At 52.6% G+C, this 49458-nt stretch carries 54 protein-coding genes; 48 read left to right on the top strand and 6 right to left on the bottom strand.

Annotated features, from left to right (window positions below; genetic code table 11):
* Nucleotides 1–84: 84 nt before the first annotated feature.
* Nucleotides 85–816: an adaptor protein MecA gene (locus Q5911_RS09895; RefSeq protein WP_303182579.1), complete on the bottom strand. Its 732-nt coding sequence runs from the start codon at nucleotides 814–816 to the stop codon at nucleotides 85–87.
* 477 nt (nucleotides 817–1293) lie between these two features.
* Here Q5911_RS09895 and Q5911_RS09900 point away from each other — a divergent pair, with 477 nt between their 5' ends.
* From Q5911_RS09900 to Q5911_RS09925, 6 genes are all read left to right on the top strand, one after another.
* Nucleotides 1294–1515, top strand: coding sequence for a hypothetical protein (locus tag Q5911_RS09900; RefSeq protein ID WP_076779977.1), 222 nt, complete (start codon nucleotides 1294–1296; stop codon nucleotides 1513–1515).
* 120 nt (nucleotides 1516–1635) lie between these two features.
* On the top strand, nucleotides 1636–3435 hold the full coding sequence (locus Q5911_RS09905) for a glycosyl hydrolase family 18 protein (protein WP_226395502.1): 1800 nt from the start codon (nucleotides 1636–1638) through the stop codon (nucleotides 3433–3435).
* Between the two features lie 105 nt (nucleotides 3436–3540).
* Nucleotides 3541–4224 carry an N-acetylmuramoyl-L-alanine amidase gene (locus Q5911_RS09910; protein WP_303182580.1) on the top strand — a complete coding sequence of 228 codons (684 nt, stop codon included), beginning with the start codon at nucleotides 3541–3543 and terminating at the stop codon, nucleotides 4222–4224.
* 61 nt (nucleotides 4225–4285) lie between these two features.
* Nucleotides 4286–5299 carry an L-threonylcarbamoyladenylate synthase gene (locus Q5911_RS09915; RefSeq protein WP_242943702.1) on the top strand — a complete coding sequence of 338 codons (1014 nt, stop codon included), beginning with the start codon at nucleotides 4286–4288 and terminating at the stop codon, nucleotides 5297–5299.
* Nucleotides 5300–5319: 20 nt separating this feature from the next.
* A complete protein-coding gene (gene upp / locus Q5911_RS09920) occupies nucleotides 5320–5949 on the top strand; it encodes a uracil phosphoribosyltransferase (RefSeq protein WP_226395500.1) in 630 nt (209 codons plus the stop codon).
* A 41-nt stretch (nucleotides 5950–5990) separates the two neighbouring features.
* Nucleotides 5991–6479 carry a deoxycytidylate deaminase gene (locus Q5911_RS09925; RefSeq protein WP_076779984.1) on the top strand — a complete coding sequence of 163 codons (489 nt, stop codon included), beginning with the start codon at nucleotides 5991–5993 and terminating at the stop codon, nucleotides 6477–6479.
* Nucleotides 6480–6529: 50 nt separating this feature from the next.
* On the opposite strand, the gene Q5911_RS09930 is transcribed toward Q5911_RS09925, so the two are convergent.
* Nucleotides 6530–6772, bottom strand: coding sequence for a YaaL family protein (locus Q5911_RS09930; protein ID WP_076779986.1), 243 nt, complete (start codon nucleotides 6770–6772; stop codon nucleotides 6530–6532).
* A gap of 111 nt (nucleotides 6773–6883) precedes the next feature.
* Between Q5911_RS09930 and Q5911_RS09935 the strand changes: the two genes are divergently transcribed.
* The 12 genes from Q5911_RS09935 to Q5911_RS09990 all read left to right on the top strand — a co-directional run bounded on the left by Q5911_RS09935 (nucleotide 6884) and on the right by Q5911_RS09990 (nucleotide 16468).
* Complete coding sequence (locus Q5911_RS09935) at nucleotides 6884–7114, top strand: pro-sigmaK processing inhibitor BofA family protein (RefSeq protein ID WP_303182581.1); 231 nt, start codon at nucleotides 6884–6886, stop codon at nucleotides 7112–7114.
* A gap of 247 nt (nucleotides 7115–7361) precedes the next feature.
* Nucleotides 7362–8336, top strand: a complete 975-nt coding sequence (locus Q5911_RS09940) for a hypothetical protein (protein WP_303182582.1) — start codon at nucleotides 7362–7364, stop codon at nucleotides 8334–8336.
* Nucleotides 8263–9480, top strand: a complete 1218-nt coding sequence (locus Q5911_RS09945; RefSeq protein WP_303182609.1) for a CpaF family protein — start codon at nucleotides 8263–8265, stop codon at nucleotides 9478–9480. The genes Q5911_RS09940 and Q5911_RS09945 overlap by 74 nt, the downstream gene beginning before the upstream one ends.
* A complete protein-coding gene (locus tag Q5911_RS09950) occupies nucleotides 9362–10183 on the top strand; it encodes a type II secretion system F family protein (RefSeq protein WP_303182583.1) in 822 nt (273 codons plus the stop codon). The genes Q5911_RS09945 and Q5911_RS09950 overlap by 119 nt, the downstream gene beginning before the upstream one ends.
* Nucleotides 10120–11406, top strand: coding sequence for a hypothetical protein (locus Q5911_RS09955; protein ID WP_303182584.1), 1287 nt, complete (start codon nucleotides 10120–10122; stop codon nucleotides 11404–11406). The genes Q5911_RS09950 and Q5911_RS09955 overlap by 64 nt, the downstream gene beginning before the upstream one ends.
* 45 nt (nucleotides 11407–11451) lie before the next feature.
* Nucleotides 11452–11628: a Flp1 family type IVb pilin gene (locus Q5911_RS09960; RefSeq protein ID WP_076779995.1), complete on the top strand. Its 177-nt coding sequence runs from the start codon at nucleotides 11452–11454 to the stop codon at nucleotides 11626–11628.
* Between the two features lie 4 nt (nucleotides 11629–11632).
* Nucleotides 11633–13027: a DUF5702 domain-containing protein gene (locus tag Q5911_RS09965; RefSeq protein ID WP_303182585.1), complete on the top strand. Its 1395-nt coding sequence runs from the start codon at nucleotides 11633–11635 to the stop codon at nucleotides 13025–13027.
* A 71-nt stretch (nucleotides 13028–13098) separates the two neighbouring features.
* Nucleotides 13099–14013, top strand: coding sequence for a TadE/TadG family type IV pilus assembly protein (locus Q5911_RS09970; protein ID WP_303182586.1), 915 nt, complete (start codon nucleotides 13099–13101; stop codon nucleotides 14011–14013).
* On the top strand, nucleotides 14004–14471 hold the full coding sequence (locus Q5911_RS09975; protein WP_303182587.1) for a prepilin peptidase: 468 nt from the start codon (nucleotides 14004–14006) through the stop codon (nucleotides 14469–14471). The genes Q5911_RS09970 and Q5911_RS09975 overlap by 10 nt, the downstream gene beginning before the upstream one ends.
* A 33-nt stretch (nucleotides 14472–14504) precedes the next feature.
* A complete protein-coding gene (locus Q5911_RS09980; RefSeq protein WP_303182588.1) occupies nucleotides 14505–14936 on the top strand; it encodes a TadE/TadG family type IV pilus assembly protein in 432 nt (143 codons plus the stop codon).
* A 21-nt stretch (nucleotides 14937–14957) separates the two neighbouring features.
* Nucleotides 14958–15773: a DUF6382 domain-containing protein gene (locus tag Q5911_RS09985; protein ID WP_303182589.1), complete on the top strand. Its 816-nt coding sequence runs from the start codon at nucleotides 14958–14960 to the stop codon at nucleotides 15771–15773.
* Nucleotides 15774–15862: 89 nt separating this feature from the next.
* Nucleotides 15863–16468, top strand: a complete 606-nt coding sequence (locus tag Q5911_RS09990) for a rhomboid family intramembrane serine protease (RefSeq protein ID WP_281724540.1) — start codon at nucleotides 15863–15865, stop codon at nucleotides 16466–16468.
* Here the strand turns inward: Q5911_RS09990 and Q5911_RS09995 are convergent.
* Complete coding sequence (locus Q5911_RS09995) at nucleotides 16421–17146, bottom strand: sensor histidine kinase (protein ID WP_303182590.1); 726 nt, start codon at nucleotides 17144–17146, stop codon at nucleotides 16421–16423. The two genes, Q5911_RS09990 and Q5911_RS09995, sit on opposite strands and share 48 nt — an antisense overlap.
* An 88-nt stretch (nucleotides 17147–17234) precedes the next feature.
* Here Q5911_RS09995 and Q5911_RS10000 point away from each other — a divergent pair, with 88 nt between their 5' ends.
* Complete coding sequence (locus tag Q5911_RS10000) at nucleotides 17235–17654, top strand: HIT family protein (RefSeq protein ID WP_303182591.1); 420 nt, start codon at nucleotides 17235–17237, stop codon at nucleotides 17652–17654.
* Between the two features lie 23 nt (nucleotides 17655–17677).
* Entirely contained in the window at nucleotides 17678–18247 is a 570-nt protein-coding gene (locus Q5911_RS10005; protein ID WP_303182592.1) for an RNA polymerase sigma factor, read from the top strand.
* A gap of 43 nt (nucleotides 18248–18290) precedes the next feature.
* Here Q5911_RS10005 and Q5911_RS10010 read toward each other — a convergent pair whose 3' ends face one another.
* Nucleotides 18291–19358, bottom strand: a complete 1068-nt coding sequence (locus Q5911_RS10010; RefSeq protein WP_303182593.1) for an undecaprenyldiphospho-muramoylpentapeptide beta-N-acetylglucosaminyltransferase — start codon at nucleotides 19356–19358, stop codon at nucleotides 18291–18293.
* 112 nt (nucleotides 19359–19470) lie between these two features.
* Between Q5911_RS10010 and Q5911_RS10015 the strand changes: the two genes are divergently transcribed.
* The gene (locus tag Q5911_RS10015) at nucleotides 19471–20376 is read left to right on the top strand and encodes a DUF4367 domain-containing protein (RefSeq protein ID WP_303182594.1); all 906 of its coding nucleotides are present in this window, start codon (nucleotides 19471–19473) and stop codon (nucleotides 20374–20376) included.
* A 74-nt stretch (nucleotides 20377–20450) separates the two neighbouring features.
* Nucleotides 20451–20933 carry a DUF6147 family protein gene (locus tag Q5911_RS10020; protein ID WP_303182595.1) on the top strand — a complete coding sequence of 161 codons (483 nt, stop codon included), beginning with the start codon at nucleotides 20451–20453 and terminating at the stop codon, nucleotides 20931–20933.
* A gap of 359 nt (nucleotides 20934–21292) precedes the next feature.
* Here the strand turns inward: Q5911_RS10020 and Q5911_RS10025 are convergent, their stop codons facing one another.
* Both Q5911_RS10025 and Q5911_RS10030 read right to left on the bottom strand, forming a co-directional pair.
* On the bottom strand, nucleotides 21293–21541 hold the full coding sequence (locus tag Q5911_RS10025) for a TIGR03905 family TSCPD domain-containing protein (protein WP_281724569.1): 249 nt from the start codon (nucleotides 21539–21541) through the stop codon (nucleotides 21293–21295).
* A 159-nt stretch (nucleotides 21542–21700) separates the two neighbouring features.
* Complete coding sequence (locus Q5911_RS10030; RefSeq protein WP_303182596.1) at nucleotides 21701–22411, bottom strand: hypothetical protein; 711 nt, start codon at nucleotides 22409–22411, stop codon at nucleotides 21701–21703.
* 486 nt (nucleotides 22412–22897) lie between these two features.
* Here Q5911_RS10030 and Q5911_RS10035 point away from each other — a divergent pair, with 486 nt between their 5' ends.
* The 26 genes from Q5911_RS10035 (at nucleotide 22898) to Q5911_RS10160 (ending at nucleotide 49002) form a co-directional block, all read left to right on the top strand.
* On the top strand, nucleotides 22898–23605 hold the full coding sequence (locus Q5911_RS10035; protein WP_303182597.1) for a 5'-methylthioadenosine/adenosylhomocysteine nucleosidase: 708 nt from the start codon (nucleotides 22898–22900) through the stop codon (nucleotides 23603–23605).
* Nucleotides 23606–23731: 126 nt separating this feature from the next.
* Complete coding sequence (locus Q5911_RS10040; RefSeq protein WP_303182598.1) at nucleotides 23732–24685, top strand: hypothetical protein; 954 nt, start codon at nucleotides 23732–23734, stop codon at nucleotides 24683–24685.
* 87 nt (nucleotides 24686–24772) lie between these two features.
* A complete protein-coding gene (locus Q5911_RS10045; RefSeq protein WP_303182599.1) occupies nucleotides 24773–26122 on the top strand; it encodes a glucose-6-phosphate isomerase in 1350 nt (449 codons plus the stop codon).
* Between the two features lie 18 nt (nucleotides 26123–26140).
* Nucleotides 26141–27553: an aminotransferase class I/II-fold pyridoxal phosphate-dependent enzyme gene (locus Q5911_RS10050; protein WP_303182600.1), complete on the top strand. Its 1413-nt coding sequence runs from the start codon at nucleotides 26141–26143 to the stop codon at nucleotides 27551–27553.
* The gene (locus Q5911_RS10055) at nucleotides 27546–28133 is read left to right on the top strand and encodes a guanylate kinase (protein ID WP_076780024.1); all 588 of its coding nucleotides are present in this window, start codon (nucleotides 27546–27548) and stop codon (nucleotides 28131–28133) included. The genes Q5911_RS10050 and Q5911_RS10055 overlap by 8 nt, the downstream gene beginning before the upstream one ends.
* Nucleotides 28120–29109, top strand: coding sequence for a DNA polymerase III subunit delta' (gene holB / locus Q5911_RS10060; RefSeq protein WP_303182601.1), 990 nt, complete (start codon nucleotides 28120–28122; stop codon nucleotides 29107–29109). Before Q5911_RS10055 ends, holB begins: the two co-directional genes overlap by 14 nt.
* 5 nt (nucleotides 29110–29114) lie before the next feature.
* The gene (locus tag Q5911_RS10065; protein ID WP_281724551.1) at nucleotides 29115–30026 is read left to right on the top strand and encodes a PSP1 domain-containing protein; all 912 of its coding nucleotides are present in this window, start codon (nucleotides 29115–29117) and stop codon (nucleotides 30024–30026) included.
* Nucleotides 30016–30777 (top strand): tRNA1(Val) (adenine(37)-N6)-methyltransferase, encoded by a 762-nt coding sequence (locus tag Q5911_RS10070; RefSeq protein ID WP_303182602.1) that lies wholly within the window; start codon nucleotides 30016–30018, stop codon nucleotides 30775–30777. The genes Q5911_RS10065 and Q5911_RS10070 overlap by 11 nt, the downstream gene beginning before the upstream one ends.
* 9 nt (nucleotides 30778–30786) lie before the next feature.
* Entirely contained in the window at nucleotides 30787–31638 is an 852-nt protein-coding gene (rsmI, locus tag Q5911_RS10075; protein WP_281724552.1) for a 16S rRNA (cytidine(1402)-2'-O)-methyltransferase, read from the top strand.
* A gap of 172 nt (nucleotides 31639–31810) precedes the next feature.
* Nucleotides 31811–32923, top strand: coding sequence for an ABC transporter ATP-binding protein (locus Q5911_RS10080; RefSeq protein WP_303182603.1), 1113 nt, complete (start codon nucleotides 31811–31813; stop codon nucleotides 32921–32923).
* 172 nt (nucleotides 32924–33095) lie between these two features.
* Nucleotides 33096–33551 (top strand): helix-turn-helix transcriptional regulator, encoded by a 456-nt coding sequence (locus tag Q5911_RS10085; protein WP_226395477.1) that lies wholly within the window; start codon nucleotides 33096–33098, stop codon nucleotides 33549–33551.
* A 62-nt stretch (nucleotides 33552–33613) separates the two neighbouring features.
* Nucleotides 33614–33766, top strand: a complete 153-nt coding sequence (locus tag Q5911_RS10090; RefSeq protein ID WP_226395476.1) for a hypothetical protein — start codon at nucleotides 33614–33616, stop codon at nucleotides 33764–33766.
* 4 nt (nucleotides 33767–33770) lie between these two features.
* On the top strand, nucleotides 33771–34865 hold the full coding sequence (locus Q5911_RS10095; RefSeq protein WP_226395475.1) for a PucR family transcriptional regulator: 1095 nt from the start codon (nucleotides 33771–33773) through the stop codon (nucleotides 34863–34865).
* 128 nt (nucleotides 34866–34993) lie between these two features.
* Complete coding sequence (locus Q5911_RS10100; protein ID WP_303182604.1) at nucleotides 34994–36751, top strand: B12-binding domain-containing radical SAM protein; 1758 nt, start codon at nucleotides 34994–34996, stop codon at nucleotides 36749–36751.
* Nucleotides 36752–36941: 190 nt separating this feature from the next.
* Complete coding sequence (locus Q5911_RS10105; protein ID WP_303182605.1) at nucleotides 36942–38483, top strand: VanW family protein; 1542 nt, start codon at nucleotides 36942–36944, stop codon at nucleotides 38481–38483.
* A gap of 13 nt (nucleotides 38484–38496) precedes the next feature.
* A complete protein-coding gene (locus tag Q5911_RS10110) occupies nucleotides 38497–39375 on the top strand; it encodes an AIR synthase-related protein (protein WP_303182606.1) in 879 nt (292 codons plus the stop codon).
* 26 nt (nucleotides 39376–39401) lie between these two features.
* Nucleotides 39402–39896: a tRNA (cytidine(34)-2'-O)-methyltransferase gene (locus tag Q5911_RS10115; protein ID WP_303182607.1), complete on the top strand. Its 495-nt coding sequence runs from the start codon at nucleotides 39402–39404 to the stop codon at nucleotides 39894–39896.
* 289 nt (nucleotides 39897–40185) lie between these two features.
* Nucleotides 40186–40494, top strand: coding sequence for a hypothetical protein (locus Q5911_RS10120; RefSeq protein ID WP_226395471.1), 309 nt, complete (start codon nucleotides 40186–40188; stop codon nucleotides 40492–40494).
* A gap of 40 nt (nucleotides 40495–40534) precedes the next feature.
* Nucleotides 40535–42559, top strand: coding sequence for a V-type ATP synthase subunit I (locus tag Q5911_RS10125; protein WP_076780056.1), 2025 nt, complete (start codon nucleotides 40535–40537; stop codon nucleotides 42557–42559).
* Entirely contained in the window at nucleotides 42556–43041 is a 486-nt protein-coding gene (locus Q5911_RS10130; RefSeq protein ID WP_076780058.1) for a V-type ATP synthase subunit K, read from the top strand. Before Q5911_RS10125 ends, Q5911_RS10130 begins: the two co-directional genes overlap by 4 nt.
* Nucleotides 43042–43091: 50 nt before the next feature.
* Nucleotides 43092–43697: a V-type ATP synthase subunit E gene (locus Q5911_RS10135; protein WP_303182608.1), complete on the top strand. Its 606-nt coding sequence runs from the start codon at nucleotides 43092–43094 to the stop codon at nucleotides 43695–43697.
* Between the two features lie 12 nt (nucleotides 43698–43709).
* On the top strand, nucleotides 43710–44678 hold the full coding sequence (locus Q5911_RS10140) for a V0D/AC39 family V-type ATPase subunit (RefSeq protein ID WP_226395468.1): 969 nt from the start codon (nucleotides 43710–43712) through the stop codon (nucleotides 44676–44678).
* Nucleotides 44671–44985, top strand: a complete 315-nt coding sequence (locus tag Q5911_RS10145; RefSeq protein ID WP_076780065.1) for a V-type ATP synthase subunit F — start codon at nucleotides 44671–44673, stop codon at nucleotides 44983–44985. Before Q5911_RS10140 ends, Q5911_RS10145 begins: the two co-directional genes overlap by 8 nt.
* A 24-nt stretch (nucleotides 44986–45009) precedes the next feature.
* The gene (locus Q5911_RS10150) at nucleotides 45010–46776 is read left to right on the top strand and encodes a V-type ATP synthase subunit A (protein ID WP_281724563.1); all 1767 of its coding nucleotides are present in this window, start codon (nucleotides 45010–45012) and stop codon (nucleotides 46774–46776) included.
* 2 nt (nucleotides 46777–46778) lie between these two features.
* On the top strand, nucleotides 46779–48152 hold the full coding sequence (locus Q5911_RS10155; protein ID WP_076780068.1) for a V-type ATP synthase subunit B: 1374 nt from the start codon (nucleotides 46779–46781) through the stop codon (nucleotides 48150–48152).
* A 190-nt stretch (nucleotides 48153–48342) separates the two neighbouring features.
* The gene (locus tag Q5911_RS10160) at nucleotides 48343–49002 is read left to right on the top strand and encodes a V-type ATP synthase subunit D (RefSeq protein ID WP_076780070.1); all 660 of its coding nucleotides are present in this window, start codon (nucleotides 48343–48345) and stop codon (nucleotides 49000–49002) included.
* Nucleotides 49003–49458: the final 456 nt, after the last annotated feature.

The following is a 49458-nucleotide window of genomic DNA, read 5'->3' on the forward strand; positions in this document are numbered from 1 at the left end:
CAAGTTCTGCCTAAAAGAGAGTTATCATTTCAGTGCCTTAACTAAATGACATTGGCTTAACGGCTGCTCTCTTTTTGTACTTTTTTAAATCTCTGCCAGCTGCTGTACGGCGTCGCCGGACACCAGCATCTCGCAGTGCTCTTCCAGGAAGGCCAGAGAGGCGCTGGACGCCTTCTCAAGGGAACCGTACTCGGAGAGCATGTTGCAGATCCGGTTGAAATCTCTTGTCTTCAGATCAGACTGTGTCAGCACAAGGATGTAAAGATCTGCCTTCTGGTCTTTATATAATGTGTTGGAACCGAAATAGATGGATTTCAGCAGATGGGCTGCCTGGATCACCTGGTCCATGGTCTCAAAAGAGAAGAACCGAAGAGAGGGTTTCTTTTCTTCCTCGGCAGTATCCTTGGAAGGTTTCTCCGATATAGCGGAGACGCTTTCCTTTACTTTGCCGATCAGGTTCAGAAGTTCCTCCGCACCTTCCAGCTTCTCAAGAGCGTTTTCTTTTGCGGACTCCCAGTCACCTCCGGGTGAGGGAGCGAATTTAGAAAATCTGGTATCCAGTTCCTCCGGATCTTCGACTTTCGTGATTATCAGCACGATGGAGTCCGCTGATGCGGGGATCGCCTCGATCATAAGAGGGATGTCGTCCGCCTCAAAGCCAAACTCAAATGCCGCCTGTTGCATCATATCATGGAAAAGTGATTTTGCTTTTTCAGTTCCGTAGGCAAGCTCGCTGAGCTGAAGCTGCCTGGCTGCCAGATCGGCGCGTGTAAGCGTGCAGCGGATCTGGTTGTCATTGATCTTCTCAATCTTCATAGTATCACTTCCTTTTTCACAGTATAGCATAAGGCATAAGTATAGTTCAATAAAATAAAAATAAAAAAAGCTTGCGTCAACATAATGGACGGTGCTATAATACAGACACAGAAATTAGTATTCCCAATTCACACATTCTTAGAATGGATCTGCATATCAGATTTATTTATCATGGGTTTTCAAAACAAGATCAGGTAACTTATCAACCATTTATTTCCAAAAATGTCAGATAAAATAAATTTTTATCAATTTTAAGATTTCAATCAGATTTTGCCGTTTATGTTATGTTCAGAATTTTCAACAGGGGCAGGTCCAGAGGACAGCAGCGCAGTCAGAAGAGTACGGTTTCTGTGTGAAGGTGTATCCTGATATATCACGCACTTCCAAAAAGGAGATATACCTTCAGATGTTTTAGTTATATTCCATTTTATGCGGCGGGCGGGAAAAGTTTCGTCCGGGCAGAAAAAGGAGGCTGTTATGCCGGAAGACACAAGGGAATTTCAGGAGCTGTTCAGAGAATTGAACGGCTACGAGAAAAAGGGAGTATACATAGAACTTGAGGGGAAACCGGCAAGCCCGACACAGATTGTACAGGCGCATATGCTGCGGGAGGACTCCGGCTATATGCGGGATTATGTCCTGAATGAGAAAGGAGACCTGAAAGCATTGTACTTCCATCACATTGCCAGAGAAAATTAGACAGAAAAAAGACCGGACAGTGCGGACACCCCTCGCAAAAGTCTTGAAAATGTCGAAATATATAATGACGTGTGCTGCAAAGATTGGTATAATAATGTATATGTGTGTGGGAGGTGCAGCATGGATCAGAGACGCAGAAGGCGGAGGCCTGCGCGCGGGCGGAAACAGTCAAGGCGCAGAAGAAAGAGAAATCTTATCCTGAAGACAGGATTTTTCATTATAGTGATCATAGCGGCTATTGCAGCGTTCTTTTTGTGGAGGCGGTATGGCCCTTCAGACCAGCAGGCTGACAGGAATGAATATTATGGAATAGAAAGTGACGGTCAGCTGGCTATTGTCGTGAATAATGAAGTGCTTGAGCCAAGGGGGATGATCTCTGACGGAAGAGCCTATGTGGAGTACGCTATTGTGCGGGACTACATCAACCAGAGGTTTTACTGGGATCCAGGTGAGAACGTGCTGCTCTACACGCTTCCGACAGATACAGTCAGTGTAGGAGTGGGGGCAAGTGAGTATACTCTCGCCAATCAGAAAACCAGCACAGACTATGTCATTTTGAGGACAGAAGGAAGTACAGCGTACATTGCGCTTGATTTTGTGGCACAGTATACAGATATGTCTTACGAAGTCTTCACAGACCCGGACAGAGCGGTCGTGGTGACAGAGAAAGAAGAGACTGTGGCAGAGGTGAAAAGAGACACCCAGGTGCGCTATCAGGGAGGCGTGAAGAGCCCTATCCTGACGGAGGTCTCCAAGGGAGATACAGTGGCAGTCATCGAGGATGAAGGCGACTGGAAGAAGGTGCGCACCCAGGACGGATTCATCGGATACCTGAAGCAGAACAGGCTCCGCGACGAGCAGAAGACGACATACGACAGAGGCTTTGAGGAGCCTGTTTACACAAATATCTCAAAAGACTATGTGATCAATATGGCATGGCACAATGTGACCAACTCCGATGCCAACAGCAGCGTTCTGGAGATGATCGCCAGCACAAAGGGCCTGAATACGATCTCTCCCACATGGTTCCATGTGGCAGATACATCGGGCAATCTGGAGTCCATCGCCAGCTCAGAGTATGTGAATTACGCACATCAGTCCAACATCGAGGTGTGGGCGGCCATCCGGGATTTTGACGGAGGCATCAGCTCCCAGGAGGAGTCCTATGCGCTGCTTTCCAGCACATCCAGCAGGACAAACCTGATCAACCAGCTCATGGCAGCTGTGTTCCAGACAGGGATCGACGGCATCAATGTGGACTTTGAGATGATATCGGAGGAGTGCGGCGAGCACTATATCCAGTTTATCCGTGAGCTGTCTGTACAGTGCAGAAAGAACAACATTGTGCTCTCCGTGGACAACTATGTTCCCCAGAACTACAACCAGCAGTATCACCGGGGAGAGCAGGGAGCGGTGGCAGACTACGTGGTCATCATGGGCTACGATGAGCATTACGGCGGTTCTCCGGAGGCCGGATCAGTGGCTTCCTACGATTTCGTGAAAGCGGGCATCGAGAACACGCTGGAGGAGGTTCCGGCTGAGAAAGTGATCAACGCGGTTCCCTTCTTCACAAGAGTGTGGGAGGAGACGCCCAAGACAGAGGAGGAGATCGCCGCTGCCCAGGGCACAGATGCCGCGGAATACACCATGAATGTGACCAGCACAGCCTATGGAATGGCAGACGCCAGGGCCGTGGTGGAACAGGCAGGGGCCCAGATCACCTGGGATGAGACGACACAGCAGAATTACGCTACCTGGGAGGCGAACGGCGTCACCTATGAGGTGTGGCTGGAGGACGCCCAGTCACTGGAGCCAAGGCTGAAGCTTATGAAAGACTACGGGCTGGCCGGCACAGCCGCATGGCGGCTGGGACAGGAGACATCAGACATCTGGGAGCTGATCCTGCAGTATGTAAATTAAAGACCAAATCAATCTGACAAAGGCATTAATATGCGCCCTCTGGAAGACATATACTAGAGTATCCTGAAAAGGAATTTCCGGTATAGGCTGACAGGGGGTGCTTTTTTGCTGAAAAAGATCATGGAACTTATTTTTGCGCTGGCTGTGCTGGCCGGCCTTCTTTTTGCCGGAGACAAAGTCCGGACGTATGTCAGTGTGCAGCAGGAGAATGTAAGGAGAAATCTGGTGGTCCTGGATCCGGGACACGGGGGAAGGGATCCCGGAAAGGTGGGGGCGCAGGGCGAGCAGGAAAAGGATATCAATCTTGCCATCTCCCTGAAAGTAAAGGAGAGGCTGGAGAAGGACGGGATGGAAGTGGTTATGACAAGGGAGAAAGACGTTATGCTGGCAGATGAGGATGCGTCCAACAAGAAGCTGGAGGATCTGAACAACAGGATCCGCATCATCAATGAGCGCCAGCCAGCCGTCGCTGTCAGCATCCACCAGAACAGCTATTCCGATGCGTCAGTAAAGGGAGCCCAGGTCTTCTACTTTACCCACTCCGACAAGGGGAAGCAGGCGGCAGAGGCCATGCAGAAGGAACTCCTGGAATTTGACCAGGAAAATACGAGAAAGATCAAGGCAAATGACACATACTATCTTCTGAAAAAGACAGAAGTCCCCACCGTGATCGTGGAGTGCGGATTCTTAAGCTGCCCGGAGGAGGCGGCTCTTCTGACCGATGAAGCGTACCAGAAGAAGCTGGCAGAAGCCATTGCCAAAGGCATAGAAAGCTGGGTGGTAAATTAGGCGGATTGATGCTATAATAAAGGACATGGAGACAAAAGTAGAAAAGATAGAAAAAACACAAATGAATATGGACATAATAAATGCAGCCGGGCAGATCCTGAAGCAGGGCGGACTGGTTGCATTTCCTACAGAAACCGTGTATGGGCTGGGGGCAAACGCCCTGGATGAGGAGGCGGCCAGAAAGACTTACGCCGCCAAGGGAAGGCCGTCGGACAACCCGCTGATCGTCCACATCGCCTCCTTAGAAGACCTGTATCCCATCACAAAGAAGGTACCAGAGAAGGCAGTGGCCCTGGCGGAGAAATTCTGGCCCGGTCCCCTGACCATGATCTTTGAAAAGAGCGAACTTGTTCCCCACGGGACCACAGGGGGACTGGAAACGGTGGCTGTGCGCATGCCGGACAACGAGGTGGCGCTGGCGCTCATCCGCGCAGGCGGAGGCTATGTGTCCGGACCAAGCGCCAACAAGTCGGGAAGGCCAAGCCCGACCATGGCCCGGCACGTGCTGGATGACCTGGAGGGGCGGATCGATATGATCCTGGACGGAGGCCCTGTCCACATCGGGGTGGAGTCCACCATTGTAGACATGACGGTGGAGCCACCCATGATCCTGCGGCCGGGTGCTGTGACAAAAGAGATGCTGGAGGAGACAGTGGGCGAGGTAACTGTGGATCATACTATCCTCACGGCAGACGCCAAGACACCTCCCAAGGCGCCCGGGATGAAGTACCGCCACTATGCGCCCAGGGCGGAGATGACGGTGGTGGAGGGACCCCTTGAGAAGGTGGTGGACAAGATAGGCGAACTTGCCGCAGCCCGCGAGAACGAGGGACACCGCGTCGGGATCATAGCCACACAGGAGACCATGGGCAGATATGATCACGAGAATGTAAAGTGCATCGGCACCAGGGAGGATGAGAGTACAGTGGCTGCAAATCTGTACGCCATCCTGCGTGAGTTCGACGATGACGGGACAGAATATATTTACAGCGAAGCATTTGCATCTGACGGGATCGGGAGCGCTGTCATGAACAGGCTTTTGAAGGCCGCGGGGCATCATGTGATAAATGTATAAAAGTGCAGGAGGAAAAAAGAATGTCAAATGTGTACGTAATGGATCACCCGCTGATCCAGCATAAAATCGGACTGATCCGGAGAGAGGAGACTGGCTCCAGAGATTTCCGCGCCCTTGTCAGCGAGATTGCCACGCTCATGTGCTATGAGGCTACAAGGGATCTGAAACTGGAAGATGTGAAGATCAAGACCCCCATCTGTGAGACAACAGCAAAGCAGCTGGAGGGAAAGAAGCTTGCCATTATCCCCATCCTGCGGGCGGGCATCGGCATGGTGGAAGGTATGCTGGTGCTGATCCCTGCGGCCAAGGTAGGGCATATCGGCCTGTACCGGGATCCTGAGACACTGGAGCCGGTAGAGTATTACTGCAAGCTGCCGGCAGACTGTGACGAGAGGGAAGTCTTTGTGGTGGATCCTATGGTGGCCACGGGAGGTTCTTCTGCGGCGGCTATCGATCTTCTGAAGGCAAAAGGAGTGAAGAAGATCCGCTTCCTTTGCATTATCGCGGCGCCTGAGGGAGTAGAGAGGATGCAGAGAGAGCATCCGGATGTGGATCTGTATATCGGAGCCCTGGATGACCATCTGAACGATCACGGCTACATCGTGCCTGGTCTTGGGGATGCCGGAGACCGCATTTTCGGAACAAAATAGAAAAGTCAGAATGTCAGGGGAATGGAACAGGAGGCATTTTTATGGCAAACAAAAGAGAAGATTATATAAGCTGGGACGAGTATTTTATGGGAGTGGCGATCCTGTCCGGCCAGCGCTCCAAGGACCCCAACACACAGGTGGGGTGCTGTATCGTGAGCCAGGACAACAAGATCCTCTCCATGGGCTACAACGGCCTTCCAACGGGCTGCTCTGACGAGGAGTTTCCCTGGAACAGAGAGGGGGAAGATCCCCTGGAGACCAAGTATGTATATACGGTCCACAGCGAACTCAATGCGATCCTGAACTACAGGGGCGGAAGCCTGGAGGGAGCCAAACTGTATGTGTCTCTCTTCCCCTGCAATGAATGCGCGAAAGCGATCATCCAGAGCGGGATCAAGGAAGTCATCTACGACTGCAATAAATACAAAGGGACGCCGTCCGTGGCTGCATCCATGCGGATGTTCGACGCGGCGGGGGTAAAGTATCACCCCTACAAGCGGACGGGGAGAAAGATTGAGATCGAACTTTAAAAAGGGTGCTGCAGATCCTGCGGCACCCTTCCTTTTTTTGAAAACCATGTCTATGAGTGGATGGCCTTGGCCTGCCGCAGGAGGAAACAATACCGTTTCCAGGCTGCATTTCCCCGGTAGATATAGCAGTCGATCAGGTCGGGATCGCAGGCATTCTGAAAATTATTGTAGGCATCTTCGATCTCCTGGCGGGCCTGGGCGATCTCCTCGGCAATGTCAAAATTTTCCTGGTCAAAGGACAGCCGCCTGTAGATGTCTTCCTCGGCTGCCCGTCCACGCTGGAACAGCTTCATATGCAGTCACCTCCACGGATCATTACTCTTTATTTCCAGTATAGCCAGAAATTGAGAATAAAATACCTGACGGCCATAATATACATGTAAAAAAAGAGGCCGGTGGAAGATATGGAAGACGGAAGGGAGTACACGCCGCAAGAAAGAGCGGGGTGGGTGGTGAATTTTCTGATACGGGCCCTGGCGGGGCTGGCAGTCATTTTCTTTGTCAATTATTTTCTGGAAACCCGCGGGGTAGACATGGCAGTGGGGATGGGGCCGGTGTCCTTTTTGACATCCGGAGTTCTTGGAATTCCCGGGGTTGCGCTCCTCTACGGGATCGTGCTCTACCAATCTTTGTGAAAATCTAACAAAGAAAATTTATTTTGAAAAAAGCTATGGACATTTGTGCGGTGTAAGGCTATAATACATCGTACAAGTTTTCATAACTTGTATCTGATTAAATCTTGTTGAAAATCTGACACATGTTTCTGTAATTCAAGGCCTTTTCGGCAGAGAATTCAAAAACAAAACAAGCACAACTGAATAGGGAACTGTAAACAAAACAAGTGGATTTTGTGCATGCAAAGCGCATGTAAGGAGGATGTATGTGAGCAGCAGAAATTTGGTCATCTGCGATCCGGATACAGAGTATGCTGCCAGGCTTGCCGCGTTTCTGAACGGGAAAAGGGAACTTGCCTTTCAAGTAAAAACATGTAGCAGTCCCGACCAGATACAGGAGGCAGCAGCACAGATGCCTGTAGATATCCTGCTGATCTCCGAGGAATGCAGGGAAATGTATGATCTTCAGGGAGAGGGGGAAAAGGCGGACAAGACCGTTCTTCTCACATCAGAGAGGGAAGGCAGAAGAGATATGGACGCCATTTTCAAATACCAGTCAGGGGAGCAGATCTGTATGTGTCTGGTGCAGCTTCTGGCAAGGGAGGAGAAAGCGGATCTTCTCCGGATACGCAAGAGAGGAAATGGAAGGATCATAGGGTTTTACTCACCTGTCCGGCGGCTCGGACAGACAAGGATGGCTCTCCAAAAGGGAAGAGAACTGTCCCGCATGGAAAATGTGCTGTACCTGAACATGGAGACCTATGCGGGGGCAGGGCTGTACTTCCCGGAGGAGAGGCAGAGAAATATGTCGGAGCTTCTCTACTACGCCAAGCAGGGATCGAAAAAGCTGGCAGCTGTCCTGGCAGGGCTGGTGAGAAACCAGGGAGGCCTGGACTATGTGCCGCCGGCAGTTATCCCGGATGATATAAGAGATGTGTCCCCCGGGGAGTGGATCTGGCTCTTTGAGGAGATCCTGCGGACAAGTATATACGACACACTTGTGCTGGATATCGGTGACAGTGTACAGGGACTGTACAGAATACTGGAAGCCTGTGATGAGATCCATTTGCCTGCGGCAGATGACCCTGCGGCCTCCTCCAAGATCCGGCAGTTCGAGGAAGCTCTCGAGCAGGCCGGCTGCGGGCATGCAGCAGAGAGGGTGGTACGATGTGATATCAGAAGAACAGCTCCAGGAAAAGGTGCTGGCCAGACTGGATCTGTCAAGAGAGATAGGAGACGATGAACTGACAGAACTGATCTTTCAGGTGTTGGACGAGGAGAGTGACGGAGGGTATATTCCGCTTAAGAAAAAGGCGGAACTGGGCCGGGACCTGTACAATGCATTCCGCAGGCTGGATCTGCTCCAGGACCTGATCGAGGACCAGGAGATCACGGAGATCATGATCAACGGAACGCAGAACATTTTCGTGGAGAAAAAGGGGAAGATTTACAGGACAGACAAGCGCTTCCCCTCCCGGAGCAGGCTGGAGGATGTGATTCAGCAGATCGTGGCTGGAGCCAACCGCATGGTCAACGAGTCGGTGCCCATTGCGGATGCCAGGCTGCCGGATGGCTCCAGAGTAAACGTAGTCCTCTACCCGGTGGCGCTCAACGGGCCGGTGGTGACCATACGGAAATTCCCAACAGAGCAGATCACCATGCAGGATCTGGTCCGGATGGGGGCAGTCAGTGATGAGGCAGCAGGCTTTCTGAAAATGCTGGTCATAGCCGGATACAATATTTTTATCAGCGGGGGCACCGGTTCGGGAAAGACCACCCTTCTGAATGCCCTGTCGCAGTTTATTCCCGGCGGGGAGCGGGTCATAACGATCGAGGACAACGCTGAGCTGCAGATACAGGGCGTACCCAACCTGGTGAGACTTGAGGCGAGAAATCCCAATATGGAGGGAGTAGGTGAGATCACCATCCGCCAGCTGATCCGGACAGCGCTCAGGATGCGGCCGGACCGGATCATTGTGGGGGAAGTCAGGGGGCCGGAGACCATTGACATGATACAGGCCATGTCCACCGGACACAGGGGAAGTCTCAGTACGGGACACTCTGACAGTCCCAGGGATATGTTGAGAAGGCTGGAGACCATGGTGCTCATGGGGATGGATATTCCCCTGGCAGCGATACAGAGGCAGATCGCCTCTGCCATTGATATCATCATCCATGTGGGGAGGCTTCGGGACAGGAGCAGAAAAGTGCTGGAGATCGTGGAGGTGCTGGACTATGAAGACGGAGAGATTCAGACGGGCTGTCTCTATGAATTTCAGGAGACAAAGTGCAGAAAGACAGACGGCGTCATCGAGGGTAGGTGGCAGAAAGTCCGGCCTCTTCTGCACACAGAAAAATTACTTTCAGCAGGATATCAGACCCCATGAATACCTGTTTGCTATTCTGAAATATGCAGGATTTCTTGCGCTGGTCTCCTGGCTCTATTATGAATCTGTGTGGGCATTTTTCCTCTGTGCTCCTGGGATTTTCTTGTATCTGAGACACTGGAAGAAAGAGTGCCTGGAAAAGAAAAAGCGGGAGTTCGCCCTCCAGTTTCAGGAGGCGATCCGTTCGCTTGCCGCATCACTGAATGTGGGATATTCATTGGAAAATGCAATAAAAGAAACAAAAAAAGATATTAATATACTATATAGTGAACATACGGCCATACACCGGGAGTTTGACTACATGATCCGTCAGATCTATCTGCAGATCCCCATGGACCAGATCCTGTACGAGTGGGCCCAGAGAGTGGATCAGGAGGATCTCCACAGCTTTGTCAGCGTCTTTGTGGCGGCAAAAAAGAGCGGCGGAGATTCCCTGAAGGTCATCCGGGATTCCATCTCGCAGATAAGGGACAAGATGGAGATGCAGAGAGAAATTGACACGATCCTTGCAGCCAGAAAATATGAGTGTAAAGTGATGTCCGTGATCCCCTTTGGGATCATCGCATACATGAAGCTGAGCTTTCCCGAATTTATGGCCGCACTGTACGGAAATCTCATAGGAGCAGGAGTGATGAGCGCATGTCTGGCAGTATATTTGGGAGCCTGGTATCTCGGGCAAAAAATTGTAAATATAGAAATCTGATGGTTCTCATTTTACTCCTGTCTGTCCTTGGCGCACTGGCATTGCTGGCAGCAGACGCCAGCAGGTCGGCGGCAGACCAGAAAGAGATCGAGAGGAACAGCTATGGGCAGGGAGACAGAAGCGAGAGCTTTCACATCACAGCAGACGGAGAACAAACAGAGGGGATACTGGATATTACCGTGGGGGAGAGGCAGTACACGGAAGAAGAGATGAGAGAGATCTTTGACAGGGCGGCAGATCAGCTTGAGATACTGATCCTGGGAGACAATGATAGTCTGGACCGGGTTACGGCTGACCTGGCACTGATATCAGAGATCCCGGATCTTCCCGTTGCCGTGGAGTGGGAGCTGGACAGATACGACGTACTCACCATAAACGGGGAGATACAGGAGGATGCACTGCAGATGGCACTGGCAGAAGAGCCGGAAGGGGTACTGGTGAACCTGAAGGCCTTTATGACCTACACCCAGGATCAGACCAGACAGGCCGCCCACCAGGTGACAGTCAGGATCTGTGCAGCCTCCAGGACAAAGGAGGAGCGGCTTCTCGAGAGGATTGAGAGCAAGATCATAGAATATGGAAATGAAAACAAAACAAAAGAAACGATAGAATTGCCACAGGAAATAGACGGACAGAAGATCAGCTACCACTATCCGATGAACACAAGAGGCCTGGTGGTGCTGGCGATGGGGCTGATCACCGTGCTCCTTTTGTTCTGTCTGGAGAGACAGAATGAGAAAAAGGAGGAGGAAAAAAAGAAGCAGCAGATGATGCTGGATTACCCCCAGATCGTCAGCCAGCTGAATCTTCTCCTGGGGGCAGGCATGAGCAGCAAGAGTGCATGGAAGAAAATTGTGGACGATTACCAGAGGCGGGAGAGACCGAACGGAGCCCGGGCTGCTTACGAGGAGATGGTATCTGCCTGGAATGAGATGTGCGGGGGCGTTTCTGAGAAGGAGTGCTATGAGAACTTCGGCAGCCGGTGCGGCCTGCAGACCTACATGAAGTTAGGAGCCCTTCTCTCCCAGAATCTGCGAAAAGGGACAAAGGGGCTGGCGGACGCGCTGCGCCTGGAGGGACTTCACGCCTTTGAGGAGCGCAAGGCCCTTGCCAGGCGAAGAGGAGAGGAGGCAGGGACCAAGCTTCTCCTCCCCATGTTCCTCATGCTGGCTGTGGTGCTTGTCATTGTCATCGTCCCGGCGTTTCTCTCCATTTCACTTTAGAAGAGAGAAACGGATAAAGAAGTACGGAGAAAAGGAGGAAGATCTATGTGGAGAATGTACTATCTGATACAGCTGATGAAAGACAAGAAGGGGATCGGCGTGGTGGAAGTGATCCTGATCCTGGTTGTTCTCATAGGGCTTGTACTTATATTCAAATCCCAGCTCACCAGCCTGGTGCAGACGATCTTTGAGAAGATCACAAGTGAGAGCGCAGGTATATAGAACTGTGGGAAAGGCAGAAGACCCCGGAGGAGAGATGACTGCATTCCTGGCTCTCGTTTTTATCCTTCTGATCGCCTTCGCAGGCTCTCTCATGGAGAGCGCTTCCATACAGGCGGCGAAGAACTGGCGCCGGGCAGATACGAACCGGGCCATAGAGTCTGTCTTTGCAGAATATCAAAAAGAACTGCTGGAAGAGTATGAACTGTTTGCCCTGGAGGGAAGCTATGAGAGCGGCAACTACAGTGAGGAGAAGATCTGGGACCGGCTGTCCTGCTACGGGGCGGGCGGCATGGACCACGAGATGGCAAGACTTCAGATCCTATCGGATGACGGAGGCAGTCCCTTCCTGTCCCAGGTCAGCAGCTGGGTAAAGTATAAGTATGGGCTGGACAAGCTGGAAGGGCTTTTGGGAAACGCGCAGATCTGGAAAAACCAGGATGAGGAGATAAAGCTCTACCAGGAGAAGGAACAGGAGGAAGGCAGGGAACTCTCCTCTCTTCTGGAAGGGCAGCAGCAGAGCCTTCCCGCCGAGAACAATCCTCTGGATACAGTAGAACAGCTGAAGAAGTCTTCTCTTCTCTCTCTTGTGATGCCCAGGGACAGGCAGGTATCCCAGAAGAGGATCTCTCCTTCCGACCAGCCGTCAGGACGAGCGCTGGAACAGGGATATGGCAGTTTTGATGATGTGGCAGAGCAGGGGGATATATCCAGACTGGCGCTGGGTGTGTATCTGCTGGAGCATTTTTCTTCGGCAGTCCCGGAAGAAGGAGAAGAGAGGGAACCGGGCGGAGGCGGACTGGACTATGAGCTGGAGTATATGATCAGCGGCCAGCCATCGGACATGGAAAATCTGGAAAAGACGGTGCAGAAGCTGCTGCTCATCCGAACCGTGTCCAACTTTGCTTATATCCAGACGGACAGCGCAAAGAGGGCAGAGGCAGCGGCTATGGCGGTGGCCATGTGTGCCCTCCTGGCTGTACCGGCTATCGTGGAGGCAGTTACCCAGGCCCTCCTCTTTGCATGGTCCTTTGGGGAGAGCGTGACAGACCTGCGGGCTTTGCTGAACGGCAGCCGGGTTCCACTTGTGAAAGACAGTGAGAGCTGGCAGCTTCAGCTCTCCGGACTTCTGACGCTGGGAAGCGGCGGGGAGTGGAACGAGGGAAAGGATACAGCAAGTGGGATGAATTATGAAGAGTACCTGCAGATCCTGCTTTTTCTCACCAGTGCAGACGAGGCCTCCATGCGCAGCCTGGATCTTATTGAACAACATATGCGGCTGGAAAAGGGAATGGAATGGTTTCGGATCGATCACTGCATCACAAAGATGGAGATTGACAGCAGATGCAGCCTCCGAAGAGGGATCAGCTACAACTTTTCCACTTATTTCGGCTACAACTGAGCAACAGGGCGGGAATGCACAGGGGCGCCCTCCTGATATCACATCCAAATACAGAAGAAAGGAGCTTTGGCATGGTACTCCCGTATAATAAACTCAACATACTCCCATATGTAAATATTTTTTATCGGAAGGTTTTCCGCTTTTTCAGGAGGGCGTCCCTGTGCATTCCCGGTTGCGTTATCCGGCCTGCCGGCCATTTCTCCCACAGCTCTGTCAGCGGTATCGATGCAGGCAGCCGGGAGGAAAAAGGGCAAAGGGGAAGCATTACAGTGGAGGCTGCCTTTGCCATGCCCCTTTTCTTCTTTGCGGTGCTTGCGCTCTGCTATATGTCAGAAGTCATGGCCATACGCACGAGTATCCGCAGCGGCCTGCAGTATGCGGGCAAGATCGCAGCTGAGAATGCCTATGAGAGGCCGGTCCTCCTTGCAGGCAGTATAGAAGAGGATCTTATAAACGCGGTGGGAGCAGAGCGGCTGGACCGAAGCGTTGTGGAGAGCGGAAGCAGCGGCGTGCACTGCGAAAAATCCTATATGTCCATGAACACAGGCATCATGGAGCTTCGGGCCAGCTACCACGTGTACCTGCCGCTGCCGGTCTTTGGGAATGTCGTGGTGCCTATGGAGGAGAGCTGCCGTGTGAAAGGGTGGACAGGGTATGAACGTGCAGGATTTCTTGCGGAGGATGAGGAGACAGTCTATATCACAGAGACCGGGATGGTGTACCACCGGGATTACCACTGCAATTACCTGGAGCTTTCCGCCCGGATGGTTCCGGCAGAGATCGTTGAGGATCTGCGCAACGAAAGCCAGGGAAAATATTATCCCTGTGAGAGATGCGCCCATAAAGGGACAGGAAGCGGCGTGTACATCACAGATTATGGAGACAGATATCACACCAGTCTGAGCTGCAGCGGGCTGAAGAGGACCATCTACGCAGTTCCTCTGTCGGAGGCCGTGGGGAAGGGGGCATGTTCCAAATGTGGATAGATGCAGAAAAAGTCAGGGAAGTCCTGTCAGTGGAAAATCTGATCTGCCTTGCTTTCCTGCTGGGGATCTCAGTCTATGACATGTACTCCCGCAGGATCTCCAGACTGGCCCTTGCACTGGCCAATATACTGGCAGTCAGCTATGCCCTGGCGGTGGATGAGAGGAATCTGGCAGCGACGGCAGCGGGAGCGGCAGCCGGACTGGCTCTGCTGGGCATTTCCAGGATCACAGGGGAGGCTGTCGGCTACGGAGATGGCTGGCTGGTCATGGCCCTTGGGATCTATCTGGGGATCTGGAGTCTTTTGGAGGTCATGGCGGCGGCCTGGGTGCTGCTCGCCTTTGCGGCAGGCTTATGTCTGATCAGAAAAAAATGGTCCCGCAAGACAGCCCTGCCTATGACACCCTTTATCACCGCGGGCTTTCTGAACCTGCTGGCAGGAGAATATTTCTGGTCGTAGGAGAGACGCCGGGAGGGTATATAAAAAGGAGATATGAAAAGCAGATATAAAAGTAAAGAAAAAAGAAAAAGGTTACAGGGATGTAAGGGGAGCCTTACTGTGGAGGCGGCCTGCCTGATGCCTCTTGTGGGACTGCTTCTTGTGAGCACTGTTTTGTTATTATTTTATTTCCATGACAAGAATATAATTGCTTCATGTGCGTATGAGACAGCTGTCATAGGGAGCACAAAGGCGCGGGAAAAGGAGGGGGTGGATGCCTCTCTTCTGAATCAGGCATTCCAGCAGCGGATACAGGGGAAATGTATCTTCTTTCCGGGGGCCCGCGCGGATATACAGGTGGAGGATGAAACAATCACGGTCAGTGCGTATGCGTCCAGAAAGTATTTCAGTCTGCGGGTCGTCCAGAGGGCGGCCGTGACAGAGCCGGAGGATCATATAAGAAGAATACGGAGAATCACAGGATGAAGAAAAAGAGGAAGAGAAAAAATGGACGAAAAAGAATATGGAATAGAGTGTGTCAGCATACGAAGAGGTCTGGATACTACTTTTCTCGTGGCAGAATGCCAGGGAGATTATACAGAAGACTACCAGATGCGTATGCTGGAGGAAAACAATATCGAAGGACTTTTATGCCTGCGGGGACATGGCGAAGAGGGCGCCAGTATATACGAGTATGACATCAGCGGAAAAACCTCACTGAAGACAAAATACAAAGAAAATAAAATAGATATGAAAGAAATGTTAAAGTTTATTGAAAGCCTCTTGGATGTGATAAGAGAGATAAACGCACACCTGTTATGCGCGGATCATCTCCTGATGGACCCGGAGTATATATTCTGGGAGGATGGGACATACTTTTTTTGCTATTATCCCGGAGGACAGTGGAATGTGTGGGAGGCTTTTCACAGGCTGACAGAATCTTTTGTCCAATGGACGGATTTCAGAGATGACGCCAGTGTGCGGACGTCCTTCCTCCTCCACAAGGAGACCATGAAGGAAAATTACAGCTTGCATAAAATTGTAAGACAGATAAAGGAGATGCAGGAGGAGGCAAAGCGGAAATGGGAAAGAGGGACGATCCTGGATGGCAGAGAGGAGCAGAGCGATGAGAGAACAGCAGACAGGGCCAGGGCGGGATACGACACGGCGGAACACGACTGGATCACAAAGCAGGAGGCGGGAAGCAGCATCATGCGGGAGACGGAGAATATGTGGAGACCGGTGCGGGAATTTCTGCGCCGACACAAAAAGCCTGCCTGGAGGGAGTGGGACGGAATTTTCATAGATGAGGAGGAGCTGTGAACTTCAAAATGCTAATTTTTTATGAAAAAACATCCAGGTAATGGGAATATATGGTATAATAATGCAGAAAAAATGAAAGGAAGTCTTGCATGTATCAAAGGAAAGCACTCTGTACCATCGCCCTGATCGTCATCAACGCGGCAGTATTTATTTTTCTGAGTTTCGGGGGGATGACAGAGGATGCATACTATATGCTCCAGAATGGAGCCATGTATCTTCCTCTTTTTCAGGAGGGAGAATACTATCGGCTGTTTACCTCCATTTTTCTGCATTTTGGCTTTTCCCATCTTGTCAACAATATGCTGATGCTGGGCGTAATGGGATGGCAGCTGGAATTGACCATTGGAAAGATTAAATTTCTGCTTATATATTTTGCTGCGGGACTGGGCGGCAATGTGCTGTCCGCTCTGGTGGAGATGAGAACGGGAGACTACGCTGTGAGCGCCGGAGCCTCGGGAGCTATATTCGGGATCATAGGAGCCCTTCTGTATATTGCGGTGCGCAATCACGGACAGATCGGGAATGTGTCGGGGCAGGGCATTATCGTTATGATCGTCCTCACCCTGTACTACGGATTTACAAGCTCAGGAGTGGATAACTTTGCCCACATCGGAGGGCTGCTCACAGGATTTGTACTGGCTGTACTTTTATACAGGAAGAAGGATGCGGAATCGGGTGCCGGTATCTACCGCTGATGTCACAGCGATCTCGCCGCCGTGCGCGCGGACGGTCCGGTCGGCGATGGCAAGTCCAAGCCCCGTGCCTCCCTTTTTATAAGTGACAAAGGGCTCAAAGATATGGGGAAGATGCTCCTCCGGGATGCCGCAGCCGGTGTCTTCTATGGTGACGGTGATCTCTGTGGATGTGCAGGATGCGTCCAGCCTGATAGCGCCGGTCCCTTTGATGGATTCCCGGGCGTTGCGAAGGAGATTCAGAAATACTTCCCGCAGCTTGATGCGGTCCCCCTTAATGACCGGGAGATCCGGGGCCAGACGGGATGTGAATTCGACAGGACTGTCGGCGCAGGAGGCCGCAAAAGACAGAACGATCTGCTCCATAAAAGAGCGGAAAGAAAACTCAGATAAGGAGAGTGTGCGGCTGTGATTCAGAGACGACAGATCTGCAAGGAGCTGCTGCATATATTCTACATCTTCCCGCAGGGATATCCAGTACCGGTCTGAGGCAATCTCCGGGTGACGGGATTCCAGGAGCTGAACCGTGCTGTACACAAGGGTCAGAGGGTTTCGGATTTCGTGGCTGATGGAGGCCACAGTCTCCTCGTGGGAAGCCAGGAGCTTCTCCAGGAGAACGCGGTTTTCCGGTGATTCTGCCATCAGCTGCTGCAATTTGTCGTAATCTGTATTTGTGAACATGGTTTCTTACCGCCTTTCTGGACTTCAAGTTTAGCATCGGCGGTTAAAATATTCAATCATAATTTTAGGAAAGAAAGAGGGAAAAAAGATGAGAGATGACAACTGTATTTTCTGCAAAATAGCAAATGGAGAGATTCCGTCAGCGACGATCTACGAGGATGAGGATTTCCGCGCGATCCTGGATCTGGGACCAGCCTCCAAGGGACATGCGCTGCTTCTTCCCAAGGAGCACTATGAGGATCTTTTTGCGCTGCCGGATGAGACAGCAGAAAAAGTGCTTCCTGTAGCCAAGAAGATCGTCTCCCGCATGAAGGATGTGCTGGGCTGTGACGGCTACAATCTGGTGCAGAACAACGGAGAGTGCGCGGGACAGACAGTCTTCCACTTCCATATGCACATGATCCCGCGCTATAAAGATGACAAAGTGGGGCTTGGCTGGGAGATGGGAGAGCTCAGTGACGCCGACAGAGACGAGATACTGGCGAAGCTGAAAGAAGACTGGCAGTAATCGGAAAAAGAAAAAAATGGAAGATGAAGGAAACTGATGTGGGAATTGAGTTCATAGGCAGACAAGGATTTGATGCCATTTATGAGAAATATAAGGATCTCATTTTCCAGACTGCCTTTCTGTACATAAACGAGTGGTATGCCGCAGAAGACATCATGCAGGAAACTTTTCTGCGGTATTACATCTACATGGAACACACAAGAGTGGAGAACACGAAAAACTGGCTTCTCACCACAGCCAAGAATATTACTTTGAATTACATCAGAGATAACAGTCGTGCTATCTGTCTGGATCTGGGAGAAGATGAGGAAGGCGCATATGGTTTGGGTGAAAGCGGTGAAGAAATTTTCTTTGACAAACTCTGGAGACGGGAAGTGCTCCGGTCTGCTGACACGATTCTTGGTGCGCTCTATCGCAGAAACAGAAGATGGTATGATGCAGTTACACTTGTGTATTGTATGGAAAAGCCACAGAAACAAGTTGCGGAGTGTATGGGAATGAGTCTGGAAAGTCTGCAGAGTATGCTGTACAGGGCCAGAAACTGGATAAAGAAACATTACAGTGAAGAATATGACCACATCCATGAAGCATAAAAACAGGTGTCATTCTGACACCTGTTTTTTAAAGGATATACGTCTACTCATTGACAGCAGACTCGATTAACTCAATAATGGTATCAATCGAATTCTGCTGATGGGAGCTGGACATTGCGTCTGCGTACTGCTTCCTGTTATCGTAGAGAGTGTGGACGCAGGAGAGGAATTTTTCACTTGTGATTTCCTCTTCCTCCAGAACCATACTGAATCCCTGACGCTCAAAGGAGCGGGCGTTCAGGATCTGATCGCCCCGGCTTGCATTTGCAGAGAGAGGGATCAGAAGATTTGGCTTGTGCAGTGCCAGCAGTTCACAGATGGCATTGGCCCCCGCCCGGGAGATGACAATGTCTGTCAGGGCGAACAGGTCTTTCAGCTCGTCTTTAATATATTCATACTGTACATAGCCGTTCTGATTATTTAAAGTGGGGTCAAGCTTGCCCCGGCCGCACAGGTGGATGACCTGAAAATCTTTCAGAAGTTCCGGAAGATTGCTGCGCACGGCATTGTTTACAGCAACAGCGCCGAGACTTCCGCCGATCACGAGGATCACGGGCTTTTCGGAAGTAAAACCAGTAAAGTTCCGCGCTTTTTCGGCATCTCCCTCAAGAAGTTCCTGACGGATAGGGGATCCTGTCAGAACTGCCTTGTCGGCGGGAAGAAGTTCCACTGTCTCCGGGAAATTGCAGCACACCTTCACTGCGGAAGGAATGGAAAGTTTGTTGGCAAGTCCGGGTGTCATATCAGACTCATGGATGATGACAGGCACTTTACACTTTTTTCCTGCCATAACCACTGGAACAGACACAAATCCTCCTTTGGAGAAGATCACATCCGGTTTGAGAAGCTTGATCAGCTTTTGCGCTTCGCCAAAGCCTTTCAGCACCCGGAAGGGATCTGTAAAGTTCTGGACACTGAAATAGCGGCGCAGTTTTCCGGAGGATATCCCGTGATAGGGGATCCCGAACTGCTCGATCAGCTCCTTCTCGATTCCGTTATAGGAGCCGATGTAGTGAATATCATATTGTAACTCCTTGAGCCGGGGAAGCAGTGCGATATTCGGGGTGACGTGGCCCGCGGTACCGCCGCCAGTTAAAATAATACGTTTCATGATATTTGTTTCCTCCGATTTTAGTTTCTATCATAATTGTAAACGTAAGTACGTCGGGGGTCAAGAAAAAGAATAGGTCACAGGTTGAAACAGACAGTCAGAGAGGTAATTGATGAGAGAATATTTTAATGATGAACAGTCCTGCCAGGAGAAAAGAGAGGAAGAGCAGTTTGCGGCTTTCATGGAGGAGCAGATGCAGAAAGAAGCAGAACAGATTGAAGAAGAACTGAAAAAGAATCCTGAGATTGCCAGATTGTCTCCTGGTGACGGCGCAAAGGAGAGACTGTACGAGAGGATAGAGGAGTACGAGCGGCAGCAGGCAGTGCGCAGACTGTCACCGGAAGATCAAGAAGCCCTGCGCCTTGGACGTCAGATCCAGCAGGAGAAGGCCAGAGAGGAGGAGAGCAAGGCCGCGTCCAGGCCTGGCTCCGTCAGGAAACGCTTTTTCAAACGTCTGGCCGGTGTCGCGGCAGTGGTTGTCATTGTGGCAGCTGTGGGGATTACAGGCGTCGGTGGGCCGGATAGGGTGATGGAAGTAGCGCAGCAGTTGTTTGGTGGGAGAGAGGTTACAAGGGTACAATCTGATGATAAAGAGATTTTAGAATATGGTGAGGATGAAGAAGAGATTGCATTTCAAGAAATTAAAGATAAATTAGGAATCGACCCGGTCAGACTTATAAAGAGGCTTCCCTATATGGAGTTTATGGACATGCAACTGGATTCAGATCTTAGAGTGGCCGATGTATTTTATAATAATGAAGGAGAAATTGTTTCATATATTATAGATTGTTCTCAGGAAGATGCGGCGTGGGGAGCGGATATCGAAGATACTTTAATTCAGGAGTATAGCTATCCTTTAAATAGTGTGCAAGTTCTAATCCAAGAATATATGATAGAGGAAACTGGTGATAAAAAGTATTCAGCTCAGTTCGAATATCAGGAAGTTCATTATCAGCTTACAGGGATTATGACGAGGGAACAAATGGAAGAAATTTTAAATAATTTACATTTTTTGTAAAAAAAGCGTCAGTTTTTGGAAAGTTATGTGTCTTAATATATGGAAAGAAAAGCAGAATAAGGAAAAAAGGAGGGATGACCTTGAAGAAAAAACTAATATCTGTATGCTTCGCAGCTATGTTAGTAATGGGCCTTACAATAACGGCAGAATTCCCAACAAATGCAAATGAAAGCAGGCCTATGTTAGACGGCTCCTATCTAACATGCGAAGATGAATCTACAGGTATTGCGGGCAGTTTGACAAGAGGTGTAGACCTGCAGACAGGGTATTCTAAACTTAGAGAATTAGGGCCGGGTAAGATTTATGCCGGGGGAACAACCATTGCCCAGCATGATGTAGAATCCGTTAAAGTGTCTGTCATTGTAGAACGGGCAAAAGATGCGGACGATTATTGGCATTATGTAGATTCCTGGCAGAAGGAGAACAAGAATACCTACACTGTCAGCACAAGCAAGATGCTGGAGGTGGAACCAGACTGGTATTACAGAGTTCGCTGTATCCACTCAGCTGGAAATGACATGAGTAGTTCCTCAACCAACGGCCTCTACATTGATTAGCCCGAAGAAAACTAAAAACAAAAATAATTAAAAAACCAAACCAAGAGAACTTTTTAAACACGATTTTTTAATCGTAAACCCGAATGGGAACCAATCCATCCTGCCGAGCTGCTGTATCTGCTGCTTCGTGGTGCACCCGGAAACAATAAACAAACAAAATTTTTATTTTTTCCTTACATTGAGAAGCCGTCATACAGGCCCGAAAGGGCTAAAGTCGTCGTGAAGCAGCAGATACAGCAGCTTGGCGGGACATAAGAGAACGCACAAGAAAACCAAAAAACTAAACGAAAGAGAGGGCGCTGCCACAGATAAGAATGGCGGCAGTCCTCTCTTTCCAATTTAGCTTTAAGCGTTTTTGATTAGTTCTCCTGTGCTTTTGCCATGCGAAGCGCTTTTGCCAGCTGGTCGGGACAGGATGTGGGTTTGAAGCCGCACTGGATACCTTCGATGCGCGCGATGGCCTCATCTACGTTCATGCCCTCCACAAGACGGGCAACGCCCTGTGTGTTTCCTGCGCATCCGCCTACGAATTGTACGGATTTAATTGTATCGCCGTCCAGTTCCACGTTGATCATCTGTGAACAGACGCCCTGCGGTCTAAACTGTATCATATTAAAAGCCTCCTTGTCTTTCGTTCTCCCTGCACAAGTTGCTGCGCAGAGAAGGTAATGTGTTCATGGAAGGAATTATATCAAAAAGACAGGTCTAAATCAATGTCCACATCAGCAGCCGTGCTATGGGCAGCCGGCAGTGCCTGTCGGGCGATATCAGAGACCATATTTTTGATATAGTTTCTCGCGATAAGAGGGATCAGAAGCAGCTTTTATGATCTGATCTTCCTTTTTCTCGCTGTTTAGAAGAAGGATCAGACGGCTGTAACGCTCAGATGCCTGCTGCTGTCCGATGCGGGTCCACTCCTCGCGGCCCTTCTCCACTGCGTCATCCCATATCATCTGTCCAAGTTTTGTCATGGCAATCGCCTCCTTTATTGTCTCCAGGTCATCGTCTTTCAAAAATTTTACTGCGAAAGCGTAGAGTATTGCTTCCATTTTTTTGATCTCGTCCAGGTCAAAAGAGCCCTCGGCTGATCGCAGGAACTGGATCCCATGTAAGATCCGGTCCTTCTGCTCGGTGCTGCCTCCCATCAGGGGCGAGAGGAGCATAGGGATCACGTCTTCCCGCTTCACAGGAGAGCCGCTGCCTTTGGAGAGCCGGGAAAAGAGCGAGCCTGCATCGTGATCCTTCAGGCGGATCAGGCGGACCCGGTATGTGTTGATCCCCTCGGTGATGCTGTCCCGTATCAACTTGGCTTTGGCCGAGCAGATGACGTAGGTGACTACCGGGCCATTGATCCGCCTGGAGGTGGAAGCCTCGTACTCGCGGAAGCGCCGCAGATCATGGACAGAGACAGAGTCGCTCTCAAATTCAAAGTGATACCAGAGACCATTTTCCATCTCATATAGGAAATCCTGGTACATGTGACGCGTCTCCAGCTCTACCAGTTCTGTGGGAGCAGAGCGGACAGCCCTCTCCGGGATGCCCAGCCAGTGGATCAGCTCATCGCCGAAATAATCGGCGGTACAGGAACTGTTTTCGTATCTTTATTTTAACATAACAGATAGCAGATTGCCTTGATTTTATCATAAATTATGATTGTAACTTTATGTGGAAAAGTATTCGTTGGATATCTGTCCGATGTGGACAGTGATATGCAGATGAATATGGATAGAAAATATCTGCAACTGAAACCATACAGATAGATGATCGTAATGTGACAGGAAAACAGCGCTGTGCGGCTGCTATCTGTATGATCCAGCATATCACGGGAGACGTGGAAAAGCAATGCCCTTCCATCCTCCTGATTGAAAACCTTCCCCTCCCACGCTATAATGAAAAGGCAGAAAAAGAAGACCATCAGAATTATAATATATCATTATAGGATATGGCAGAAAGGAAGAGCAGGTATGATAGGAATTATAGGAGCCATGGAAGAGGAAGTTGCAGCTTTAAAAGAGGAGATGCAGACAGAAGAGGTAAAAGAGATCGCGGGTATGACATTTGTAAAAGGCGTGCTGTGCGGCAGGGACGCTGTGGTAGTGCGAAGCGGCATCGGCAAGGTCAACGCCGCTCTCTGTGCTCAGATACTGGCGTCAGAGTTCGGAGTGGACGCGCTGATCAATACAGGGATCGCGGGATCTCTTGACGCCCGCATCGATATCGGAGATATCGTGATCTCCACGGATGCCCTGTACCATGACATGGACGCCTCCAAGTTCGGAGACCCGGTGGGACAGATCCCCAGGATGGACGTGTTTTCCTTTGAGGCAGATCCCCGCCTGGTGGAGCTGGCAAAAGAAGCCAACCAGGAGGCCAACCCGGACATCCACACATTTACGGGAAGAGTCGTGTCCGGGGACCAGTTTATCGATGATGTGGAAGATAAGGAGAGGATCAAGAGCCATTTTGATCCCCTCTGCACGGAGATGGAGGGGGCGGGCATTGCGCATGCAGCCTACCTGAATGGAATTTCGTATGTCATTATTCGAGCTATTTCTGACAAAGCCGACAACAGTGCTTCCATGGATTATCCTGCCTTTGAAAAGCAGGCGATCATCCACAGCGTAAGGCTTGTGAAGACGCTACTTTCCAAGATGACGGAAAAAGGCATGTAAAGGCGCTGCCAGGACCTGCCAGAAAACGCCGGAAATCCCCTGTTTCCGGGCAAAATGTGTAGAACGGTTTTTCTGGTTTCCCTCCCGGATTTGAGTATAATCAAATCAAAGAAGGAGGGTTAGATCATGTTAGAAGTGGTATTGGACAGACAGATTATGGTTATCCTTATGGGGATAGCCGCAGCTGTGGGGGTGATCAGCAAGATAATTGCCGCTGTCTCCCTGAAAAGGCTGGTCCGGGCGTCCGGCAATATGAATAAGAGCAGCCACCCCCTGATCCGGCTTGTGAAGGCAAAATTTGAACATGCCTGTATGGTCAGTGACCGGGTCCAGAACGTGGAGGTGTTTGTGGAGAAATATCTGTATGAATACCGGGCCGGAGGGCTCCGGCTCCACACGTGGAGAAGGCTGGAGAAGGCGGGTGTATGGCTGTGCTTTCTTTTTGGACTGGCCGGCGCCGTGAGCTGGTATGCTGCCCGCGGCATGGGGGATCAGGTGCTTCAGTATGCCGCGGCGGGAGCGGGAGGCGGGATCCTCATCTTCCTCTTCCAGCTCACAAGTGATGAAAAGTACCAGCTTGGCGCCATCAGGAATTACATGGTGGATTATCTGGAAAATGTCTGCGCCCACCGGTATGAGAAGGCGCAGGCAGACAGGGTGAAAGACGAGTGGCGGGCAATGGCGCCGCCGGATACGAACGCGCAGTATGCCTCTGACCGGGAACAGCGCCCGGAGATCCGGCGCCCCGCAGAGCCGCAGCCCGAAGTGATCCAGCCTGCCCGGGAGATCCAGCCGGAGATCCTTCATCCGGCCGGCGGTCCGGAACTGGGGATACCTGAGAATCGGCCGGATCAGTCCCGGCAGAGCGAAGAGGGGCTGGAGAACGCGGAGGTGAGAGCTGTCCAGGCGGGTGTGGAAGAGATCGCCCAGGCGGAGGCTCTGGAGGCCAGAAAGCGCCAGAGCGGAAAGGACAGGCTTCAGAAAGAGGCGAAAGCGGCGCGGGCAAAGGCCGGGAAAGGCGAGGACGAGGTGTCAAAAGAGGTCCGCATCCGGGAGATACTGGAGGAGTTTTTGGCTTGATTATGAAGAGTAATACTGGTAAAATAAAATTGATATGAGTTTTTTTAACCACAGTATACAAAACGAAGAGAGAAAGAAGGGTTTACCATGAGCAGTAAAGTTACATTCGATTATTCAAAGGCAAAGTCATTTATCAAAGACCATGAAATAGAGTCTATGAAAGAGATTGCGGAAAATGCCAAGAATGTCCTGGTAAGCGGGACAGGAGCCGGCAATGACTATATTGGCTGGGTAAATCTCCCCGCAGATTACGATAAAGAAGAGTTTGCCCGCATCCAGAAAGCGGCTGAGAAGATCCAGAGCGACTCAGATGTCCTGATCGTCATCGGCATCGGCGGTTCCTACCTGGGAGCAAGAGCAGCGATCGAGTTCCTGCGCCACAGCTTTTACAACAATGTGTCCAAAGAGATCCGCAAGACGCCGGAGATCTACTATGCAGGAAACAGCATCAGCAGCACTTACCTGAAAGACCTGATCGACGTGGTGGGAGACAGAGATTTCTCTGTAAATATCATCTCAAAATCCGGCACTACCACAGAGCCGGCTATCGCGTTCCGCGTGTTTAAAGAGATGCTGGAGAAGAAGTACGGCAAAGAGGAAGCGGCAAAGAGGATTTACGCAACTACAGACAAGGCCAGAGGAGCTCTGAAGAACCTTGCCACAGAGGAGGGATATGAGTCCTTTGTTGTGCCTGACGATGTGGGAGGCCGTTTCTCCGTGCTGACAGCTGTAGGACTTCTGCCCATCGCAGTCAGCGGCGCGGACATTGAGAAGCTGATGGAGGGCGCGGCATCCGGAAGAGAGCTGGCGCTGAACAAGCCTTTTGAAGAAAATGATGCCATGCAGTATGCGGCTATCCGCAACATCCTTCACAGAAAAGGAAAATCCGTGGAAGTGCTGGCAAACTACGAGCCAAGCCTCCACTATGTATCTGAGTGGTGGAAACAGCTCTACGGCGAGAGCGAGGGAAAAGACCAGAAAGGTATCTTCCCGGCATCTGTAGATCTGACCACAGACCTCCACTCCATGGGCCAGTTCATCCAGGACGGCAGCCGTCTCATGTACGAGACCGTGCTGAATGTGGAGACATCCAGGGAAGAGATCCTGATCGGCGAGGAGCCGGTGGATCTGGACGGCCTGAACTATCTGGCAGGAAAGAACATGGACTTTGTAAACAAGAGCGCCATGAACGGAACAGTCCTGGCTCACACAGACGGAAATGTGCCGAACCTGATGATCAACATTCCGGAGCAGAACGAGTTTTACCTGGGACAGCTCTTCTACTTCTTTGAGTTCGCCTGCGGCGTCAGCGGCTATGTGTCCGGTGTGAATCCGTTCAACCAGCCGGGCGTTGAGAGCTACAAGAAAAACATGTTTGCTCTCCTCGGAAAACCGGGCTATGAGAAAGAGAGAGAAGAACTTCTCAAGAGATTATAGGATATACGAGGATAGCAGATGACAGAACTTTACGACAGACTGCACCAATACAGCAATTCTGACTATTACGGGTTCCACATGCCGGGGCACAAGAGAAATGCGGAGCGTTTCGGCAGCGGCCTTCCCTACGGGATCGACATCACGGAGATCGAGGAATTTGACGATCTCCACCACCCGGACGGGATACTGAAGAAAGCCCAGGAGGAGGCCTCCCGGGTCTACGGGGCCGGCGAGACAAGATTTCTCGTGAATGGAAGTACGGCGGGGATCCTGAGTGCCATCCTGGGATGCACAAGGAAGGGCGACCAGGTGCTGGTGGGCCGGAACTGTCACAAATCCGTGTATCACGCTATATATATGAACGAGCTGGAGCCGGTGTACCTGTACCCCGGTTTCCGGCCTGATATTCAGTTAAATACGGAAATATCCGTAAGCGCAGTGAAAGCTGCGCTTAATGAACATTCCAGGGTAAAGGCGGTGATCCTTGTGTCCCCCACCTATGACGGCGTTGTCTCGGACATCCGGGGCATTGCCGGGGAGGTGCACAAACGGGGAATACCGCTGATCGTGGATGAAGCCCACGGAGCCCACTTTGGCTTCCATCCCTATTTCCCGGAGAGCGCCCTGAGACAGGGGGCGGACGTGGTGATTCACAGTCTTCACAAGACGCTGCCGGCCCTGACCCAGACAGCCCTTCTCCATGTGGAGGGAGACCTGGCGGACCGGGAGCGGATCTTCCGGTATCTGGACATGCTCCAGTCCAGCAGCCCCTCCTACGTGCTCATGGCCGGCATTGACCGGTGTATCCACCTGCTGGGAGAGAAGCGGGAGGAACTCTTTGCCCCCTACGTGGAAGGGCTGGAGAAGCTCCGGCAAAGGCTGGCACATCTGGAAAAGATTTCACTTGCGGAGACCGAACATTATGACCGGTCCAAGCTGGTCCTGTCTGTGGCCGGAGCGGATATGACAGGAAGAGAGCTCTATCTGCGGCTTCTGGAGACGTACCATCTGCAGCTGGAGATGGCTGCCGGTTCCTACGCTCTTGCCATGACAAGTGTGGGGGACACAGAGGAAGGCTTCCGAAGGCTGGGGGACGCGCTGGAAGAGATCGACAGATCCGCGGGGGAGAGACCTGCGGGAGCAGCTGGGTTCACCGGCGCCCTGCCGAAGAATGAGACTGTCCTGACAAGCGCCAGGATGGAAGAGTTGTCCGGGGAAAAAGAGAGTGTGAGGAAGCTGCCGCTGGAGGAGTGCGCAGGGCATGTGTCCACAGAGTACGCCTATCTCTATCCGCCGGGCATCCCGGTCATTGTCCCCGGGGAGCGCATCAGCCGGGAGAGCGTGGAGATGCTGCTCACAAGCAGGAGCCAGGGATTTTCACTGGAAGGCATGGAAGAAGAAGGAAGCATCAGGGTCTGGAACAATGGGTAAGATATACTATATAATAGGAAAAAGTTCATCAGGAAAAGACACCATTTTCAAGGAGCTTCTGGCCCGCATCCCCCAGCTTAAACGGGTGGTGCCCTACACCACAAGGCCGGTGCGGGAGGGAGAAGAGAACGGGGTGGAGTATTTCTTCACCGATGAGGAGCAGGTGCAAAAGCTGGAGCAGGCAGGCAGGATCATAGAGCTGCGGGCCTACGACACAGCCTGCGGCGTGTGGAAATATTTTACCGCGGACGACGGGCAGATCGATCTCGAGGCGGGAAATTATCTTATGATCGGGACTTTGGAAGCCTATGAAAAAATGATACAATACTATGGTGCGGAGAAGATTATCCCCCTCTATATAGAAGTGGAAGACGGGGAGCGGCTTTCCCGGGCTCTCGCAAGGGAGCGGCAGCAGGCGCAGCCAAAGTACAAAGAGTTGTGCCGCCGTTTTCTGGCGGACGAGGAAGACTTTTCGGAGGAAAAGCTTGGCAGGCTGGGGATAACCCGCCGGTTCTGCAATGAAGACATAGAACACTGTTTAGGAGAAATCACAGAGGTAATATACAATGGGAAGCTTTAAAGACGTAGTAGGACACAAGGACATAATCAATTATATACGAAACGCCGTGACAGAGAATAAAGTGTCACATGCCTATATCCTGAATGGGGAGAGAGGCTCCGGCAAGAAAATGCTGGCGAACCTGTTTGCCACTACGCTCTTGTGCGAGAAGCAGGGGCCGGACCCCTGCAATGCGTGTCACTCCTGCCACCAGGCGGAGAGCGGGAACCATCCGGACATCATCCGGGTAACCCACGAGAAGCCGAACACCATCAGCGTGGACGACATCCGCAGGCAGGTCAACGAGGACATACAGATCAGGCCCTACCAGGGTCCCTATAAAATTTATATTATCGCGGAGGCGGACCTGATGACTGTACAGGCGCAGAACGCCCTCCTTAAGACTATTGAGGAGCCGCCGGCCTACGCGGTGATCTTCCTTCTCACAGAGAATGCGGAGGCGCTGCTCCCGACCATTACCTCCCGGTGCGTGATGCTGAAGCTGCGGAACATCAAGGACACTCTGATCCGCAAATACCTCATGGAGACCATGCACGTGCCGGACTACAAGGCGGACATGTGCACAGCCTTTGCACAGGGAAATATGGGGCGCGCCATTATGCTGGCCAGCTCGGACCATTTCAATGAGATCCGGGAGGAGGCCGTGCAGCTTCTGAAATATATCAATGAGATGGATATCAGTGAGGTCACGAAAGCCATCAAGAAGATAGGCACGTATAAACTGGAGATCAACGACTACCTGGACATCATTATGATATGGTACAGGGATGTGTTACTATATAAAGCGACAAAAGATATGGACAAAGTCGTGTTCAAAGACCAGATCAGCTACATTCAGGAGAGGGCAAAGAAGAGCTCCTACGAGGGCATTGAGCTGATCCTGGAGAGCCTGGAGAAGGCAAAGACACGGCTCAAGGCAAATGTAAACTTTGACCTTGTGATGGAGCTTTTGCTGCTGACGATAAAGGAGAACTGACAAATATGACTAAGGTGATTGGAGTAAGATTTCGCAGGGCAGGGAAGGTCTACTTCTTCTCTCCCGGAAAACTGGAGATCCGCCACGGGGACAACGTGATCGTGGAGACTGCCAGAGGCGTGGAGTTCGGCAATGTGGTGACCGGGCCAAGAGAAGTGGAGGAGGAGAGGATCAGCCAGCCTCTCAAGTCCGTCATCCGCCTTGCAAATAAGGACGACTACCGCCGGGAGGAGAAAAACCGGGAGAAGGAAAAAGAAGCCTTCAGTATCTGCCAGGAGAAGATCCGCAAGCACGGGCTGGACATGAAGCTCATCGACGCGGAGTACACATTTGACAACAATAAGGTACTGTTCTACTTTACGGCAGACGGAAGGATCGACTTCCGGGAGCTGGTAAAGGACCTGGCCAGCGTGTTCCGCACAAGGATCGAGCTGCGCCAGATCGGTGTCCGGGATGAGACGAAGATCCGGGGCGGCATCGGAATATGCGGCCGGGAGCTGTGCTGCCATACATACCTGACAGAGTTTGCCCCGGTGTCCATCAAGATGGCCAAGGAGCAGAACCTGTCCCTGAACCCAAGCAAGATCTCGGGCGTGTGCGGAAGGCTTATGTGCTGCCTCACCAATGAGGAGCAGAACTATGAGGAGCTGAACAGCCGCCTGCCTGCGGTGGGCGACACCGTCACCACACCGGAGAAGCTGAAGGGCGACGTGCAGTCTGTGAACGTGCTGCGCCAGCTTGTGAAAGTAGTAGTCACCCTGGACAACGACGAGAAAGAAGTCCGGGAGTACAAGGCATCCGAGCTGCGCTTTAAGCCACGCCGCAAGAAGAAGGACATGAAACTCTCCAAGGAGGAGATGGCACAGCTGAAAGCCCTGGAAGAGAAGAACGGAGCGTCGAAATTAGATGACAATTAACCTGAAACAAGGCGAGCGACTGGACGACCTGCAGATCAAAGGATACCGGATCATCCAGTCCCCCGGGCGGTTCTGCTTCGGCATGGACGCGGTGCTCTTGTCCTCCTTCGCGAAAGTGAAGACAGGAGAGCGGGCCCTGGACCTGGGAACAGGGACAGGCATCCTGCCCATTTTGCTGGAGGCAAAGAACAAGGGGGACTTCTACACGGGACTGGAGATCCAGGAGGAGAGCGCGGACATGGCCCGCCGCAGCGTTCAGTACAACCACCTGGAGGACAAGATCCGCATCGTCACAGGAGATATCAGAGAGGCAGCCGCCCTTTTCGGCGCCGCCTCTTTTCACGTTATCACAGTCAATCCGCCCTACATGATCGGAGATCACGGGCTGAAAAATGAAAATGAGGCAAAGTACATTGCCCGCCACGAGGTGCTCTGCACCCTGGAGGATGTGCTCCGGGAGAGCGGAAAGCTCCTGGGGAACAAAGGCCGGTTTTACATGGTGCACCGCCCCTTCCGCCTGGCCGAGATCCTCTCCGGCATGAGCCGGCACCGGATCGAACCCAAGCGGATGCGGCTGGTCCATCCCTACATAGACAAGGAGCCCAACATGGTCCTCCTGGAGGGAGTGAAGGGAGCTCATCCCCGGATGACCGTGGAGCCGCCCCTGGTGGTGTACAACAAAGACGGAACCTACACAGAGGAGCTGCTGGAACTGTACGGCCTGGAGAGCCGGAAGGAGGCAGGCAGATAGGAGAAAGATATGGCAGGAACATTGTATCTGTGCGCCACCCCTATCGGGAACCTGGAGGACATGACCTTCCGGGCCGTGCGCACCCTGAAAGAGGCAGATCTCATAGCGGCGGAGGACACCCGCAACAGCATCAAACTTCTCAATCATTTTGAGATCAGGACGCCCATGACCAGCTATCACGAGTACAACAAGATCGAGAAGGGGAGAAAGCTGACAGACCTTCTCCTGGAGGGAAAAAATATCGCCCTGATCACGGACGCGGGCACACCGGGCATCTCGGATCCCGGAGAAGAGCTTGTAAAAATGTGCCATGAGGCAGGAGTCACGGTCACAGCCGTCCCCGGCGCTGCGGCCTGCGTGACAGCTCTCACCATCTCCGGGCTGCCCACAAGGCGTTTCGCCTTTGAGGCCTTCCTGCCCTCTGACAAAAAAGAGAGAAGAGACGTGCTGGAGGAACTGAAGGACGAGACAAGGACCATCGTGCTCTACGAGGCGCCCCACCGCCTGGTAAAGACCTTAGAGGAGCTCAGGGAGACGCTGGGAGACCGGCAGGTGTCGGTCTGCCGGGAGCTGACTAAAAAACATGAGACCGTCTACAGGTCCACGCTGGGGGAGGCCTGCACCTACTACCAAAGCCATGAGCCCCGGGGCGAGTGCGTGCTGGTCATCCAGGCCAAGAGCCGGGAGGAGCTGCGCCGCCAGTCCCAGAGAAAGTGGGAGGAGATGTCACTGGAAGAGCACATGGCATACTACACGGACCAGGGAGTAGACCGAAAAGAGGCTATGAAGAAGGTGGCCAAAGACAGAGGCGTCAGCAAAAGGGAGGTCTACCAGGCGCTTTTGCGGGAAGAAAGAGAATGATCTGAGCAGATTGACGAAAGACAAAGAAGGGACAGTTGGTCAAGTTGTATAGAAATCAAAAAAAAGATTGTTCAACTTGGGCATGGCGCACTCCCTTCTTTTTTTATATACTTGGTAACAGAGAAAAGAACAGCGGACTTGTCCGCGCACCATTAACAGGAGGAATAAAACAATGGCAAGTTTATCATTAAAGCACATTAACAAAACATATCCTAACGGATTTGAAGCTGTTAAAGATTTCAACCTTGAGATTGAAGATAAAGAATTTATCATCTTCGTAGGACCATCCGGATGTGGAAAATCTACAACACTCCGTATGGTCGCAGGTCTTGAGGAGATCACATCCGGCGAGCTGAAGATCGGTGACAAAGTCGTAAACGACGTTGAGCCGAAGGACCGCGATATCGCAATGGTATTCCAGAACTACGCTCTGTATCCGCATATGACAGTATATGATAATATGGCATTTGGTCTGAAACTGAGAAAAGTTCCGAAAGATCAGATCGACAAGATGGTTCGCGAGGCTGCCAAGATCCTTGACCTGGAAGCTCTCCTGGATCGTAAACCGAAGGCTCTTTCCGGTGGACAGAGACAGCGTGTTGCCATGGGACGTGCGATCGTTCGTAACCCCAAGGTATTCCTTATGGACGAGCCTCTCTCCAACCTGGATGCAAAACTCCGTGGACAGATGCGTGTTGAGATCTCCAAGCTGCACCAGAGACTGGGCACAACGATCATCTACGTAACACATGACCAGACAGAGGCTATGACACTTGGTACAAGAATCGTAGTTATGAATGCTGGTGTTGTACAGCAGGTAGATACACCGCAGACACTGTACGATTATCCTTGCAATATGTTCGTTGCCGGATTCATCGGATCTCCGCAGATGAACTTTATCGATGCTACATGCAAAGTTGAGGGAGACAAAGTTTCTCTTGTAACAGGACCTCATACAATCGCTCTTCCGCCTGCAAAAGCAAAAGCGCTCAAAGAAGGCGGCTATGATGGAAAGAAAGTTGTTCTCGGTATCCGTCCTGAGGACGTACATGATGAGCAGATGTTCATCGAGGCTTCTCTTGACACAGTGATCGAGGCTAAGATCCGTGTATACGAGATGCTCGGTGCTGAAGTTCTCCTGTACTTCGACTATGAGGGCTCAAGCATGACAGCAAGAGTTGATCCAAGAACAACAGCAAGATCCGGCGACACAGTTAAATTCGCTCTGGACGCTGAGAAGATCCACATTTTTGACAAAGAGACAGAGCTGACAATCACAAACTAGTCAGATACTTTGAGATGAATATGTGAAAAGCAAGGGAGGGACACCCGGAAGGGTGTTCCTCTTTTTGCGGTTATCCGGCAGAGCGCGCATCGGCACATCTGCCGGATCTGTTGCCAAAAGAACGTATATACAGACATAGAGATAAGACACATAAGGATAAAATACGCGAGAATTGGAATGGGAATACAATAAAGCCAGAGAGGAGCTGCTGTGGAAAAGTGAAAAGGAACAGGAGGAGAAGGTTCTGCGGCAGTCGGGAATGGAAGAGGAAGAAATACAGAACCTACGGGAATATGACTGGGATATCTTTAAGTCCGAGCGCAGATTCCTGGAGCACTGGGCGCCCTGGGAGGCCTATGAGGCAGAAGGGTGGCTCCGCGAATTCGGGAAGGCAGCAGCGAAGCACACACAGACAGAAAATGGCCGTCTGCTGTCGGAGAGCATGGAACAGCTCCTGCGGGAACTGGACGATGTGGGAAAAGAAATCCTATATTTAAAAATAATGGGTTATGAGACATGGGAAATTTCTGATATAATAGGTATTACAGATAAAGCGGTCTATCGGAGAATGGACCGGATCAAAGAAAAATTAAAAAAATTTCAGCGCCAGAGGGGAAAAACGACATAGTTCGACGGCTATATTATGTAGGGCGGTATCAAAGGTATGGAAAACAGCAGGAGGAGAAATCTATGAAGAGAACCTTAGTCTATGTTGCAGCAGCCCTGTTGCCGGCAGCAGTCCTTTATCTGGCGGACAGATACCACACTGAGCTGGAGATCGAGATCTTCGACTATCAGATGCGGGATTGGAAAAAGCGGGAACAATACCCGGAAAGGAAGTGACATATTGCTGTCTAACCAGACGATACAAAAATTACTTCAGGAGATCAAAAGGATATCAGGCTATGACTGTTCTGTCTGGAACGAGAAAGCAGAGTGCATGGCGGCCACCAACATAAAGGCAAAGCCTCAGGCCCATGCAGTAACAGCGCTGATCGAAAACTATGAGAAGACAGGGAGCCAGGAAGAGACTGGGGACGAGAGCCTGTTCCTTGTGGAGAGCAATGAACATCTCTATATACTCGCAATGGCGGGGACAGACGACAAAGCAGTGATGGCCGGCCGCTTCGGCATCAGCCATCTGGAGAGCCTGGCCTCTGTAAACCGGAGTAAAATGGACAAAAACAGGTTCATCCAGAGCCTGATCCTGGACAATCTGCTCCTGGTGGATATATACAACCAGGCAAAAAGGCTGAAGATCCCTGTGGTGCAGAGAAGAGTGGTGTTCCTGGTGGAACCTCAGAACGCGGAAGACACCCTGGTGCTTGAGACGCTGAAAGGCATGTTTGCCATCGGTATCAAAGATTTCGCCACATCTATAGAAGAGAAGCACATCATCCTTGTGAAAGCGCTGGAGCCAACGGAGGGTTATGACCAGATCCAGCACATGGCAGATGTGATCGTGGATACACTGGGCATGGAGGCCATGGTGGGCGTTCGGATCTCCTACGGCACCATCGTAGAAGAGCTGAAAGATGTGTCCCGCTCTTATAAAGAAGCGGACATGGCTATGGAAGTGGGGCGCGTCTTCTACTCGCAGAGGCGGGTGCTGTCCTACAAAGTGCTGGGGATCGGCCGGCTTATACACCAGCTTCCGGCCTCCCTGTGCGAGATGTTCCTGGATGAAGTCTTTGAGGGAAATGCAATGGATAACTTTGAGGAGGAGGAACTGACAGCAGTCTACACCTTCTTTGAAAATAACCTGAATATCTCGGAGACTGCGAGAAAACTGTACGTGCACCGGAACACACTGGTGTACCGGCTGGAGAAGATACAGAAAAAGACAGGTCTGGATGTCCGCGTGTTTGAGGACGCCATGACATTTAAGATCGCTCTCATGGTAGAAAAACATATGAGAGCAATGAAAGAGAAGAACAGTTAGCCAGCAGGAGCAGCCGGTCCCGACAGAAACGGGGCCGGTTTTCTCTTGAAGGAAAAAATGGGGCCGGGCTGTGTGTCCGCACCCGGGATTTATTGTAAAACCCGGCGGAATATAGTACAATAACAGGCATGATGAAGAAGATATTATTAGCAGCTATCAATGCCAAATACATACACTCCAACCTGGCTGTGTACAGCCTGAAAGCCTATGCGGATGAGCGCCTTGCGGACGTCTGCGCTGAGGGCGCCTTTGCCGGCGTGGAGATCCAGATCGGCGAGTACACCATCAACCAGCAGCCGGAGGCTGTCATGGAGGACATTTACAGGAGAAAGCCGGATCTTCTCTGCTTTTCCTGCTATATCTGGAACATACAGATGATCCGCATGCTCCTGCCCGAGATCAGGAAAGTGCTGCCGGAGACAGAGATCTGGCTGGGAGGGCCGGAGGTCTCCTACGACTCTGTGCAGATGCTTGCGCACTTCCCCCAGGTCAGAGGGATCATGAAGGGGGAGGGGGAGGAGACGTTCGCCGCCCTGGCGGCAAGAATCGCGGCCAGCGAAAGAGGCGAGGCGGCGGACCTGGAGGGGATCGAAGGGATCACCTGCCGGAACAGCCGGGGACAGGTGGAGGATCATCCCTGGAGAGAGCCCATGGACATGGATAAAATTCCCTTTGTCTACCAGGATATGACAGATTTCCGGCACAAGATCGTCTATTATGAGAGTAGCCGGGGCTGCCCGTTTTCCTGCAGCTACTGTCTGTCTTCCGTGGACAAGAGGCTGCGGTTCCGCAGCCTCGACCTGGTTAAAAAGGAGATCCGGTTTTTCCTGGATGCGGGGACGGAGCAGGTGAAATTCGTGGACCGCACATTTAACTGCCGCCACGATCATGCCCTGGAGATCTGGAAATACATCCATGAGCACGACAACGGCATCACCAACTTTCACTTTGAGGTTTCGGCGGACCTTCTGAATGAGGAGGAGCTGTCCCTGATCCGCTCCATGCGGCCCGGGCTGATCCAGCTGGAGATCGGCGTTCAGTCTGTCAATCCGGACACCATCCGGGAGATCCGCCGGACCATGGACCTGGAACGGCTGGAGCGGGCGGTGCAGAAGGTGCGGGAAGGGCGCAACGTACACCAGCACCTGGATCTGATCGCCGGTCTTCCCTGGGAGGACCTGGACAGCTTCGGGCGCTCTTTTGACAGGGTGTATGCCATGCGCCCGGATCAGCTGCAGCTGGGGTTCCTCAAAGTGCTGAAGGGCTCCCGCATGGAGGAGAGGAAGGAGGCGTACGGCCTTCTTTGCCGGGATACTCCGCCCTACGAGGTGCTCTCTACCAGGTGGCTGTCCTACGGCGATATCCTGACCCTGAAGGGAGTGGAGGATATGACGGAGACCTACTATAACAGCGGCCAGTTTAAGGCGGCGCTGGCCCTCCTGGAGAGGAGGGAGGACTCTGCGTTTGCTCTGTACAGGAAGCTGGCGGACTTCTACCGGGGACATGGCATGGGGCAAGTGCAGCACGCCCGGGCCGCCCGGTACCGGATCCTCCTTGACTTTGTCAGGGAGACGTACCCGCAGGACGAGGAGGAGATGCGGGAGCGGCTGATCTATGACTACTATCTCCGGGAAAATGCAAAGAGCCGCCCGGATTTTGCCGGGGAATCCCTGGTGGATGGCCAGTGGGCCCGCAGCTTCTACGAGGAGGAGGCGCGGGAGCACAGATATCTGGAGGGGTACGAGGGGGCCGACAAAAATCAGCTCCGGCGGATGACCCACCTGGAATATTTTTCCCGGAAGGATGTGTATGTGCTGTTCGACTACAGGAACAGAGATCCGCTGACAAACGACGGAAAAGGAATACGTATTGCAAAAGGAAAATAAAAAGTTTACAATGTAGAAAGCGGCCATAAAAAGGAGAAAAGAACATGAATTTTAATAACAAGCGGACAAGGCGGATCATTGCGATCATCATTATGATCGTTATCGTAGCGATGGTGGCCACGTCCATCATACCAGCTGTCATGGTGTAGAGACAGGATGAGATGCAACCAGGAAGGATAGGCGGGAGCGTATGGCGACACGGAAAAGGAGCCTGAGGGAAACAAAGAGAATGACCAGGAGAAGACAGAAGCAGATGCGTCTTCTCATTATGGCAGCCGCGGGGCTGGTACTGATCGCCCTGCTGGGTGTCTATATGCATTTTAGAAATTATGTGAATAAAGTGGACCCGGATGTCATCTGCGACAATGTGTGGATCGGGGCCCAGGACGTGTCCGGCATGACAGCGGAGGAGGCCAGCGCCTCCCTGGAGGAGCACGCGGCGTCGGACGGCGCGGTGACAGTGACCCTGACAGCGGAAAACGGCTCCGCCCAGGCCACGTTAAGCGAGCTGGGATTGTCTGCCAGTGATGTGGAAAAACTGACAGAAGAGGCAGTGAACTACGGCAAGACGGGAAGCGTCTTTTTCCGTTACAGGCAGCAGAAGGGGCTGGAAAAAGAGAAGTATGTGATCCGGGAGAAATTCAGCCTGGACGCAGAGCAGACCGAGGCTGTCCTGAATGAGCGGGCAGCGTCCCTTGTGCAGGGGGCTGTAGATGCCTCCATCCAGAAGACGGCCACCTCCTTTGAGATCACGCCGGAGCAGGAGGGAAAGACAGTGGATGTGGAGGCCACTATGGACGCTGTCACAGACCATCTCAATGACCAGTGGGAGCATGAAGATTTCACGGTGGAGCTGCAGACCAAAAAGGAGAAGCCCCAGATCACGGAGGAGGATCTGTCTTCCATACAGGATGAGCTGGGCAGCTTCTGGACCAATGCGGGTGGCGGCGAGAGGTGGCAGAACCTGAAAAATGGCGTGGATAAGCTGAACGGAAAGATCCTGATGCCGGGAGAGACGCTGTCTGTGGGCCAGATCACCGGACCTTTTACGCCGGAGAACGGCTACGTGGAGGCGGGAGCCTACGAGAACGGGCAGGTTGTCTCAGACTACGGCGGCGGCATCTGCCAGGTGTCCACCACGCTCTACAATGCGGTGATCTACGCTGAGCTGGAAGTGGTGGAGCGGTCACCCCACTCCATGACAGTGGCTTACGTGAAGCCTTCCAGGGACGCGGCCATTGCCGGGGATTATCTGGACTTTAAGTTCAAGAACAGTTACGACACACCGATCTATATATACGGCGAGATCAATGACAGCAACCAGCTCCAGTTCATCATCTATGGCAAGGAGACAAGGCCCGAGGGCCGGACTGTGGAGTACGAGAGCGAGACCATCAGCACGGAGCCCTATGGGACCGTCTATAAAGAAAACAGCGAGCTGGCGGCAGGCACGACCCAGGAGACAGGCAGTCCCCACGACGGCGTGGAGGCCCAGCTCTGGAAGATCGTGTACGAGAACGGAGAGGAAGTCAGCCGGGAAGTGTTCAACACAAGCCACTATGAGAAATCGGACCAGATTATCGAGGTGGGCACTGCCTCGGCCAGCGGGGATGTGCTGAAAGCCCTGCAGGATGCCATCGCCTCCCAGGATCAGGCGAAGATCAATGCGGCGGTGAGCCAGGCTGCCTCGGCGGGAGGTCAGAGCCAGGAGCAGACCCAGACAGAAGGATAAAGGAGAGCAGATTGTGACAGAGACAGCGATCGTATACGGGGAACAGGGAGATATCGGGCGGTATGCCCTGGCCCACTGTGTCAACGCCCTGGCGGCCCGGGGCATTGAGACATTTGCCGCCAGAGCGGCGTTCCAGATACCGGCAGACAGGGAGAATACCTGCCTGTATGATCTGAAGAAAAAGTGGAAGAAAATGGCAGGGGATCTGCCATTTTTTCTCGAAACAGAGGAGACGGAGGGAGGCAGATGCCCGGCGGTGTCCCTTCCCTGCGCCCTGGTGACGGCAGAGGGGCGGACAGCATCTAAGAGCCCGGAAGGGGCCGGAGGATCGGGCCCTGAATGTCCAGAAGCCGCAGGTGAGCTGGATCTTCTGGTGGCCGGCAGCGCCGGCCTGGAGGGGATGCTGCGGATCGGAGAGGAGAAAGGAGAGATCCTCTCCCGCAGGTTTGCCCCCTCTTTCCTGCGGCTGATCCGGGCCAGCCAGGAGCAGATCTTTGCCCTGGACACAGCTGCGGCAGCCAGGAGAGCGCAGATCCCTGTGATCCGCCATGTGGGCCAGGGAGGCGTCTTCAAGGCCCTGTGGGACTTGTCCGCCCGGACCGGGCGGGGGCTGGACGTGGATCTGAAGAAGATCCCGGTCCGGCAGGAGACCATCGAAGTGTGCGAGCTTTTCCACATCAATCCCTATCAGCTCACCTCCGCGGGATGTTTCCTTCTTGCGGCAGCCGACGGGGAGGAAGTGGCCGAGCGGCTGGGCCGGCAGCAGATCAGGACCCAGGTCATAGGCAGGATGAGAAATGACAGGGACAAGATCATACGAAACGGCGAAGAGGCCAGATTCCTGGACCGTCCTGGACCGGATGAGATCTGGAAGATCTGGCAGCAGGAATAACGACAGATAGAATCGGGAGGATACAGATGCTGAACATCGTGCTGCACGAGCCGGAGATACCGGCCAATACGGGAAATATAGGAAGGACCTGCGTGGCTGCAGGGGCGCGGCTTCACCTGATCGAGCCCCTGGGCTTCCGGCTGGATGAAAAGAGCCTGAAGCGGGCGGGCATGGATTACTGGAAGGACCTGGATGTGACGACGTACATCGACTATCAGGATTTCCTGAACAGAAATCCGGGAGCCAGGATCTACATGGCTACCACAAAAGCGCCTGCGGTCTACACCGATGTCCGGTATGAGCCGGACTGCTATATCATGTTCGGAAAGGAGAGCGCCGGCATACCGGAGGAAATTCTTGTGGAACACCAGGAGACCTGTGTGCGGATCCCCATGATGGGAGAGATCCGATCCCTCAACCTGGGCAATTCCGTCGCCATTGTCTTGTATGAAGCCCTGCGGCAGAACGGATTTGCAGGCATGAGCACAGAGGGACATCTGCACCGCCTGTCCTGGGACTAAAAACGGCAGAGAGCCACATGCATCCACTGCGGATGTGTGTGGTTTTTTTGTCCTTGAATTGCAGGATATGATCTGTATAAAATCAAAACGAGAGGGAGAAAGTATAGGAATAAAATGAAAAAAATGGTGTTCTGAGAAAAAAATAAAAATTGTAAGATTATAGTATGAATTGTGCAATCACAAAAGGATTGAAAACAAAAAATACAAAAAATAATAGACATACTGAATAAATCATATTATAATTTGAACTACAAGAAAGCAAAAAAAGGAAAAGTGAGGTGGTGAATTGATGGTAGAAGAGACCATTCAGACCATAAAACAGGCTGAGAAAGAGGCCGGAGAGATCGCGGCACAGGCGGATGCGCGCTGTGAGCAGATCCTCTCCCAGGCATCCGGTGAGGCGGAGAAAATGAAGGATAAGATCCTCCAGGATGCAAAAACCGAGGCTGCGGCTGTCATGGACTCTGCTGCTGAGGAAGGGAAAAAAGTGACAGAAAAGGCAGCCGGGGAGACGAAGGAAATGATCCGGACTCTGAGAGAAGAAGCGGGGAAAAAGAAGGCGGCTGCCGTGTCAGATGTCATTGCTCATCTGATATGAGACGCTTCTTAAAAAATAAGAGAAAAGGAGGGATGTGTCTATGGCAGTACTGCAGATGCAAAGAGTCAGTATCTGCGCGCTGAAGAAGGACCGAAAGGCCATCCTGGAAAGGCTCCAGTCTCTGGGGATCATGGAGGTGAGCCAGCTGGCGGAGGAAGAAGATGAGATCTTCCAGCGGATGGACACCACAGGGCCCAGGCTGAGCTTTGAGAAGAAAGCCCACACAGCTGACCAGGCCCTGGACGTGCTGGAGCAGTACGCTCCCCAGAAAAAGTCCATGTTTGCCAGCCTGGAAGGGAAGAAACTGGTGGACAAAGACCAGCTGCAAAAGGCGGCGGAAAACAGGGAAGAGATCATGGAAATGGCGGCAGATATCCTTCTGCACAGCAGACAGATAGCGGAGAAGAAGGCTGCCATTCTCAAGGATGAAAACCAGATCGAGAGCCTGAGTCCCTGGCTGGGGCTGGGCGTTCCCATGAACTATGAAGGGACCAGACATACAGTCATGCTGCCGGGCGTCATGTCCGCCGGCACCACGCTGGAGGACGTGTACAGGATATTGGCAGAGCAGATCCCCGAGACCGAGGAGCTGCATGTGGAGATCGTTTCCTCCGGGACGGACGGAGTGTACCTGGCTGTGTTCTGTATGAAAGAGGATGCCGTTTCAGTGGAGGAAGCCCTGAGGCAGGGCGGATTTGCAAGGCCCTCCCAGATGGTGCCGGCAGATCCGGCAGTCCGGACCGAAGAGCTGAAGGCGGATATTGGAAAACTGAACAGGGAGATTGAAAGAAAGGAAGAGGAGATCCGGGACTGCGCCGGCAGGCGGGAGGAGCTGGAGTACATCTCAGACTACTACCGCATCCGGGCGGAGAAATACCAGGTGCTGGGCACACTGCCCCAGTCCGGACGGACGTTCCTCATCAGCGGGTATGTGCCGGCCAAGGCCGTGCCTGCCCTGGAGAAGGCTGTTGCCCAGAAGTATGACTGTGTCATGGATGTGGAGGATCCGAAAGAGGATGAGGAGCCGCCCACGATCCTGCATAACAATGCATTTTCCTCCAGTGTGGAGGGCGTGCTGGAGTCCTACGGTCTCCCCCACAAGGGAGAGTTCGACCCCACCACGATCATGTCATTTTTCTACGTGTTCTTCTTCGGAATGATGCTGTCTGATGCAGCCTACGGCGCCATTGTCGCCATTGTCTGCTTCATTGCACTGAAGAAATTCCCCAGGATGAGCGCAGGGATGCACAAATCATTGAAGCTGTTCATGTTCTGCGGCATCTCCACCATCGTGTGGGGCGTCCTGTTCGGCGGCTATTTTGGGGACGTGGTAGATGTGGTTTCCAGCGTGTTTTTCGGGAAAGAGGTCAGTGTGCCGCCGCTGTGGTTCGCACCTCTTAATGATCCGATGAAGCTGCTGGTCTTCTCCATGCTGTTTGGTGTGATCCACCTGTTTGTGGGACTTGGGATCAAAGGCTACATGGAACTCAAGGATGGAAAAATCCTGGATTTCTTCTGTGATGTTGTGCTGTGGTATGTATTTCTGATGGGACTGATCCTGATGCTGCTTCCGTCAGAGATCTTCCGCTCCATCTCCCAGATGGAGATCTCGTTCCCGCCCTTTATGAACACGCTGGCCAAGGCGCTGGCCATTGTGGGAGCGGTAGGACTTCTGCTCATGTCCGGGCGGGACAACAAAAATCCGGTGCTCAGGCTGGCCCTTGGCGCCTACGATATTTACAATATCACAGGATGGCTCAGCGACGTGCTGTCCTACTCCCGTCTCCTGGCGCTGGGACTTGCCACGGGCGTTATTGCTTCCGTGGTCAACCAGATGGGAAGCATGATGGGAAAGAGCGTATTCGGTGTGCTTTTGTTCATCGTGGTCTTTATCGTGGGCCACGCCATGAACCTGGCCATCAACCTGCTGGGCGCGTACGTACACACGAACCGTCTCCAGTTTGTGGAGTTTTTCGGTAAATTTTACGAAGGGGGAGGAAAACCCTTTGAACCCTTTGAGAGCGATACAAAATATGTAGATATTAAGGAGGAAACTTTATCATGAGTATATGGGAGAATTTAGGACTGGTATATGCACTTCTTGGAGCAGCAGTGGCAGTATTTCTCGCAGGCGCCGGGTCTGCTATCGGTGTCGGCATCGCAGGACAGGCTGCGGCCGGCGTTGTGACAGAGGATCCAAGTAAATTTGCCAAGGTTCTCGTTATCCAGCTTCTGCCTGGTACACAGGGAATCTACGGACTGCTGGTAGGCTTCCTGACACTTTCCAAGATCGGCCTTCTCGGAGGAGGAGCCGCAGATCTGACACCCCAGACAGGACTTCTGATCCTGGCAGCCTGCCTGCCGGTAGGTATCGTGGGACTGATCTCCGGAAAATCCCAGGGACAGGCGGCAGCGGCGTCCATCGGCATCGTTGCCAAGAAGCCGGAGCAGTTCGGTAAAGCCATGCTGTTCCCGGCCATGGTTGAGACTTACGCGATCCTGGCACTTCTTATCTCCATCCTGGCTGTAACAGCGATCCCGGTTTAGGCGGATGTTACGGTTAACACATTAAAAACAGGAAAAGGAGTGCGAAGGCTATGACTGGATTAGAAAAAATGAAAAGCCGGATCCTGGAAGAGGCCCGGTCCTCGGCTGAGGCTAAGATCCAGGATGCCGAAAGGCAGGCAGAAGAGCTCCTGGCCGCACAGAAGAGCCAGGCGGAGAAATCTGCCGCGGCTGTCCTGACAAAAGCGCGGGCAGAGGCGGAGAGCCTGAAAGAAAAGGCCGTGTCGGCAGCAGACCTGGAGAGGCGCACGAAGCTCCTTTCCGCCAGGCAGGAGATCATAGCAGAGGTACTGGAGGAGGCTTACCGGGAAATAAAAGAGATGGACCCGGCAGCGTATTTTGACCTGATCGAAAAGATGCTGGACCACTACGTGCTTCCCCAGGACGGAGAGATCCATTTCTCCCCTGCAGATGTACAGCGCATGCCGGCCGGATTTGAGGAGAAGATCCGCGAGGCGGCCCGGGCAAAGGGCGGCGCCCTCGCCCTGGCCGGGGGAGACCCTCTCGTCCCGGACGGGTTTGTGCTGGTGTACGGCGGCATCGAGGAGAACTGCACATTTAAGGCGATCTTCGAGACCAGGCGTGACGAGATGAGTGACCGTGTCCAGAGAGGATTGTTTTCCGGGGACAGGGCGTGAGGAGGAACTTAAATGAGTGAAAAGTATACCTACGCGGTTGCCCGCATAAGGGCGCTTGAGGTCTCCCTCTTTTCCAACGCGGTCATCGACCAGCTGATCGCCTGCCAGAGCTATGAGCAGTGCCTGCAGTTCCTGGCGGAGCGCGGCTGGGGTGACACGGACACCTCTGCAGACGGAGAAAAGATGCTGAAGCGCGAGGAGGAAAAGATCTGGCAGACGGTGAGAGAGCTGTCTATCGACAAAAAGAAATTTGAAGTGCTCTCCTACCAGAAGCTGTTTCACAATCTGAAGGCGGCCGTCAAGGCAGCGTGCGTGAAGGAGGTGCCAAGGGATATCTTCTACGAGGATACGGAAGTTTCCGGCCAGGAGATGCTGGATATCATCCGGGAGAAAGACTTCGGGCGGCTTCCGGCAGGCATGAGCCAGGCGGCGCAGCAGGCATGCGACGCGCTTCTCCACGCGGGGGACGGACAGCTCTGCGACATCATCATAGACAGAGCGGCCCTGGATGCCATCTACAAAGCGGGCATGGAGTCGGAGGATGAGATCATCCGGGACTACGCCAGATCCGTGGTGGCAGTGGCGGACATCAAGATCGCCGTGCGTGCGCAGAAAACCGCAAAATCTATAGAATTTATGAAGCAGGCCATGGCGGAGTGCGGCAGCATCAGCGTGGATCAGCTTGCGAAGGCGGCCCTCTCGGGACCGGAGGCGATCCGGGACTACTTACTGGGCACAGAGTACGCAGGCGGAGCGGAGGCTCTCTCAGAGTCCATGTCCGCTTTTGAGCGCTGGTGTGACAACCGCATCATCCAGACCATCAGCCCGCAGAAATATAAGGCATTTACCATAGGCCCGGTTGTGGCGTATGTACTTGCCAGACAAAATGAGATCAAGACAGTGCGGATCGTTCTCTCCGGCAAGAGGAGCGAGCTTCCGGAAGGGGCGATCCGGGAAAGGGTAAGGGAAATGTATGTATAAGATAGCAGTAATGGGCGACTACGACAGCATTTACGGCTTCGCTGCTCTGGGGCTTGACACATTTCCCGTCACACCCGCAGAGGCAGGGGAGAGGCTCCACCAGCTCGTCGCGGACGGATATGGGATCATCTATATCACCGAGGCGCTGGCAGCCGACCTGAAACAGGAGACAGCCCGGTACGAGGGGCAGATCCTCCCGGCCATTATAGAGATCCCGGGCGTGTCCGGCAATACGGGCAGCGGCGTCAGGGGAGTGAAGAAATCGGTGGAACAGGCCGTTGGATCTGATATCCTGTTCAGCAACTAAGAAAGTAGAGGTGATACGTCCATTATGAGTACAGGTACGATCAAAAAAGTAGCAGGACCGCTGGTCATCGCGTCCGGAATGCGGGATGCCAACATGTCCGACGTGGTCCGCGTGAGCAGACAGCGCCTGATAGGCGAGATCATAGAGATGCACGGGGACGAGGCGTCCATCCAGGTGTACGAGGAGACATCCGGACTTGGACCGGGCGAGCCGGTGGAGTCCACAGGAGCGCCCATGTCGGTGGAGCTTGGGCCGGGCCTTATCTCCAGCATTTACGACGGTATCCAGCGCCCTCTTGACGAGATCATGAAGATCTCCGGAAACAACCTTCAAAGAGGTGTGGAGGTTGCCGCGCTGAGCCGGGAGAAAAAGTGGGAATTTGTCCCTGTGGCAAAGGCCGGTGACCAGGTGGAAGCCGGCGATGTTCTGGGCACCGTGCAGGAGACCCAGGTAGTGCAGCAGAAGATCATGGTTCCCTATGGAATTGAAGGAACCGTGAAAGAGATCCGCGCGGGAGAATTTACAGTGGATGAGACCGTGGCAGTCATTGCCACGGAAAGCGGGGACAAAGAGCTGACCATGGTACAGAAGTGGCCGGTAAGACGGGGACGCCCCTACGTGAAGAAGCTGCCCCTGGATGTGCCGCTTGTGACAGGCCAGAGGGTTATCGACACCTTCTTCCCCATTGCCAGAGGCGGTGTGGCGGCTGTGCCGGGACCTTTCGGAAGCGGCAAGACCGTGATCCAGCACCAGCTTGCAAAATGGGCTGAGGCGGACATCGTGGTCTACATCGGATGCGGCGAGCGTGGAAATGAGATGACGGACGTTCTGAATGAGTTCCCGGAGCTGAAAGACCCCAAGACAGGCCGCTCCCTGATGGAGAGGACCGTCCTCATCGCAAACACATCGGATATGCCTTTCGCAGCCCGTGAGGCATCCATTTATACAGGAATTACGATCGCGGAGTACTTCCGCGACATGGGATACTCGGTAGCTCTGATGGCAGACTCCACATCCCGGTGGGCGGAGGCTCTCCGTGAGATGTCGGGACGTCTGGAGGAGATGCCCGGCGAGGAGGGATACCCGGCGTACCTGGGATCCCGTCTGGCGGAATTCTACGAGAGGGCAGGTCATGTGATCTCTCTTGGAAAAGAAGGAAGAGAGGGTTCCCTGTCTGTAATCGGAGCCGTGTCTCCCCCGGGAGGCGACACTTCGGAGCCTGTATCCCAGGCAACCCTGCGTATCGTGAAGGTGTTCTGGGGACTGGATTCCAATCTGGCTTACAAGAGACATTTCCCGGCCATCAACTGGCTTACCAGCTACTCCCTGTATCTGGACAATGTGAGCGGCTGGTTCAATGAAAAGGTGGCTCCCGACTGGATGGAGGACCGTCAGAAGATGATGAGCCTTCTGCAGGATGAGGCGGAGCTGGAAGAGATCGTGCAGATGGTAGGTATGGATGCCCTGTCTCCGGCCGACCGGCTGAAGATGGAGGCTGCCAGATCCATCCGTGAGGACTTCCTGCATCAGAATTCCTTCCACGACGTGGATACTTACACGCCTCTGAGAAAGCAGTATCTGATGATGAAGCTGGTGCTGGCCTTCTATGAGAAGTCCATGGACGCGCTGAACAAGGGGGCTGCCATGAATGCCCTTCTTGCGATGGCAGTGCGCGAGAGGATCGGACGTTATAAATATACCGTGACAGACAAGATCGAGTCTGACTATGAAAGCATTATGAGCGAACTCGACGCAGAGATCGCAGACACATTCGGGAAGGAGGACTTCTAATCATGCCAAAAGAATATAGAACCATACAGGAAGTTGCCGGCCCGCTGATGATGGTGAAAGGCGTGGAGGGCGTCACCTACGACGAACTCGGCGAGATTGAACTGGCAAACGGCGAGAAACGCCGCTGCAAAGTGCTGGAGGTGGACGGCGATAAAGTTGTCGTACAGCTCTATGAAAATGCCGCAGGTATTAACCTGAGCAACAGCAAGGTGCGTTTCCTTGGACGAAGCCTGGAGCTGGGCGTGTCCGGGGACATGCTGGGCCGCGTATTTGACGGTCTGGGACGCCCCGCGGACGGAGGCCCGGAGATCCTCCCGGAAGAGAGAAGGGACATCAACGGTCTGCCTATGAACCCGGCGGCCAGGGTTTACCCTTCCGAGTTTATCCAGACAGGCATCTCCGCCATCGACGGACTGAACACTCTTGTCCGTGGCCAGAAGCTGCCTATCTTCTCCTGCTCCGGTCTGCCTCACTCCCAGCTGGCAGCCCAGATCGCAAGGCAGGCAAAAGTGCGTGGAACCGATGAGAAATTCGCCGTTGTATTCGCGGCCATGGGTATCACCTTTGAGGAGTCCAACTTCTTCGTGGAGTCCTTCAAGGAGACAGGCGCTATCGACAGAACGGTACTCTTTATCAACCTGGCCAATGACCCGGCGGTGGAGCGTATCTCCACACCCCGTATGGCCCTGACGGCAGCAGAGTACCTGGCCTTTGAGAAAGACATGCATGTCCTTGTCATTCTGACAGACATTACAAACTATGCGGACGCTCTCCGTGAGATCTCCGCAGCCAAGAAGGAAGTGCCGGGACGCCGCGGCTACCCCGGATATATGTACACAGACCTGGCACAGATGTACGAGCGCGCAGGTCGGCAGAGAGGCAAGAAGGGAAGTATCACCATGATTCCCATCCTGACCATGCCGGAGGACGACAAGACCCATCCCATTCCCGACCTTACGGGATACATCACAGAGGGGCAGGTTATCCTGAGCCGTGACCTGTACCGCAAGGGCGTGCAGCCGCCTATCGACGTGCTGCCTTCCCTGTCCCGTCTGAAAGACAAAGGTATCGGCGAGGGCAAGACAAGGGCGGATCATTCCAACACCATGAACCAGCTTTTCGCGGCCTACTCAAGAGGAAAGGACGCTAAGGAGCTGATGACTATTCTGGGCGAGGCGGCGCTGACAGAGATCGATCTGATTTACGCAAAATTTGCCGACGAGTTTGAGAAAGAGTATGTGTCCCAGGGTTACCACACAGACCGATCCATCGAGGAGACACTGGAGATCGGCTGGAAACTTCTGTCCATCCTGCCAAGGTCCGAGCTGAAACGTATCGACGACAAGTATCTGGATCTGTACTATGGGAAACAGTAAGCCGTGCGCAGATTTGTGGAAATAGCCGTGCAGGCTTGCCTGCAGACGGATATTTCCGCAAAGGTGCATAGGGCGTGCGCCCGGCAGCGCGATGAAGCGTTAGCGGAATCGAGCTGGGCACGGCCAAGGCCAAAGGCCAGCCGCGGCAAAAGATGCCGTGCGCACGTGGAAATAGAAGGAGGAATGCAATATGGCATCGACACAGATCACTCCTACCCGCATGGAGCTTACAAAAACGAAAAAGAAACTTGTCACAGCCCGGAGAGGCCACAAGCTCCTCAAAGATAAGCGCGATGAGCTGATGCGTCAGTTCCTGGATCTGGCAAGAGAGAATATGGCGCTCCGCCAGAAGGTGGAAGCGGGGATACTGGCCGCGAACAAGAACTTTGTCATCGCCAGAGCAGGCATGGATGAGGCCACACTCCACACGGCACTGATGGCGCCGAAGCAGCAGGTGAGCCTGGAAGTAGGGAAGAAAAATGTTATGAGCGTAAACATCCCGGTGTTTGATACCAAGACCAGGACCGCGGACGCCAACGATATCTATTCCTACGGTTTTGCCTTTACCTCCAGCGATCTGGACGGAGCGGTGAAGTCTCTTGCGGATATCCTGCCGGATATGCTCAGACTTGCAGAGGTGGAGAAAGCCTGCCAGCTCATGGCTGCCGAGATCGAGAAGACAAGGCGCCGTGTAAATGCGCTGGAGCATGTGATTATTCCCCAGGCACAGGAGACCATCAAATATATCACCATGAAGCTGGATGAGAACGAGAGAAGCTCCCAGATCCGCCTTATGAAGGTGAAGGATATGATGCTGGAGGATGCACATCATTACAGCGAGCGGGCATAGGAATATAATGACATAAAGTGTTGACAGAAAAGAAAAAGAGAGATAAGATAAGAATATAGCGAAAGCTATTATGATTTAAAAAGTGTTCCATAGGAAAAACTCCCCGGAAGTGTCGGTTCCGGGGAGTTTTTATGTAGTTGGGCTAGTTGTCTGGTCCGTGTCGGTCTAGCCACTTGCTGATGAGATGGATGATCAAACCAGCCATGACCGAACACACTATATTTAAAAAGTGCTCCATAGGATCACCTCCTCCCTTCCGGAGGTTCCGGACAACATAATAAGTATACGATAAAAGCGACATAAGCGCAACAAAAATAGACATAAAATGTTGACAGAAAAGCAAAAGAAAGATAAGATAAAAATGTAGCGAGAGCTATAAAGGCCTAAAATAGTCTACAGAGAAAAGGGGCTGTCGGGAAATAGATAGTCCAAATCAGGGGCAGATGTGACTCGCAT

Source organism: Lachnoclostridium phocaeense (genome assembly GCF_959599685.1).
GTDB lineage: Bacteria > Bacillota > Clostridia > Lachnospirales > Lachnospiraceae > Claveliimonas > Claveliimonas monacensis.

Bases quoted from the DNA above. Each gene is read 5' to 3' on its own strand.
- Q5911_RS09895 (WP_303182579.1), bottom strand. From the start codon at position 816: ATGAAGATTGAGAAGATCAATGACAACCAGATCCGCTGCACGCTTACA.
- Q5911_RS09900 (WP_076779977.1), top strand. From the start codon at position 1,294: ATGCCGGAAGACACAAGGGAATTTCAGGAGCTGTTCAGAGAATTGAAC.
- Q5911_RS09905 (WP_226395502.1), top strand. From the start codon at position 1,636: ATGGATCAGAGACGCAGAAGGCGGAGGCCTGCGCGCGGGCGGAAACAG.
- Q5911_RS09915 (WP_242943702.1), top strand. From the start codon at position 4,286: ATGAATATGGACATAATAAATGCAGCCGGGCAGATCCTGAAGCAGGGC.
- upp (WP_226395500.1), top strand. From the start codon at position 5,320: ATGTCAAATGTGTACGTAATGGATCACCCGCTGATCCAGCATAAAATC.
- Q5911_RS09925 (WP_076779984.1), top strand. From the start codon at position 5,991: ATGGCAAACAAAAGAGAAGATTATATAAGCTGGGACGAGTATTTTATG.
- Q5911_RS09930 (WP_076779986.1), bottom strand. From the start codon at position 6,772: ATGAAGCTGTTCCAGCGTGGACGGGCAGCCGAGGAAGACATCTACAGG.
- Q5911_RS09935 (WP_303182581.1), top strand. From the start codon at position 6,884: ATGGAAGACGGAAGGGAGTACACGCCGCAAGAAAGAGCGGGGTGGGTG.
- Q5911_RS09950 (WP_303182583.1), top strand. From the start codon at position 9,362: ATGAATTTCAGGAGACAAAGTGCAGAAAGACAGACGGCGTCATCGAGG.
- Q5911_RS09955 (WP_303182584.1), top strand. From the start codon at position 10,120: ATGTCTGGCAGTATATTTGGGAGCCTGGTATCTCGGGCAAAAAATTGT.
- Q5911_RS09960 (WP_076779995.1), top strand. From the start codon at position 11,452: ATGTGGAGAATGTACTATCTGATACAGCTGATGAAAGACAAGAAGGGG.
- Q5911_RS09970 (WP_303182586.1), top strand. From the start codon at position 13,099: ATGGTACTCCCGTATAATAAACTCAACATACTCCCATATGTAAATATT.
- Q5911_RS09975 (WP_303182587.1), top strand. From the start codon at position 14,004: ATGTGGATAGATGCAGAAAAAGTCAGGGAAGTCCTGTCAGTGGAAAAT.
- Q5911_RS09980 (WP_303182588.1), top strand. From the start codon at position 14,505: ATGAAAAGCAGATATAAAAGTAAAGAAAAAAGAAAAAGGTTACAGGGA.
- Q5911_RS09985 (WP_303182589.1), top strand. From the start codon at position 14,958: ATGGACGAAAAAGAATATGGAATAGAGTGTGTCAGCATACGAAGAGGT.
- Q5911_RS09990 (WP_281724540.1), top strand. From the start codon at position 15,863: ATGTATCAAAGGAAAGCACTCTGTACCATCGCCCTGATCGTCATCAAC.
- Q5911_RS09995 (WP_303182590.1), bottom strand. From the start codon at position 17,146: ATGTTCACAAATACAGATTACGACAAATTGCAGCAGCTGATGGCAGAA.
- Q5911_RS10000 (WP_303182591.1), top strand. From the start codon at position 17,235: ATGAGAGATGACAACTGTATTTTCTGCAAAATAGCAAATGGAGAGATT.
- Q5911_RS10005 (WP_303182592.1), top strand. From the start codon at position 17,678: ATGAAGGAAACTGATGTGGGAATTGAGTTCATAGGCAGACAAGGATTT.
- Q5911_RS10010 (WP_303182593.1), bottom strand. From the start codon at position 19,358: ATGAAACGTATTATTTTAACTGGCGGCGGTACCGCGGGCCACGTCACC.
- Q5911_RS10015 (WP_303182594.1), top strand. From the start codon at position 19,471: ATGAGAGAATATTTTAATGATGAACAGTCCTGCCAGGAGAAAAGAGAG.
- Q5911_RS10020 (WP_303182595.1), top strand. From the start codon at position 20,451: ATGACCTTGAAGAAAAAACTAATATCTGTATGCTTCGCAGCTATGTTA.
- Q5911_RS10030 (WP_303182596.1), bottom strand. From the start codon at position 22,411: ATGTACCAGGATTTCCTATATGAGATGGAAAATGGTCTCTGGTATCAC.
- Q5911_RS10035 (WP_303182597.1), top strand. From the start codon at position 22,898: ATGATAGGAATTATAGGAGCCATGGAAGAGGAAGTTGCAGCTTTAAAA.
- Q5911_RS10040 (WP_303182598.1), top strand. From the start codon at position 23,732: ATGTTAGAAGTGGTATTGGACAGACAGATTATGGTTATCCTTATGGGG.
- Q5911_RS10045 (WP_303182599.1), top strand. From the start codon at position 24,773: ATGAGCAGTAAAGTTACATTCGATTATTCAAAGGCAAAGTCATTTATC.
- Q5911_RS10050 (WP_303182600.1), top strand. From the start codon at position 26,141: ATGACAGAACTTTACGACAGACTGCACCAATACAGCAATTCTGACTAT.
- Q5911_RS10055 (WP_076780024.1), top strand. From the start codon at position 27,546: ATGGGTAAGATATACTATATAATAGGAAAAAGTTCATCAGGAAAAGAC.
- holB (WP_303182601.1), top strand. From the start codon at position 28,120: ATGGGAAGCTTTAAAGACGTAGTAGGACACAAGGACATAATCAATTAT.
- Q5911_RS10065 (WP_281724551.1), top strand. From the start codon at position 29,115: ATGACTAAGGTGATTGGAGTAAGATTTCGCAGGGCAGGGAAGGTCTAC.
- Q5911_RS10070 (WP_303182602.1), top strand. From the start codon at position 30,016: ATGACAATTAACCTGAAACAAGGCGAGCGACTGGACGACCTGCAGATC.
- rsmI (WP_281724552.1), top strand. From the start codon at position 30,787: ATGGCAGGAACATTGTATCTGTGCGCCACCCCTATCGGGAACCTGGAG.
- Q5911_RS10080 (WP_303182603.1), top strand. From the start codon at position 31,811: ATGGCAAGTTTATCATTAAAGCACATTAACAAAACATATCCTAACGGA.
- Q5911_RS10090 (WP_226395476.1), top strand. From the start codon at position 33,614: ATGAAGAGAACCTTAGTCTATGTTGCAGCAGCCCTGTTGCCGGCAGCA.
- Q5911_RS10100 (WP_303182604.1), top strand. From the start codon at position 34,994: ATGATGAAGAAGATATTATTAGCAGCTATCAATGCCAAATACATACAC.
- Q5911_RS10105 (WP_303182605.1), top strand. From the start codon at position 36,942: ATGGCGACACGGAAAAGGAGCCTGAGGGAAACAAAGAGAATGACCAGG.
- Q5911_RS10115 (WP_303182607.1), top strand. From the start codon at position 39,402: ATGCTGAACATCGTGCTGCACGAGCCGGAGATACCGGCCAATACGGGA.
- Q5911_RS10120 (WP_226395471.1), top strand. From the start codon at position 40,186: ATGGTAGAAGAGACCATTCAGACCATAAAACAGGCTGAGAAAGAGGCC.
- Q5911_RS10125 (WP_076780056.1), top strand. From the start codon at position 40,535: ATGGCAGTACTGCAGATGCAAAGAGTCAGTATCTGCGCGCTGAAGAAG.
- Q5911_RS10130 (WP_076780058.1), top strand. From the start codon at position 42,556: ATGAGTATATGGGAGAATTTAGGACTGGTATATGCACTTCTTGGAGCA.
- Q5911_RS10135 (WP_303182608.1), top strand. From the start codon at position 43,092: ATGACTGGATTAGAAAAAATGAAAAGCCGGATCCTGGAAGAGGCCCGG.
- Q5911_RS10140 (WP_226395468.1), top strand. From the start codon at position 43,710: ATGAGTGAAAAGTATACCTACGCGGTTGCCCGCATAAGGGCGCTTGAG.
- Q5911_RS10145 (WP_076780065.1), top strand. From the start codon at position 44,671: ATGTATAAGATAGCAGTAATGGGCGACTACGACAGCATTTACGGCTTC.
- Q5911_RS10150 (WP_281724563.1), top strand. From the start codon at position 45,010: ATGAGTACAGGTACGATCAAAAAAGTAGCAGGACCGCTGGTCATCGCG.
- Q5911_RS10155 (WP_076780068.1), top strand. From the start codon at position 46,779: ATGCCAAAAGAATATAGAACCATACAGGAAGTTGCCGGCCCGCTGATG.
- Q5911_RS10160 (WP_076780070.1), top strand. From the start codon at position 48,343: ATGGCATCGACACAGATCACTCCTACCCGCATGGAGCTTACAAAAACG.